55 protein-coding genes (1 of these 55 running past the window's edge) are annotated in these 55,799 nt (G+C 71.9%); 25 read left to right on the forward strand and 30 right to left on the reverse strand.

Annotated elements, in window-relative coordinates; all coding sequences use genetic code 11:
• Positions 1-736: 736 nt before the first annotated feature.
• Positions 737-1,900 carry a steroid 3-ketoacyl-CoA thiolase gene (locus IE290_RS29220; RefSeq protein WP_191247925.1) on the reverse strand — a complete coding sequence of 388 codons (1,164 nt, stop codon included), beginning with the start codon at positions 1,898-1,900 and terminating at the stop codon, positions 737-739.
• Between the two features lie 221 nt (positions 1,901-2,121).
• On the opposite strand from IE290_RS29220, the gene IE290_RS29225 reads away from it, so the two are divergent.
• Both IE290_RS29225 and IE290_RS29230 read left to right on the forward strand, forming a co-directional pair.
• Positions 2,122-3,348: a cytochrome P450 gene (locus IE290_RS29225; protein WP_191247926.1), complete on the forward strand. Its 1,227-nt coding sequence runs from the start codon at positions 2,122-2,124 to the stop codon at positions 3,346-3,348.
• A gap of 49 nt (positions 3,349-3,397) precedes the next feature.
• Entirely contained in the window at positions 3,398-4,918 is a 1,521-nt protein-coding gene (locus IE290_RS29230) for an amidase (RefSeq protein ID WP_191247927.1), read from the forward strand.
• Here IE290_RS29230 and IE290_RS29235 read toward each other — a convergent pair.
• Positions 4,876-5,448, reverse strand: coding sequence for a dihydrofolate reductase family protein (locus IE290_RS29235; RefSeq protein WP_191247928.1), 573 nt, complete (start codon positions 5,446-5,448; stop codon positions 4,876-4,878). The genes IE290_RS29230 and IE290_RS29235 overlap by 43 nt on opposite strands.
• Before the next feature lie 81 nt (positions 5,449-5,529).
• Between IE290_RS29235 and IE290_RS29240 the strand changes: the two genes are divergently transcribed.
• Positions 5,530-6,474 (forward strand): sigma-70 family RNA polymerase sigma factor, encoded by a 945-nt coding sequence (locus tag IE290_RS29240; protein WP_191247929.1) that lies wholly within the window; start codon positions 5,530-5,532, stop codon positions 6,472-6,474.
• Between the two features lie 180 nt (positions 6,475-6,654).
• On the opposite strand, the gene IE290_RS29245 is transcribed toward IE290_RS29240, so the two are convergent.
• Genes IE290_RS29245 through IE290_RS29255 form a run of 3 tightly spaced genes read right to left on the reverse strand, consistent with a single transcriptional unit; the run spans position 6,655 to position 9,833 of the window.
• Positions 6,655-7,812: a thiolase family protein gene (locus IE290_RS29245; protein ID WP_191247930.1), complete on the reverse strand. Its 1,158-nt coding sequence runs from the start codon at positions 7,810-7,812 to the stop codon at positions 6,655-6,657.
• A 2-nt stretch (positions 7,813-7,814) separates the two neighbouring features.
• Positions 7,815-8,864 carry a thiolase family protein gene (locus IE290_RS29250; protein WP_191247931.1) on the reverse strand — a complete coding sequence of 350 codons (1,050 nt, stop codon included), beginning with the start codon at positions 8,862-8,864 and terminating at the stop codon, positions 7,815-7,817.
• Between the two features lie 12 nt (positions 8,865-8,876).
• A complete protein-coding gene (locus tag IE290_RS29255; RefSeq protein ID WP_191247932.1) occupies positions 8,877-9,833 on the reverse strand; it encodes a Zn-ribbon domain-containing OB-fold protein in 957 nt (318 codons plus the stop codon).
• Positions 9,834-9,923: 90 nt separating this feature from the next.
• Between IE290_RS29255 and IE290_RS29260 the strand changes: the two genes are divergently transcribed.
• Entirely contained in the window at positions 9,924-11,477 is a 1,554-nt protein-coding gene (locus tag IE290_RS29260) for an acyl-CoA synthetase (RefSeq protein ID WP_191247933.1), read from the forward strand.
• A gap of 281 nt (positions 11,478-11,758) precedes the next feature.
• Here the strand turns inward: IE290_RS29260 and IE290_RS29265 are convergent, their stop codons facing one another.
• Positions 11,759-12,220, reverse strand: coding sequence for a hypothetical protein (locus IE290_RS29265; RefSeq protein ID WP_191247934.1), 462 nt, complete (start codon positions 12,218-12,220; stop codon positions 11,759-11,761).
• 30 nt (positions 12,221-12,250) lie between these two features.
• Positions 12,251-13,039 carry a crotonase/enoyl-CoA hydratase family protein gene (locus IE290_RS29270; protein ID WP_191247935.1) on the reverse strand — a complete coding sequence of 263 codons (789 nt, stop codon included), beginning with the start codon at positions 13,037-13,039 and terminating at the stop codon, positions 12,251-12,253.
• Between the two features lie 58 nt (positions 13,040-13,097).
• On the opposite strand from IE290_RS29270, the gene IE290_RS29275 reads away from it, so the two are divergent.
• The gene (locus IE290_RS29275) at positions 13,098-14,714 is read left to right on the forward strand and encodes an acyl-CoA synthetase (RefSeq protein ID WP_191247936.1); all 1,617 of its coding nucleotides are present in this window, start codon (positions 13,098-13,100) and stop codon (positions 14,712-14,714) included.
• Between the two features lie 11 nt (positions 14,715-14,725).
• A complete protein-coding gene (locus IE290_RS29280; RefSeq protein ID WP_191247937.1) occupies positions 14,726-15,832 on the forward strand; it encodes an NAD(P)H-dependent flavin oxidoreductase in 1,107 nt (368 codons plus the stop codon).
• Here the strand turns inward: IE290_RS29280 and IE290_RS29285 are convergent.
• From IE290_RS29285 to IE290_RS29295, 3 genes are all read right to left on the reverse strand, one after another.
• On the reverse strand, positions 15,793-17,019 hold the full coding sequence (locus IE290_RS29285; protein ID WP_268246418.1) for an APC family permease: 1,227 nt from the start codon (positions 17,017-17,019) through the stop codon (positions 15,793-15,795). The two genes, IE290_RS29280 and IE290_RS29285, sit on opposite strands and share 40 nt — an antisense overlap.
• Positions 17,020-17,137: 118 nt before the next feature.
• Positions 17,138-18,370 carry an RNA polymerase sigma factor gene (locus tag IE290_RS29290; protein ID WP_191247939.1) on the reverse strand — a complete coding sequence of 411 codons (1,233 nt, stop codon included), beginning with the start codon at positions 18,368-18,370 and terminating at the stop codon, positions 17,138-17,140.
• A 1-nt stretch (position 18,371) separates the two neighbouring features.
• The gene (locus IE290_RS29295) at positions 18,372-18,791 is read right to left on the reverse strand and encodes a YciI family protein (protein ID WP_191247940.1); all 420 of its coding nucleotides are present in this window, start codon (positions 18,789-18,791) and stop codon (positions 18,372-18,374) included.
• Positions 18,792-18,945: 154 nt separating this feature from the next.
• Here IE290_RS29295 and IE290_RS29300 point away from each other — a divergent pair, with 154 nt between their 5' ends.
• Both IE290_RS29300 and IE290_RS29305 read left to right on the forward strand, forming a co-directional pair.
• Complete coding sequence (locus IE290_RS29300; RefSeq protein ID WP_191248227.1) at positions 18,946-19,437, forward strand: hypothetical protein; 492 nt, start codon at positions 18,946-18,948, stop codon at positions 19,435-19,437.
• Positions 19,438-19,455: 18 nt separating this feature from the next.
• Positions 19,456-19,893 carry an SRPBCC family protein gene (locus IE290_RS29305; protein WP_191247941.1) on the forward strand — a complete coding sequence of 146 codons (438 nt, stop codon included), beginning with the start codon at positions 19,456-19,458 and terminating at the stop codon, positions 19,891-19,893.
• Positions 19,894-19,938: 45 nt separating this feature from the next.
• Here IE290_RS29305 and IE290_RS29310 read toward each other — a convergent pair whose 3' ends face one another.
• From IE290_RS29310 to IE290_RS29325, 4 genes are all read right to left on the reverse strand, one after another.
• A complete protein-coding gene (locus IE290_RS29310) occupies positions 19,939-21,600 on the reverse strand; it encodes a fumarate hydratase (protein ID WP_191247942.1) in 1,662 nt (553 codons plus the stop codon).
• A 746-nt stretch (positions 21,601-22,346) separates the two neighbouring features.
• Positions 22,347-23,372 carry a sigma-70 family RNA polymerase sigma factor gene (locus IE290_RS29315; RefSeq protein ID WP_094009034.1) on the reverse strand — a complete coding sequence of 342 codons (1,026 nt, stop codon included), beginning with the start codon at positions 23,370-23,372 and terminating at the stop codon, positions 22,347-22,349.
• Positions 23,373-23,614: 242 nt separating this feature from the next.
• A complete protein-coding gene (gene dtd / locus IE290_RS29320) occupies positions 23,615-24,040 on the reverse strand; it encodes a D-aminoacyl-tRNA deacylase (RefSeq protein WP_191247943.1) in 426 nt (141 codons plus the stop codon).
• Positions 24,037-25,518 carry a N5-glutamine methyltransferase family protein gene (locus tag IE290_RS29325; RefSeq protein ID WP_191247944.1) on the reverse strand — a complete coding sequence of 494 codons (1,482 nt, stop codon included), beginning with the start codon at positions 25,516-25,518 and terminating at the stop codon, positions 24,037-24,039. Before IE290_RS29325 ends, dtd begins: the two co-directional genes overlap by 4 nt.
• A gap of 50 nt (positions 25,519-25,568) precedes the next feature.
• On the opposite strand from IE290_RS29325, the gene IE290_RS29330 reads away from it, so the two are divergent.
• Genes IE290_RS29330 through IE290_RS29345 form a run of 4 tightly spaced genes read left to right on the forward strand, consistent with a single transcriptional unit; the run spans position 25,569 to position 28,895 of the window.
• Positions 25,569-26,852, forward strand: coding sequence for an amidohydrolase (locus tag IE290_RS29330; RefSeq protein WP_191247945.1), 1,284 nt, complete (start codon positions 25,569-25,571; stop codon positions 26,850-26,852).
• Positions 26,849-27,394: a DinB family protein gene (locus IE290_RS29335; RefSeq protein ID WP_191247946.1), complete on the forward strand. Its 546-nt coding sequence runs from the start codon at positions 26,849-26,851 to the stop codon at positions 27,392-27,394. Before IE290_RS29330 ends, IE290_RS29335 begins: the two co-directional genes overlap by 4 nt.
• Positions 27,395-27,404: 10 nt before the next feature.
• Positions 27,405-28,505, forward strand: coding sequence for a M20 family metallopeptidase (locus IE290_RS29340; RefSeq protein ID WP_191247947.1), 1,101 nt, complete (start codon positions 27,405-27,407; stop codon positions 28,503-28,505).
• Positions 28,506-28,559: 54 nt separating this feature from the next.
• Complete coding sequence (locus tag IE290_RS29345; protein ID WP_191248228.1) at positions 28,560-28,895, forward strand: DUF3099 domain-containing protein; 336 nt, start codon at positions 28,560-28,562, stop codon at positions 28,893-28,895.
• 404 nt (positions 28,896-29,299) lie between these two features.
• On the opposite strand, the gene IE290_RS29350 is transcribed toward IE290_RS29345, so the two are convergent.
• The 4 genes from IE290_RS29350 to IE290_RS29365 are packed head-to-tail and all read right to left on the reverse strand — an operon-like array spanning position 29,300 to position 31,986.
• Entirely contained in the window at positions 29,300-30,166 is an 867-nt protein-coding gene (locus tag IE290_RS29350) for a carbohydrate kinase family protein (protein ID WP_191247948.1), read from the reverse strand.
• A complete protein-coding gene (locus IE290_RS29355; protein ID WP_191247949.1) occupies positions 30,163-31,068 on the reverse strand; it encodes a pseudouridine-5'-phosphate glycosidase in 906 nt (301 codons plus the stop codon). The genes IE290_RS29350 and IE290_RS29355 overlap by 4 nt, the downstream gene beginning before the upstream one ends.
• Positions 31,069-31,080: 12 nt before the next feature.
• Positions 31,081-31,590, reverse strand: coding sequence for a pyridoxamine 5'-phosphate oxidase family protein (locus IE290_RS29360; protein ID WP_191247950.1), 510 nt, complete (start codon positions 31,588-31,590; stop codon positions 31,081-31,083).
• Between the two features lie 15 nt (positions 31,591-31,605).
• Positions 31,606-31,986 carry a tautomerase family protein gene (locus tag IE290_RS29365; protein WP_191247951.1) on the reverse strand — a complete coding sequence of 127 codons (381 nt, stop codon included), beginning with the start codon at positions 31,984-31,986 and terminating at the stop codon, positions 31,606-31,608.
• A gap of 76 nt (positions 31,987-32,062) precedes the next feature.
• Between IE290_RS29365 and IE290_RS29370 the strand changes: the two genes are divergently transcribed.
• The gene (locus IE290_RS29370) at positions 32,063-32,317 is read left to right on the forward strand and encodes a DUF3039 domain-containing protein (protein ID WP_094009025.1); all 255 of its coding nucleotides are present in this window, start codon (positions 32,063-32,065) and stop codon (positions 32,315-32,317) included.
• Here IE290_RS29370 and IE290_RS29375 read toward each other — a convergent pair.
• Complete coding sequence (locus IE290_RS29375) at positions 32,278-33,363, reverse strand: YihY/virulence factor BrkB family protein (RefSeq protein ID WP_191247952.1); 1,086 nt, start codon at positions 33,361-33,363, stop codon at positions 32,278-32,280. The genes IE290_RS29370 and IE290_RS29375 overlap by 40 nt on opposite strands.
• A 212-nt stretch (positions 33,364-33,575) precedes the next feature.
• Here IE290_RS29375 and IE290_RS29380 point away from each other — a divergent pair, with 212 nt between their 5' ends.
• Positions 33,576-35,339 carry a DEAD/DEAH box helicase gene (locus IE290_RS29380; RefSeq protein ID WP_191247953.1) on the forward strand — a complete coding sequence of 588 codons (1,764 nt, stop codon included), beginning with the start codon at positions 33,576-33,578 and terminating at the stop codon, positions 35,337-35,339.
• Positions 35,340-35,660: 321 nt separating this feature from the next.
• Here the strand turns inward: IE290_RS29380 and IE290_RS29385 are convergent, their stop codons facing one another.
• Positions 35,661-36,992, reverse strand: a complete 1,332-nt coding sequence (locus IE290_RS29385) for a PepSY-associated TM helix domain-containing protein (RefSeq protein WP_191247954.1) — start codon at positions 36,990-36,992, stop codon at positions 35,661-35,663.
• 153 nt (positions 36,993-37,145) lie between these two features.
• On the reverse strand, positions 37,146-37,328 hold the full coding sequence (locus IE290_RS29390; protein ID WP_017983718.1) for a DUF7455 domain-containing protein: 183 nt from the start codon (positions 37,326-37,328) through the stop codon (positions 37,146-37,148).
• A gap of 414 nt (positions 37,329-37,742) precedes the next feature.
• Between IE290_RS29390 and IE290_RS29395 the strand changes: the two genes are divergently transcribed.
• Positions 37,743-39,089, forward strand: a complete 1,347-nt coding sequence (locus IE290_RS29395) for a type I glutamate--ammonia ligase (RefSeq protein WP_191247955.1) — start codon at positions 37,743-37,745, stop codon at positions 39,087-39,089.
• Entirely contained in the window at positions 39,077-39,721 is a 645-nt protein-coding gene (locus tag IE290_RS29400; RefSeq protein ID WP_229874783.1) for a DUF6885 family protein, read from the forward strand. The genes IE290_RS29395 and IE290_RS29400 overlap by 13 nt, the downstream gene beginning before the upstream one ends.
• Here IE290_RS29400 and IE290_RS29405 read toward each other — a convergent pair.
• From IE290_RS29405 to ppgK, 3 genes are all read right to left on the reverse strand, one after another.
• Positions 39,711-41,150 (reverse strand): amino acid permease, encoded by a 1,440-nt coding sequence (locus IE290_RS29405; protein ID WP_191247956.1) that lies wholly within the window; start codon positions 41,148-41,150, stop codon positions 39,711-39,713. The genes IE290_RS29400 and IE290_RS29405 overlap by 11 nt on opposite strands.
• A gap of 627 nt (positions 41,151-41,777) precedes the next feature.
• A complete protein-coding gene (locus IE290_RS29410; RefSeq protein WP_191247957.1) occupies positions 41,778-43,175 on the reverse strand; it encodes an RNA polymerase sigma factor in 1,398 nt (465 codons plus the stop codon).
• Positions 43,176-43,363: 188 nt separating this feature from the next.
• Positions 43,364-44,125, reverse strand: coding sequence for a polyphosphate--glucose phosphotransferase (ppgK, locus tag IE290_RS29415; RefSeq protein ID WP_191247958.1), 762 nt, complete (start codon positions 44,123-44,125; stop codon positions 43,364-43,366).
• Positions 44,126-44,189: 64 nt separating this feature from the next.
• Between ppgK and IE290_RS29420 the strand changes: the two genes are divergently transcribed.
• A complete protein-coding gene (locus IE290_RS29420; RefSeq protein ID WP_191247959.1) occupies positions 44,190-45,008 on the forward strand; it encodes an inositol monophosphatase family protein in 819 nt (272 codons plus the stop codon).
• An 81-nt stretch (positions 45,009-45,089) separates the two neighbouring features.
• Here the strand turns inward: IE290_RS29420 and cei are convergent, their stop codons facing one another.
• Positions 45,090-45,767 carry an envelope integrity protein Cei gene (gene cei / locus IE290_RS29425; RefSeq protein WP_191247960.1) on the reverse strand — a complete coding sequence of 226 codons (678 nt, stop codon included), beginning with the start codon at positions 45,765-45,767 and terminating at the stop codon, positions 45,090-45,092.
• A gap of 392 nt (positions 45,768-46,159) precedes the next feature.
• Between cei and IE290_RS29430 the strand changes: the two genes are divergently transcribed.
• Positions 46,160-46,468: a DUF4193 domain-containing protein gene (locus IE290_RS29430; protein ID WP_017983710.1), complete on the forward strand. Its 309-nt coding sequence runs from the start codon at positions 46,160-46,162 to the stop codon at positions 46,466-46,468.
• Positions 46,469-46,485: 17 nt separating this feature from the next.
• Here IE290_RS29430 and IE290_RS29435 read toward each other — a convergent pair whose 3' ends face one another.
• Positions 46,486-46,986 carry a DUF3093 domain-containing protein gene (locus tag IE290_RS29435; protein ID WP_191247961.1) on the reverse strand — a complete coding sequence of 167 codons (501 nt, stop codon included), beginning with the start codon at positions 46,984-46,986 and terminating at the stop codon, positions 46,486-46,488.
• Positions 46,987-47,010: 24 nt separating this feature from the next.
• Here IE290_RS29435 and dut point away from each other — a divergent pair, with 24 nt between their 5' ends.
• The 3 genes from dut (at position 47,011) to IE290_RS29450 (ending at position 49,199) form a co-directional block, all read left to right on the forward strand.
• Positions 47,011-47,493 (forward strand): dUTP diphosphatase, encoded by a 483-nt coding sequence (dut, locus tag IE290_RS29440; RefSeq protein ID WP_191247962.1) that lies wholly within the window; start codon positions 47,011-47,013, stop codon positions 47,491-47,493.
• The gene (locus tag IE290_RS29445; RefSeq protein ID WP_191247963.1) at positions 47,493-48,149 is read left to right on the forward strand and encodes a DUF3710 domain-containing protein; all 657 of its coding nucleotides are present in this window, start codon (positions 47,493-47,495) and stop codon (positions 48,147-48,149) included. Before dut ends, IE290_RS29445 begins: the two co-directional genes overlap by 1 nt.
• Before the next feature lie 75 nt (positions 48,150-48,224).
• Entirely contained in the window at positions 48,225-49,199 is a 975-nt protein-coding gene (locus IE290_RS29450; RefSeq protein WP_191247964.1) for a hypothetical protein, read from the forward strand.
• On the opposite strand, the gene IE290_RS29455 is transcribed toward IE290_RS29450, so the two are convergent.
• Positions 49,152-49,847 (reverse strand): alpha/beta fold hydrolase, encoded by a 696-nt coding sequence (locus tag IE290_RS29455; protein ID WP_191248230.1) that lies wholly within the window; start codon positions 49,845-49,847, stop codon positions 49,152-49,154. The two genes, IE290_RS29450 and IE290_RS29455, sit on opposite strands and share 48 nt — an antisense overlap.
• 115 nt (positions 49,848-49,962) lie before the next feature.
• Between IE290_RS29455 and IE290_RS29460 the strand changes: the two genes are divergently transcribed.
• Positions 49,963-50,340, forward strand: coding sequence for an OB-fold nucleic acid binding domain-containing protein (locus IE290_RS29460; RefSeq protein WP_026153310.1), 378 nt, complete (start codon positions 49,963-49,965; stop codon positions 50,338-50,340).
• A gap of 12 nt (positions 50,341-50,352) precedes the next feature.
• Positions 50,353-51,111: a DUF3159 domain-containing protein gene (locus tag IE290_RS29465; RefSeq protein ID WP_229874784.1), complete on the forward strand. Its 759-nt coding sequence runs from the start codon at positions 50,353-50,355 to the stop codon at positions 51,109-51,111.
• Here IE290_RS29465 and IE290_RS29470 read toward each other — a convergent pair.
• Complete coding sequence (locus IE290_RS29470; protein ID WP_191247965.1) at positions 51,108-51,695, reverse strand: TetR/AcrR family transcriptional regulator; 588 nt, start codon at positions 51,693-51,695, stop codon at positions 51,108-51,110. The two genes, IE290_RS29465 and IE290_RS29470, sit on opposite strands and share 4 nt — an antisense overlap.
• Before the next feature lie 56 nt (positions 51,696-51,751).
• Here IE290_RS29470 and IE290_RS29475 point away from each other — a divergent pair, with 56 nt between their 5' ends.
• Positions 51,752-52,633, forward strand: a complete 882-nt coding sequence (locus IE290_RS29475; protein ID WP_191247966.1) for an alpha/beta fold hydrolase — start codon at positions 51,752-51,754, stop codon at positions 52,631-52,633.
• On the opposite strand, the gene IE290_RS29480 is transcribed toward IE290_RS29475, so the two are convergent.
• Both IE290_RS29480 and IE290_RS29485 read right to left on the reverse strand, forming a co-directional pair.
• A complete protein-coding gene (locus IE290_RS29480) occupies positions 52,630-53,286 on the reverse strand; it encodes a potassium channel family protein (RefSeq protein ID WP_191247967.1) in 657 nt (218 codons plus the stop codon). The two genes, IE290_RS29475 and IE290_RS29480, sit on opposite strands and share 4 nt — an antisense overlap.
• Positions 53,286-53,951, reverse strand: coding sequence for a potassium channel family protein (locus IE290_RS29485; RefSeq protein WP_191248232.1), 666 nt, complete (start codon positions 53,949-53,951; stop codon positions 53,286-53,288). The genes IE290_RS29480 and IE290_RS29485 overlap by 1 nt, the downstream gene beginning before the upstream one ends.
• Positions 53,952-54,054: 103 nt before the next feature.
• Between IE290_RS29485 and IE290_RS29490 the strand changes: the two genes are divergently transcribed.
• Positions 54,055-55,799, forward strand: the 5' portion of a protein-coding gene (locus tag IE290_RS29490; RefSeq protein WP_191247968.1) for an APC family permease. Its footprint extends 286 nt past the window's final position; the window shows 1,745 of its 2,031 coding nt (coding positions 1-1,745); it begins with the start codon at positions 54,055-54,057; the stop codon falls past the right edge of the window.

Raw genomic sequence — 55,799 nt, forward strand, 5'->3', positions numbered from 1 at the left:
TCTGCGCACCGCTGCGCATGGCGCCTCCACCTCGGGCGCCGCGGCTCGGCTGCGTCCCGTGTGCACGGCCGGCCCGCGTCCGCGCGCGCCCGCACGCCGCGCGCGCCCGCACGCCGCGCGCGGTCGGCGCGCATGGGTGGGCGGGGCTTGCCCACACGCCGTGCGCATGGCTGGCCCGCGCCCGACGCGCGCGACTGGCTCGCGCCAACGTGCCGTCGGCGCGCGCCTCATGCGCGACCCGCCCGCGTCCCGCCATGGCTGTCCCGCACCCCACACGCATGGCTGGCCCGCGCTCCACGCCCACGGCTCGCCCGCGCCCGCCGTGCGCGGCCCGCCCGCGTCGTGCGGGCCCACGCCCCGCGCATGGCTGTCCCGCACCCCACACGCATGGCTGGCCCGCGCTCCACGCCCACGGCTCGCCCGCGCCCGCCGTGCGCGGTCCGCCCGCGTCCTGCGGGCCCACGCCCCGCGCATGGCTGGCCCGCGCCCCACGCGCGCGGCCCAACGCGCGGCCCGCCCGCGCCCCGCGCACGGCCTCCCGCGTCCGACCCGCATGGTCCGCGCTCCGCGGGCCCGCGCCCCACGCACGGCTCGGCCGCGCCCCACGCACGGCTCGGCCGCGCCCCACGCGCGGCTCGCCCGCGGCCCGCGCGCCGTGCGCACGGTCGGCACCCCCACCTCGCGCGGTGGGTGTCCTCGCCTGCCGCGGCAGCCGAGCGACCGGCCGCGCGGCGCCCTACAGCCGTTCCAGGATGGTTGCCGTGGACAGGGCCCCTCCGGCGCACATCGTGACCAGCGCGGTCGCCCCATCGCGGCGTTCCAGCTCGTGCAGCGCCGTCGTCAGCAGGCGGGCTCCGGTGCTGCCCACGGGGTGCCCCAGCGCGATCGCGCCGCCGTTGACGTTCACCCGCTCCGGGTCCGGCTCGTGCACCTGCTGCCACGACAGCACCACCGAGGCGAACGCCTCGTTGACCTCGAACAAATCGACGTCCCCGACCGCCATCCCGGCGCGCGACAGCACCCGCGACGTCGCCTGCACCGGGCCATCGAGGTGGTAGTACGGCTCGGCACCGACCAGCGCCTGCGCGCGGATCCGCGCCCGCGCACGCAGGCCCAGCGCCGCCGCCCGCTCCGAATCCATGATCAGCACCGCCGCCGCGCCGTCCGAGATCTGCGACGACGTGCCCGCCGTGTGCACGCCGCCGTCGAGCACCGGCTTCAGCCGCGCCAGCCCCTCCAGCGTGGTCTCCCGCAGGCCCTGGTCCCGCGCCACCAACCGGGTCTCGCCGGTCGGCCGGCCCTCCTCGTCGAGCACCGGCGCCTTCACCGGCACCACCTCGCGCTCGAACCGGCCCTGCGCCCACGCCGTCGCCGCCTTGGCCTGCGACGCCATCCCGAACCGGTCGACGTCCTCCCGCGAGAGACCACGCCGCACCGCGATCCGCTCCCCCGCTCCGTACTGGTTGGGCATGTCGATCGCCCACGAATCGGGCTTCGGCGCGCCCGCGTCCACCCCCCGGTTCGCGCCGAGCGGGATGCGGCTCATCGCCTCGACCCCGCACGCGATCCCGGCGTCGATCGCCCCCGCCGCGATCAACCCGGCCACCAGGTGCGCCGCCTGCTGGGCGGATCCGCACTGGGCGTCGATCGTCGTCGCGCCGGTGGCCTCCGGCAGCCCGGCGTGCAGCCACGCCGTGCGCGTCACGTTGCCCGACTGCTCACCCGCCTGCGTGACGCAACCGCCGATAACCTGTTCCACGATCGCGGCGTCCACGCCGGCCCGCTCGACCAGCGCGCGCTGCGCCGCTCCCAGCAGCTCGGCCGCGTGCAACCCGGCCAGCCAGCCACGCCGCTTCCCGATCGGGGTCCGGACGGCCTCGACGATGACGGGTTCACCCACGGCAGCTCTCCTCCACTCGGCTGAACCCCAAAGTAGAACTTGTTGCAGTTCCGGGCAAGTGTGACCCAGGTCAACCGCCATTCGGGGACCAATCGGACGACCAGCCGTTTCAAGATCGAGTAAACGGGTTTCACTCAACCTCTCGACTTAGTTAACACCGTATGCTCTAATCGCCTTTAGAACGTGTTCCACGACGATGTGAGGCACCTCGGGAGGTAGCCGTGGCCACGCCCCTGATCCCCGCCGGCTTCGATTTCACCGACCCCGACCTGATCGCGACGCGGCTCCCGCTCGAGGAGTTCGCGGAGCTGCGCAAGACCGCGCCGGTCTGGTGGAACGCGCAGCCGCACAACCGCGCGGGCTTCCGCGACGACGGGTTCTGGGTCGTGACCCGGCACGAGGACGTGAAGACCGTGTCGAAGGACAGCCAGCTGTTCTCCTCGCAGGAGAAGCTGGCGATCATCCGCTTCGACGAGAACATGACCGACGAGGGCCTCGACGCGAACCGCCTCGTGCTGCTCAACATGGACGCGCCCCAGCACACCAAGCTGCGCCGCATCGTCTCGAAGGGCTTCACCCCCCGGTCGATCGCCCGGCTGGAGGACACCCTGCGCGACCGCGCCGCGCGCATCGTGCACGAGGCGAAGAAGAAGGGCTCCGGCGACTTCGTCGAGGACGTCGCGTGCGAGCTGCCCCTGCAGGCCATCGCCGAGCTGATCGGCATCCCGCAGGAGGACCGCCGCAAGATCTTCGACTGGTCCAACCAGATGATCGGCTACGACGACCCGGAGTACGACGTCGAACCCATCGCCGCCTCCGCCGAGCTGGTCGGCTACGCGTGGAACATGGCCGAGGAGCGCCGCAAGTGCCCGATGGACGACATCGTCACCAAGCTCATCCAGGCCGATGTGGACGGTGAGTCGCTCACCTCGGAGGAGTTCGGCTTCTTCGTCATCCTGCTGTCCGTGGCCGGCAACGAGACCACCCGCAACGCCATCACCCACGGCATGAAGGCCATGCTCGACCACCCCGACCAGTGGGAGCTCTACCGCGAGCAGCGGCCCAAGACCGCGCCGGACGAGATCGTCCGCTGGGCCACCCCGGTGATCGCCTTCCAGCGCACCGCCACCGCGGACACCGAGCTGGGCGGCCAGCACATCCGCAAGGGCGACCGGGTCGGCATGTTCTACAGCTCGGCCAACTTCGACCCCGAGGTGTTCGACGAGCCCGAGCGCTTCGACGTCCTGCGCGACCCGAACCCGCACGTCGGCTTCGGCGGCACCGGCTCGCACTACTGCATCGGGGCGAATCTGGCCCGGTTGGAGATCGACCTGATCTTCAACGCCATCGCCGACGAAATGCCTGGTATCCGCGAGGTCGCGCCGCCGGAACGGCTGCGCTCGGGCTGGCTGAACGGCATCAAGCACTACCGGGTGGCCTACGAATAAGGGTTACGCTCACACCTCGCAGGCGATCGTCCTCGCCAGGAGGTGCCCGGTGCCCGTCGTCCCGCCCACCCCGGAAGAACTCGCAGAACTGGCCGCGCGCTACGGCTTCCAGCTGAGCGACGCCGACCGGAAGTCCTTCGCCGGTCTCGTGGAGGCCAACCTCGCCGCCCACGAGGCCGTCGAGCGGCTCTACGCGCGCTCGGCGCCCAGCGCCCCGCACCGCGACTACGAGTGGCCCCAGGACAACCCGCTCGGCGCGTGGTACGTGCGCACCCGCATCCCGCCGTCCGGTGACGGTCCGCTGAGCGGCCGCGAGGTGGTGATCAAGGACAACATCGCGGTCGCCGGCGTGCCGATGATGAACGGATCCCGCGCGGTGGAGGGGTTCGTGCCGCGCCGGGACGCGACCGTGGTGAGCCGGGTGCTCGCGGCGGGCGGCACGGTCGTCGGCAAGGCGGTGTGCGAGGACCTGTGCTACTCCGGGTCCAGCTTCACGTCGGCCGGCGGCCCGGTGCGCAACCCGTGGGACCCCACCCGGCACGCGGGCGGCTCGTCGTCGGGCAACGCGGCCCTGCTCGCCGCCGGTGAGGCCGACCTCGCGATCGGCGGCGACCAGGGCGGCTCGGTGCGGATCCCGGCGGCGTTCTGCGGGGTGGTCGGGCACAAGCCCACGCACGGGCTCGTGCCCTACACCGGCGCGTTCCCCATCGAGACCACCATCGACCACCTCGGCCCGATGACCCGCACCGTGCGGGACGCGGCGCTGCTGCTGAGCGTCCTCGCCGGCGACGACGGGTTCGACCCGCGCCAGCACCGCACGCCCGAGCCGCCGGACTACCTGGCCGCGGTGGAGCAGGACATCCGCGGCGTGCGCGTCGGGGTGCTCACCGAGGGCTTCGGGCTGCCGGTGTCCGAGCCCGGCGTCGACGACGCCGTGCGCGCCGCGGCCGACCGGCTCGCGGCGGCGGGTGCCGTGGTGTCTGAGGTGAGCGTGCCGTGGCACCGCGAGGGGCTCGACGTGTGGACCGTGATCGGCACGGACGGCACCGCGCGGCAGATGATCGACGGCAACGGCTACGGCATGAACGTGCCCGGCCGGTACGACCCCGAGCTGATGGTGCACTTCGCTCAGGGCCGGCGCGTGCACGCCGACGACATGTCGGACACGCTCAAGACCATGATCCTCACCGGCGCCTACGCGGCACAGCGGTACGACATGCGGCACTACGCCATGGCGCGTGAACTGGCGTGGGAGCTGCGGGCCGGCTACGACGCCGCGCTGACCCAGGTGGACGTGCTGGTGCTGCCCACGGTCCCGTACGTGGCGAAGCCGCTGCCCGGGCCGGACGCCACCCGCGAGGAGCGGATGGTCAACGCACTGGGGATGGTGGGCAACACGGCGCCCTTCGACGCGAGCGGCCACCCGGCGATCTCGGTGCCCGCGGCCCCTGTGGACGGCCTGCCGACCGGGCTGATGATCGCCGGGCGCCGCTTCGACGACGCGACGGTCCTCCGCGTGGCCGCGGCCTACGAGCGCGAGGTGGGCGGCTTCCCGTCCGCCGCCCGGTAGGTCAGCAGCGCGGCGGCCCCCTTCCGCTGGACCGCGTGGAGCCGCAGATCCGCGGGCGCGGTGAAGAGGCGCCGTCCGGCGCCGAGCGTCGTCGGGAACACCAGGAGCCGGTACTCGTCGACGAGGTTCTCGGCGGCGAGGGTGTGCACGACGCCGATGCTGCCGGTGACGATGAGGTCCCGGTCCGTCCCGCGCACCGCCGAGATCAGGTCCCCGCCGAGCACGGACGAGTTCTGCCACGCGTCCGCGCTGGTCAGCGACCGTGACACGACGAGCTTCGGGATGGCGTTCATCTTCGCCGAAAACTCGTCGGTCCGGCCCGGCCAGAGTTTCGCGAACAGCTCCCACGTGACGCGGCCCAGCAGCAGTGCGCCGGTGTCGAGCAGCGTGCCGAGCCCGAACTTGTCGCCGGCCACCGCCTCCGGACCGTGCCGGAACGCCCAGCCGCCACCCGGTGTGCCGCCGGATCCGTCCGGGTCCTCGACGACGCCGTCCAGCGTGACGAACTCGATGACGATCAACGTGCCCATGTGGACTCCTCGGTTGTCCTCCGCCGGCCCGGTGCGGCCCGGCGGAGGTACATACCGGCGGGAGCCGCCATACTCATCGCGATGGCCAGGGTGGATTTCGCAGCGCTGACCGAACCGCACCGGGCGGAGCTGCTGGCGTACTGCTACCGGATGCTCGGGTCGGTCCACGAGGCCGAGGACCTGGTGCAGGAGACCATGTTGCGGGCGTGGCAGGCCCGCGAGCGCTACGACGAGCGGCGGGCGTCGATCCGCACCTGGCTGTACCGCATCGCGACCAACGCGTGCCTGACCGCGTTGGCGGGCAAGGCGCGCCGACCGTTGCCGTCCGGGCTGGGCGCGCCCAGCACCGACCCCGGGGCGGCGCTGCGGCCGGCCTTCGACGTGCCCTGGTTGCAGCCCTTCCCCGACGCCCGGCTCGGCGATCCGGCGGACCAGGCCGTGCGGCGGGACAGCATGCGGCTGGCGCTGGTCGCGGCCATGCAGGCGCTGCCGCCGCGGCAGCGGGCCGTCTGGGTGCTGCGCGAGGTCCTGGCCTTCAGCGCCGCGGAGGTGGCCGGACTGCTGAACACCTCGGTCGCTTCCGTGAACAGCGCCCTGCAGCGGGCGCGGGCGGGGCTGCCCGTCACCGCCGCCGAAGACGTCGCCCCGTCCGGCGACCCGGCCGCGCGCCGGACCGTGGAGGCCTACGTCCGGGCGTTCGAGGCGGCCGACGTGGACTCGCTCGTCGAGCTGCTCACCCACGACGCCGTGCTGGAAATGCCGCCGGTCCCGCTGTGGTACCGCGGTCGAGACGACTACGCCGCGTTCATCCGGCGCGTGTTCGCGATGCGCGGCGCGGGCTGGCGCATGGTCTCCACCGCGGCGAACGGCCAGCCGGCCGCGGCCGCCTACGCGCCGGACCCGGCGGACGGGCACCGGCTGCACACCCTGCAGGTGTTCACGGTGACCGGTGGCAAGATCGCCCGCACCGTCGTGTTCCAGGACCCGGCGGTGTTCGCCGCCTTCGAGCTGCCCACCGCCGTCTAGGTGTACTTGGCCAGGACATCGGTGGCCGTAGGGCGGGGTTGACGTGGGGAGAGCCTCCGGTTGGGTGTGGCGACGACCAGCCCTCGTCCACGACACACCGGGCCAGTCGCGGCGGCCCGGCGCGATCCACACCGATCCCGGAGGTCCTCAGCCCATCACCAACATCCCCGGACAGCGCACCTAGGGCTTCTCCGCGCCGACCACCCACATCGCGAAGTACTGGGACCCTCCGCCGTACGCGTGGCCCAGCGCGCGCCGCGCGCCGTCGACCTGGTAGTCGCCCGCCCGGCCCATCACCTGCTTCGCCGCCTCGGAGAACCGCAGCATCCCCGACGCCCCGATCGGGTTCGACGACAGCACCCCGCCGGACGGGTTGACCGGCAGCCGCCCGCCCAGCGCGGTCTCCCCGGCCTCGGTCAGCTTCCACCCCTCGCCCTCGGGCATGAACCCCAGGTTCTCCAGCCACATCGGCTCGAACCAGGAGAACGGCACGTAGATCTCCGCCGCGTCGATTTCGGACAGTGGATCGGTGATGCCCGCCTCGCGCCACAGGGCCGCCGCGGCCTCCCGGCCGGCCTGCGGGTTCACCTGGTCGCGGCCGGCGAACGTGGTCGGCTCGGTGCGCATCGCGGTCGCGTGCACCCACGCCGCGCCCGCCACCGCGTCGCCGGCGGCCTCGTCGCCGATCACCATCGCGCACGCGCCGTCCGAGGACGGGCAGGTCTCGTCGTAGCGGATCGGGTCCCACAACACTTGGGAGGACCGCACCTTCTCCACGGTGATGTCCGGCTGGCGCAGGTGCGCGTACGGGTTCAGCGCGCCGTTCTGCCGGTCCTTCGCCGCGACGATCGCGCCGACGTGCTCGGGCGCGCCCGACCGCCGGATGTAGGACCGCACGTGCGGCGCGAAGTACCCGCCCGCGCCCGCACCGACGGGCATCGTGAACGGCGGCGCGATCGACAGCGCCCACATCGCGTTCGACTCGGACTGCTTCTCGAACGCCACCGTCAGCACCCGCCGGTGGATGCCGGACTGCACCAGGCTCGTCGCGACCAGCGCCGTCGACCCGCCCACCGAGCCCGCGGTGTGCACCCGCAGCAACGGCTTCCCGGTCGCGCCGAGCGCGTCGGCCAGGAACAGCTCGGGCATCATCACGCCCTCGAACAGATCCGGCGCCTTGCCGATGACGACCGCGTCGATGTCCGGCCAGTCCACCCCCGCGTCGGCCATCGCCCGGTCGATCGCCTCCCGCAGCAGGCCGGGCATGGACACGTCGGTCCGCTTGGCCCGGTGGTGGGTCTGCCCGGTGCCGAGCACCGCGGCGAGCTGCTTCGCCATGTTCACGCCTCCAGGACCGCGACGAGGTTCTGCTGCAGGGCCGGGCCGCTGGTCGCGTGCGCGAGCACCTTCGAGGCCTGGCCGGTGAGGATGCGGGTGGCGGCCTCGCCGATGCGCGCCAGCCCGGCCGCGAACATCGGGTTGCCGGTGAGCACCCCGCCCGAGGGGTTGACGCGGACGTCGTCGCCGAGCCCGAGCGCGGTCCGCAGGATCAGCTCCTGGTGCGTGAACGGCGCGTGCAGCTCGGCGACCTCCACGTCCCCGGTGCCGACCGCGCGCCCGGCCGCCTCGGTCGACGGCGAGCGCGTCAGGTCGCGGGCGCCGAGCACGGGCGTGTCCACGCGGTGCTCGATGCCGGTGATGACCGCGGGCCGCTCGGCGAACTCGTGCGCCCGCTCGGCCGCGGCCAGCACGATCACCGCGGCGCCGTCGGTCACCGGCGCGATGTCGTGCGCCCGCAACGGATCCGCCACGTACGGCGCGTCCAGCAGGTCGGCGACCTCGCTGGTGCCGGAGAACTGGGCGCGCGGGTTGCGGGTGGCGTCGGCGCGGCTGCGGGCGGCGACCTCGGCCAGGTCCTTCTCGCTCCACAGCCCGGCGTCCAGCCCGAGCCGGGCCTGCAGGCCGGCGATGCTCACCGAGTCCGGCCACAGCGGTGCGACCGTGTACGGGTCGAGCTGCAGCGCCAGCACCCGGCGCAGCTGACCGGCCGAGGACTTGCCGAAGCCGTACACCAGGGCGGTGTCGACCTCGCCGGTGCGGATCTTCAGCCACGCCTCGTACAGCGCCCAGGCGGCGTCCATCTCGACGTGCGACTCGTGGATCGGCGGGAACGCGCCGATCGCGTCGATCGCGGAGATGAACGAAAACGCCCGGCCGGCCAGGTAGTCCGACGAGCCGGAGCACCAGAATCCGATGTCCTCCTTGGACAGTCCGGTCCGCTGGTAGACCTCGGCGAAGATGGGCACGAGCATTTCCACGCCGTTCGTGGTGCCCGGTGTGGAGCGCACGTTCGGGGCCTGGGCGAACCCGACCACCGCGACGTCTCGCATGGCAGTTCCCCTCTACAGGTGGTGGGCGAAGGACTCGTACGGCGCGTCCGGCTCGCCGGTCGGCTCGAAGTGGCTGATGTTCTCCAGGCTCGTCCACCACTCGTCCCGCGGTTTCCACGCCGCGCGCACCCGCATGCCCATCCGGACCTCGGACGCGTCGCAGCCGAGGACGAGGTGCAGGAACGCGATGTCGGCGCCGTCCAGCAGGATGTAGGCGGCGACGTAGGGCGGTTTGATGCGCTGGCCGAGGAACGGCACGTTGACGATGCAGAACGTGGTGACGATCCCGGTGTCCGGCAGCTCCACTTCGTCCACAGTGGGCACACCGTCGGTGGGGCAGGCGCCGCGCGGCGGGATGTAGACCTTCTCGCACGCGGGGCAGCGCTGCCCGATCAGCTTGCCCTCGGCCAGGCCGCGCAGGTAGCGGCTCTCCTCCGGGGAGGCCGAATGCTGGTAGTGCAGCTGGATCGGCGTGACCATCACGCCGTCCTGTTCGGACTTCGGCGGTGGCGCGGGGGAGGGGCCGTCGCCGGCGCCGAGGGGCAGGAAGTAGGCGATGTCGCGGATATGGCCGACGGGTTCGTCGGCCCAGCGCACGCGCACCCGCATCCCCGTGCGCATGTCGGCGGGGCTTGCCACGTGCACGGCGTGCAGCATCGCGGTGTCGGCGCCGTCCAGCCGGATCAGCGCCCACGCGAACGGCGTGGTCAACGGCTGGCCGTCCAGCGGTTCGGGGATCCACGACCAGGTCAGCACCGTGCCCTCGTCGGACACGGCCACGAACTCGGTGAGCGCCGCGGCGGTGAGCGGGTCGTACTCCACCGGCGGCACGTGCACGCGGCCGTCCGAGCCGCGCACGCCCTCGATGCGGCGCTCGCGCAGACCGGCGGCGAACCGGCCGAGCACGGGCCCGAGGGAGCGGGTGTAGTCGAAGGCGAGATCCAGCGGCGCGGACAGCGGTGTACTCACGAATCGAAGTGAAACACGTTCTCGATCTGTCGGCAAGACGCTCCACCGGGAGCTTGCGCGGTAAGTGGAACAAGTTCTAGATTCGGGTGCATGACCACCGCACTGGAGACGATCGGCCTGTGGAACATCGCGGCCGGGCAGCCGGACCGGACGGCGATCGTGAACCCCGACGGGAGCGAGGTCGGCTACGGCGCCCTCGCCGACAAGGCCAACGCCTACGCGCGCGGTCTGCGCGAGCTGGGCCTGGAGACCGGCGACGTCGTGGTGGTGCTGCAACCCAACAGCGACGAGCTGCTCGCCGCCTACTTCGCCGCGCTGCAGACCGGGCTGTACGTGGTGATGGTCAACTGGCACCTGGTCGGGCCCGAGGTGGCCTACATCCTGTCCGATTCCGGGGCGAAGGCGTTCCTCGCGCACGAGCGGTTCGCCGAGGTGGCGGTGGCGGCCGCGGACGAGGCCGGGTTGCCCGCTTCCGGCCGGTTCGCGGTGGGCCGGATCGACGGGTTCCGCGACGTGGCCGAGCTGGGCGCCGGAGGCAGCGGCCGCCCGGAGGTGCGCACGGCGGGGTCGCCGATGCTCTACACGTCCGGCACCACGGGGCGGCCGAAGGGCGTGCGGCGGCCGTTGAGCGGGGCCGACCCGGACACGGTGCCGGCCGCGTCCACGTGGTTCTTCGGCATCTTCGGGCTGAAGCCGTTCGACGACCACGTCCACCTGTGCGGGTCGCCGCTCTACCACACGGCGGTGCTGAACTTCGCGTCCATCTCGATCCAGCTGGGGCACACGGTCGTGTTGATGGACCGGTGGGATCCGGAGGAGATGCTGCGGCTGATCGAGCGCTACCGCGTCACGCACAGCCACATGGTGCCGACGCAGTTCCGGCGGCTGCTGGCGCTGCCCGAGGAGGTGCGGTCGCGCTACGACCTGTCGTCGCTGCGGAACATGATCCACGGCGCGGCGCCGTGCCCGCCGGAGGTGAAGCGGCGGATGCTGGAGTGGTGGGGCCCGGTGGTGACCGACTACTACGCCGCGACCGAGGGCGGCGGCACGATGATCACCGGTGAGGAGTGGCTGCGCAAGCCCGGTTCGGTCGGGTTGCCGTGGCCGGGTTCGGTGATCAAGATCCTGGACGACGACGGCAACGAGCTGCCGCCCGGGCAGCCGGGCGCGGTGTACATGCGGATGGGCTCGTCGACGTTCGAGTACCACAAGGACGCCGAGAAGACGCGCAAGGCGCGGGTGGGGGACCTGTTCACCCTCGGCGACGTGGGGTACCTGGACGAGGACGGCTACCTGTTCCTGCACGACCGCAAGAACGACATGATCATCTCGGGCGGGGTGAACATCTACCCGGCGGAGATCGAGAACGAACTGGTCATGCACCCGAAGGTCGCGGATGTCGCGGTGTTCGGCATCCCGCACGAGGATTGGGGCGAGGAGATCAAGGCGGTCGTGCAGCCGGCGCCGGATGTCTCCCCGGGGCCCGAGCTGGCGGCCGAGTTGCTGGAGTGGGTGCAGGGGCGCCTGGCGAAGTTCAAGTGGCCACGCAGCATCGACTTCGCCGAGGAGTTGCCGCGGGATCCCAACGGCAAGCTGTACAAGCGGAAGCTGCGGGATCCTTATTGGACGGACCGCAAGATCTGACCCTCCTGCGGCCGGCCGGCCGGGTTCGGCTCGGTGTTTTTGGAAATGTGCGCGCCCCGTGGGCAGCCCGCAGCCTGCGGGCAGCCGCGCGCTGCGTGCCGTCAGCGGCCTGGAGGCTCCCCGCGCCCTGCGGACTGCCAGTGGCCCGCGGGCTGGCCGCGGGGCGCGGTTCCGTGCGCGCGTGGCTCCCCGCCGACCTACCCCCAGCGTGGGGTTGATCGGGCACTCAGGCTGGGCGTGATTTGTGCCCGCTCGGGCTGGGCGTGATGCGGGCACCCCGCTCAGGCTGGGCGTGGCCGCAGGTCCCGCTGGCTGCGTTCTTCCGTCACCACCTCGCCGGAGCGTGCGAAGCGCACCGACGCCCACCACGAACCGTCGGCGCGGGGGTGCTTCTCCCAGGTCAGCGTTCCCGGCACCCACTGCCCGTAGTCCCGCACGAGACAGGGCTTCCCGGGCGGATTCGCCTTTCCGCGCACCCGCAGCCACCGTTCGCTGCAGCAGTGCCCGCAGGGCTGGAGCTTCTCCGGGCCCAGGTCCGCCCAGCGGACCGGCACCACGGCACCGGTCTCGCCGCCCCTGCGGCGCACGTGCTCCTGCCCCTTGCGCAACCACTCGCACCGGTCGTCGTTGTGGTAGGCCGACCCGCCCGTGGTGCGCCAGCCGCGCGGCAGCACACCCGCCGGCGGCGGCTTGCAGTACGCGCACTGGTCCGCCGGCAGGAGGTGCTTGCATTCGCCGTCCATCGCGCCAAGGTAGCGACGGCCACCGACAGTTCAGCGGCCTTCGAACCGGGGCTTGCGCTTCTCCGTGAACGCGCGCGGCCCCTCCTTCGCGTCGGCGGACTGGAAGACCTTCAGCCCGTACTGCGCCTCCAGCTTGAAGGCCTCCTCCTCGTGCATCCCCTCGGTGTCGCGGATCGTGCGGAGGATCGCCTGAACCGCGAGCGGTCCGTTGGCCGCGATCATGTCCGCCAGTTCCAGCGCCCGCTCCAGAGCCTGACCGTCCGGCACCACGCTGCCGATCAGCCCGATCTCCTTCGCCTCGGCCGCGGTCAGGTGCCGCCCGGTCAGCAGGATCTCCGCGGCCAGCGTGTACGGGATCTGCCGCGGCAGCCGCACCGCCGAACCGCCCATCGGGAACAGTCCCCACCGCGCCTCGGACACGCCGAACCGCGCGCTCTCCCCGGCCACGCGGATGTCGGTGGCCTGCAGGATCTCCGTGCCACCGGCGATCGCCGGGCCCTCCACGGCCGCGATCAGCGGTTTCGTCAGCCGCCGACCCTTGAGCAGGCCCTCGATGCGGCCCGGGTCGAACGTGCCGCGCTCGTAGGAGTCGGCGGGGGAGTTGCGGTTCATCGACTTCAGGTCCGCGCCCGCGCAGAACGCCCCGCCCGCGCCGGTGAGCACGCAGCACCGGATCTCCGGGTCGTTGTCCACCCGGTCCCAGGCTTCGACCAGGATCGCCATCATCTCGCCGCTGATCGCGTTGCGGACTTCCGGCCGGTTCATCGTCACCACGAGCGTGTGCGCGCGTTGTTCCACCAGGGCGTGCGGCTGTTCCATGAGTACCTCTCCATCCGGCGCCATTGCCCAAAACGATAACATGTTCTACTTTGGCTGGGTGGCTTACAACATCGCGGATCTGCTCGAGCACGCCGTCGACGCCGTGCCGGATCGCCCCGCGGTCATCTGCGGAGGACGGCACGTCACCTACGCCCAGCTGGAGGACAGGGCCAACCGGCTGGCGCACCACCTCGCCGCCCACGGGGTCGGTCCCGGCTCCCACATCGGCGTTTACTCCCGGAACTCCGTCGAGATGATCGAGGCGATGTTCGCCGCGTACAAGCTGCGGGCCATCGCGATCAACGTCAACTACCGCTACGTCAACGCCGAACTGGAGTACCTGTTCACCAACGCCGACCTGGTCGCGCTGGTGCACGAGCGGCAGTACGCCGACCGGGTCGCCGCGGTGCTCCCGTCGACCCCGAAACTGAAACACGTACTAGTGGTCGACGACGGCAGCGGAGCGGACTGCTCGGGCTACGGCGGGGTCGACTACGAGTCGGCGCTGGCCGCCCAGTCGCCCGACCGCGACTTCGGCGAGCGCAGCTCCGACGACCTCTACATCCTCTACACCGGCGGCACCACCGGCTACCCGAAGGGCGTCATGTGGCGCCACGAGGACGTCTGGCGCGCCCTGGGCGGCGGCATCGACTTCGTCACCGGCGAGTACGTGCCGGACGAGTGGACGATGTCCGAGCAGGGCAAGCAGGGCGCGATGGTCCGGCTGCCGGCCGCGCCGCTCATCCACGGCGCCGCCCAGTGGGCCGCGTTCGGCGCGATGTTCAGCGGCGGCACCGTCGTGTTCGTGCCGCAGTTCGATCCGCACGAAATCTGGACCGAGGTCGCCCGGCACAAGGTCCAGGTGCTCACGATCGTCGGCGACGCGATGGCGCGCCCGCTGATCGAGGCCTACCACCAGGGCGGCTACGACGCGTCCTCGCTGCTCGCGGTGTCCAGCCACGCCGCGCTGTTCTCGCAGTCGGTCAAGCAGGAGTACCTGCGCACGTTCCCGAACCTGGTGCTCACCGACGCGATCGGCTCGTCGGAGAGCGGGTTCACCGGCATCGGCATGGTGGCCAAGGACGCCGACCACTCGGCGGGCCCGCGGGTCAACTTCGGCAAGGACGCCATCCTCATCGACGACGACAACCTCTTGGTGGAACGCGCGCCCGGCGCGGTCGGGCGCATCGCGCGGCGCGGGCACGTGCCGCTGGGCTACTACAAGGACCCGGCCAAGACCGAGAAGATCTTCGTCGAGATCGACGGGAAGCGCTACGTCGTGCCCGGCGACTACGCCCGCTACGAAGAGGACGGCACCGTCACCCTCCTGGGCCGCGGTTCGCAATGCGTCAACACCGGCGGCGAAAAGGTGTTCCCGGAAGAGGTCGAGGGCGCCCTGAAATCCCATCCGGACGTGTTCGACGCCCTGGTCATCGGCGTGCCGGACGACCGGCTCGGCCAGCGGGTCGCCGCGATCGTGCAGGCCCGGCCCGGCGGCAGCCTCGACCTGGCCGACGTCGAGGCGCACGTGCGCACGCAAGTCGCCGGCTACAAGGTGCCGCGCAGCGTGTGGGTCGTCGACGAGATCGGCCGCCTGCCCAGCGGCAAACCCGACTACCCGTGGGCGCAGCGGTACACCGCCGAGAACCCGCCCGCCGAGATCCAGAAGGCCTGAGGAGACACTTGATGCGCACCGCGCTGTGCGAGACGTTCGGCATCCGCTACCCGATCATCGGGTTCACCCCGTCGGAGCACGTGGCCGCCGCGATCAGCAAGGCCGGCGGGCTCGGCGTGCTCGGCTGCGTGCGGTTCAACGACGCCGGGGAACTCGACCGGGTGCTGGACTGGATGGACGCCAACACCGACGGCAAGCCCTACGGGGTTGACATCGTCATGCCCGCGAAGGTGCCCGCCGAAGGTGCGGCGGTGGACCTTGAGAAGCTGATCCCCGAAGAGCACCGCGCGTTCGTCGAGCGGACCCTGCGCGAGCTGGGCGTGCCGGAGCTGCCGGAGGACACTGAGGAACGCGCCGGGGTGCTCGGCTGGCTGCACTCGGTGGCCCGTTCGCACGTCGAGGTCGCGCTCAAGCACCCGATCAAGCTGATCGCCAACGCGCTCGGCTCCCCGCCGGTGGACGTGATCAACCAGGCCCACGAGCACGGGGTGCCGGTCGCGGCGCTCGCGGGCAAGGCCGAGCACGCGGTGCGGCACGTCGACAACGGCGTGGACTTCGTGGTGGCGCAGGGCTACGAGGCCGGCGGGCACACCGGCGAGATCGCGTCGATGGTGCTGCTGCCGGAGATCGTCGACGCGGTGGGCGACCGGGCGCCGGTGCTGGCCGCGGGCGGGATCGGTTCGGGCAGGCAGGTCGCGGCCGCGCTGGCGCTGGGCGCTTCCGGCGCGTGGACCGGCTCGATCTGGCTCGCCACGGAGGAGTACCTGCAGACGATGCCGGATTCGACCGCGATGCAGAGCGCGCTGGTCGGGGCGACGTCGTCGGACACCGTGCGGACGCGCATCTACACCGGCAAGCCCGCGCGGCTGCTCAAGACGCGGTGGACGCAGGCCTGGTCGGCCCCGGACGCGCCCGACCCGCTGCCGATGCCGCTGCAGAACCTGCTGGTCAGCAAGGCGCACAACCGCATCCACGCGGCGAACGACCCGACGGTGGTGTCGATGCCGGCCGGGCAGATCATCGGCCGGATCGACCGGGTGCGACCGGTGGCCGAGGTCATCGCCGACCTGGTCAGCGGCTACGAGGAGGCGTTGTCCCGCCTGGACAAGACGAGGTAGGCGAACGCGCCGACGGCGAGGACCGCGACACCGGTGATGACGGAGGCGAGCGGCAGGCTGAACGCGAGCACCACACAGCCGATCAACCCGACGACGGGCACCACGCGCCGGGTGCCGAGCGTCCACGCGCTCGCGTTCGCGATGGCGTAGTAGGTCAGCACCGCGAACGAGGAGAACCCGATCGCGCCGCGCAGGTCGGTCACCAGCACCAGGGCGGCGACCACGACACCGACCGCCACCTCCGCCCGGTGCGGCACGCCGAACCGCGGGTGCACGGCGGCCAGGGGAGCGGGCAGGTGACCGTCCCGGGCCATGGCGAACGTCGTCCGGGACACGCCGAGCACCAGCGCGAGCAGTGAACCCAGCGCGGCCAGCGCGGCGCCCGCCCGCACGACCGGGGTGAGAGCCGACCACGACGTGCCGGCGATCGCGGTGGCGATCGGGTCCGAAGTGGACGCCAGTTCGTCCGGGCCCAGTTGCAGCAGCAGGAAAACGGCGACGACCGCGTACACGACGAGCGTGATCGCCAGCGCGATCGGGATGGCGCGCGGGATGGTGCGTTCCGGGTCGCGGACCTCCTCGCCGAGGGTGGCGACCCGCGCGTACCCGGCGAAGGCGAAGAACAGCAACCCGGCCGACTGCAGGATGCCGCCGGCGTCGATCGCCGGCGTGAGGTGGCCGGGGTCGGGCGCGCCGGCGGTGGCCAGCGCGACGACCGCGGTGGTGAGGACGACGAGCGTGATGCTGACGATGACCTTGGTGACGGTCACCGAGCGCTGGACGCCGCGGTAGTTGAGGGCGGTCAGCGCGAGCACCGCGGCCGCGGCGACGAGCGACTGCGCAAACCGGCCCGCGCCGGGCGCGGTGTAGGCGGCGACGGTCAGCGCCATCGCCGCGCAGCTCGCGGTCTTGCCGACGACGAACCCCCACCCGGCGAGGTAGCCCCAGAATTCGCCGAGCCGCTCGCGCCCGTAGACGTAGGTGCCGCCGGATTCGGGATACCGGGCGGCCAGCCGGGCGGAGGAGGTGGCGTTGCAGTAGGCGACGATGGCGGCCAGCGCCAGGCCGATCAGCAGCCCGGCCCCCGCGGCCCGGGCGGCGGGCGCGAAGGCGGCGAACACCCCGGCTCCGATCATCGACCCCAGGCCGATCACCACCGCGTCGCCGGTCCCGAGTCGGCGGGTCAGTCGTGTCACGGGGAGACGGTAACCGGTGGGCTCCCCGGGGCGGCGATCCGTCACCGGAAGTTCGGCGCCCGTTCGTGCCGACGGCCGGCCGTCACCCGTACCTCATCGAGAGTGGCGCTCACCCGAGGGCGTCCAGTTTGCGTCGCAGCACCGCGCGTTCCCGGTCGTTCCCGCACAGCTCGATCGCGCGCCGCAGCTCGGTGCGGGCCTCCTCGCCGCGGCCGAGCCGCACCAGCAGCTCGCCGCGCACCGTGGGCAGCAGATGCGACCCCGACAAGGCACCGGTCGCCAGCGCGTCCACGATCGGCAACGCCGCCGCCGGGCCCTGCGCCATCGACACCGCCACCGCCCGGTTCAGCTCCACCACCGGCGACGGCGCGAGCCTGCCGAGGGCCTCGTACAGCAGCACCACCCGGTCCCAGTTCGTCTCCGCCACCGACGGCGCCACGGCGTGGCACTCGGCGATCGCCGCCTGCAGGCCGTACGCGCCCAGCCCCCGCCCGGCCGCCTCCGCCCGCGCCAGCGCCGCCCGGCCCCGCCGGATCGCCGAGCGGTCCCAGCGCCGCCGGTCCTGGTCCTCCAGCAGCACCGGCTCCCCGTCCGGCCCGGTGCGCGCCGGGAACCGCGCCGCGGTCAGCTCCAGCAACGCCAGCAGCCCGTGCACCTCCGGCTCGTCCGGCATCAGGCGCGACAGCACGCGGGCGAGGCGCTGGGCCTCGCCGGCGAGGTCGAACCGGATCAGGTCACCGCCGGAGCTGGCCGACGACCCCTCGGTGAAGATCAGGTAGATCACGTTCAGCACCGAGCCGAGCCGCTTGGCCCGCTCGTCCGGCGGCGGCACCTCGAACGGCACCCGCGCCGCGGCCAGGGTCTTCTTCGCGCGCGTGATCCGCGCCTGCACGGTCGCCGTCGGCACGAGGAACGCCCGCGCGATCTCGTCGCTGGTCAGACCGCCCACGACCCGCAGCGTCAGCGCCAACCGGGCCTCCCGCGACAAGACCGGGTGGCACGAGATGAACATCAGCGCGAGCACGTCGTCGTCGATCTGGTCCGGGTCCCACTCGACCTCCCCGCCGTCCTCGCGCAGGTCCCCTGCGAGGACGGCGTACTTCTCGTCGAGCGCGGAGCGGCGGCGGAACGCGTCCACGGCCCGCCGCCTGCCCACCGTGAGCAGCCATCCCGCCGGGTTGCGGGGCACGCCCTCCCGCGGCCAGGTCACCAGCGCCTCGGCCAGCGCCTCCTGCGCGAGGTCCTCGGCCAGCGCGAAATCGCCGGTGTAGCGCGCGAGCGCGCCGACGATCCGCGCCGACTCGATCCGCCACACGGCGGCCACCGCGTCGCGTTCGGTCATCTCAGAGCTGACCGGTCGCCTCGCGCCACGCCCGCTCCTTCTGGACCCACTCGTTGTCCTGCGGGAACTCGTCGATCGTGGTCACCCGGCGGATCTCGGTCTTGAAGCCCTCGCCCTTGATCGGGGACCGCTTGGCCCACTCGATCGCCTCCTCCTTGGAGGCCACGTTGAGGATGTAGAACCCGCCGAACAGCTCCTTCGTCTCGCCGTACGGGCCGTCGGTGACCACCGGCGGCTCGGACGAGTAGTCCACGACCACGCCCTCGTTCGCGTCGTCCAGGCCCTCGGCGGCGACCAGCACACCGGCGCGGATCAGCTCGTCGTTGTACCTGCCGACGGTCTCCAGCATCTCGCTGAAGTCGGTGTTCGCCATGTTCGCGTAGGCCTCGTCGGTGGCCCGCCAGATCAGCATGAACTTCATGGCCGGTCTTCTCCCTCGGTGTCCGGGTCCCTCTCGGACCCTCTCACCCCATGGGTCGAACGGGGGACGTTTCGATCGACACGGCCCCGGAATTTTTTCGTGCAACCCGCCGACGGGCCCGTTCCGTCCAGGTGGCATGAGGTGGAAAGCAACGATGTGCGGGCTGGGCCTCGTCCTCCTGGCGGCCACGGCCTGCGGTGAGCGACCCGAATCCGTCCAGCCCGGCTCCGGTGGCGGGCCCACGAGCGAGCCCTCGATCGTCGCGCCCACCGTTCCGGCGACCGACCTGCCCCCGGTGATGCCCGGCGGGCCGCGGCAGATGCACCCGCCCGCGGGCACCACCCAGGTGCCGGCCACGCGCGTCGACTCCTCGGCGCTGCCCTCGGACTTCCCGCGCGAGGTGTACGTCAGCGCCGACGGCAGGCAGCTGTTCATCCGCGCCGAGGAAGGCGGGTGCGGGCGCGCCGCGGCCGAGGTGACCGCGCAGGACGCGCGGCAGGTCGTGGTCACCCTGGTGGAGAGCAAGAGCAACCTGGCCGGCCAGATGTGCACCATGGACCTCCGCTTCCCGGTGGTCTCGGCGACCCTGTCCGAACCCCTGAACGAGCGGACTGTGGTGCTGAAGAGCGCCAAACGAGGTTACTGACCGGTAGTATCCCGGGGCATGAAGAAACGCCAGGTCTCCGCCACGCGGATCGTCGCGGCTCCGCCGGAGAAGATCTTCGAGCTGCTCACCGACCCGTCGAAGCACCCGCTGATCGACGGGTCCGGCACGGTGCTGGCCGCGCAGGGCGGCGGGCCGGAGCGCCTGACGCTCGGCTCCCGCTTCGGCATGGACATGAAGATGGGCGCGCCGTACAAGATCCTCAACACGGTCGTCGAGTTCGACGAGAACCGGCTGATCGCCTGGCGGCACTTCAACGGGCACCGCTGGCGGTGGCAGCTCAAGCCGCTCGAGGACGGCTCGACCGAGGTCACCGAGACCTTCGACTGGTCCACCGCGCGGATCCCGCTCCTGATCGACCTGAGCTTCTTCCCGCGCAAGAACCAGCAGGCCATCGACAAGACGCTGGACCGGCTGGTGAACCTGTTCCAGGCGTGAAAACGGGGCGCCACCCGTGGCGGGTGGCGCCCCGTTTCGCGTGGGTCAGGAGCGGAAGCTGATCTGCAGCACCGGTTCCGACGTCTCGGCGAAGAAGTCGTTGCCCTTGTCGTCGATGACGATGAACGCCGGGAAGTCCTCGACCTCGATCTTCCACACGGCTTCCATGCCCAGTTCGGGGTACTCCAGGACCTCGACCTTCTTGATGCAGTCCTGCGCCAGCCGCGCGGCCGGGCCGCCGATCGAGCCCAGGTAGAAGCCGCCGTGCTGCTGGCAGGAGGCGGTCACCTGCTTGGACCGGTTGCCCTTGGCGAGCATGACCATCGACCCGCCGGCCGCCTGGAACTGGGCGACGTAGGAGTCCATCCGGCCCGCGGTGGTCGGCCCGAACGAGCCGGACGCGTAGCCGTCCGGGGTCTTGGCCGGGCCGGCGTAGTAGACCGGGTGGTCGCGCAGGTACTGCGGCATCTCCTCGCCGGCCTCCAGGCGCTCGGCGATCTTCGCGTGCGCGATGTCGCGGGCCACCACCAGCGGGCCGGTCAGCGACAGCCGGGTCTTCACCGGCAGCGACGACAGCTGCGCGCGGATCTCGTCCATCGGGCGGTTCAGGTCGACCTGGACCACCTCGTCGGACAGGTCGTCGGTGGTCACGTCCGGCAGGAAGCGGGCCGGGTCGCGCTCGAGCTGCTCGATGAACACGCCGTCGGCGGTGATCTTCGCCTTGGCCTGGCGGTCGGCCGAGCAGGACACCGCGATGCCGACCGGGCAGGACGCGCCGTGCCGCGGCAGGCGGATGACGCGCACGTCGTGGCAGAAGTACTTGCCGCCGAACTGGGCGCCGATGCCGAACTGGCGGGTCATCTCCAGGACCTGCTGCTCCAGGTCGGTGTCCCGGAAGCCGTGGCCGAGCGGGGAGCCCTCGCGCGGCAGGTTGTCCAGGTAGCGGGCGGAGGCGAGCTTGGCGACCTTGAGGTTGTACTCGGCCGACATGCCGCCGACCACGATCGCCAGGTGGTAGGGCGGGCAGGCCGCGGTGCCGAGGCTGCGCAGCTTCTCGTCCAGGAACTTCGCCAGTCGCTTCGGGTTCAGGACGGCCTTGGTCTCCTGATAGAGGAAGGTCTTGTTGGCCGAGCCGCCGCCCTTGGCCATGAACAGGAACTCGTAGCTGGGGTCCCCGGTCCCGTCTTTGTGGTACAGCTCGATCTGGGCCGGCAGGTTGGTGCCGGTGTTCTTCTCATCCCAGAAGGTGACCGGCGCCATCTGCGAGTAGCGCAGGTTGAGCTCCTGGTAGGCGTCGAAGATGCCACGCGCGAGGGCCTGCTCGTCGTTGCCGCCGGTGAGCACGCCCTGGCTGCGCTTGCCGATGACGATCGCGGTGCCGGTGTCCTGGCACATCGGCAGCACCCCGCCGGCCGAGATGGCCGCGTTGCGCAGCAGGTCCATCGCCACGAAGCGGTCGTTGCCGCTGGCCTCGGGGTCGTCGACGATCGCGCGGAGCTGCGCCAGGTGCGACGAGCGCAGCAGGTGCTGGATGTCGGTGATCGCGGTCCGGGCGAGCTTCGTCAGCGCGTCGGGGTCGACTTCCAGGAACTTCCGTCCGGCGGCCTCGACTACCCGGACGCCTTCGGCCGTCACGAGCCGGTACTCGGTCTCGTGGTCCGGACCCAGCGGCAGCACGTCGGTGTACTGGAAGGTGGTGGTGGTCACTCGGGCTCCCTCGCAGGCAATTCGGGCCCTTGACGTTACCGCCTGCGCGTGCTTGCCCACGGTGCGGTGTGGCGCGAACTACGCCGGAGATCACGTGGCGCGAACCACCCCGGGGACGAACGCCTTCGCTCGCTCTCGGAGGTGAAACCCACGAAGGCCGCGAAGGCGGTCCCGGCGAGCCACAGGAGCACGATCAGCACAGGGTGCCTTCGGAACGATCGCAGCGTCTCCCGCCGGGCGCGCCTGATCGAGATGACCGCCTTCCGGAGCCGTTCAGCGCCGATGAGGTCGAGTACGACGATCAGGCCGCCGGCGAACTGGAGCCCCTTGCCGAGACGACCCCACGCGAGGATCGGCCAGCTCCACAGCTCGAAGCTCGCGACGGACCGGCCGTGCCACCACACCGTCCACGCGTCCCAGTACCCGATGGTCTGCACGGGGGTGGTGTCGGGGACGGCCGCTGCTCGTTACGCGCAACGGCGAGCCGCGGCCGCCGTGACGGATCCCACAAAAAGTCGGAAGGCCGGGCCCACCCCGACGGACCCGACCTTCCGGGGAAAGCGGCCGGGCGCACAGGGGTGCCCGCCGCGAAGTTCCAACCGTCCGTAGGACGTGAAGAACTCACCAAACGTTGCTTCCACGGTGACGTGACCTGCGTCATACGTCAACACTGCCGATCGGGTAGTCCCAAGACGCGAACAGGGCCACCCCGCGTAGGCGGAGTGGCCCTGAGCACCAAAAAGGCGTCAGCTGGCGTAGGCGCGCAGCCGCTCGGCCCGCTCGCCCTGGCGCAGCTTCGACATGACCTCGCGCTCGATCTGGCGCACCCGCTCGCGGGAGAGCCCGAAGTGCTTGCCGATCTGGTCGAGGGTGCGCGGCTGGCCGTCGTCGAGGCCGTAGCGCATCCGGATGACCTGCTGCTCCCGCTCGTCGAGCGTGGCCAGGACCCGGCGCAGGTCGTCCTGCAGCAGGCCGGAGATGACCGCGCTCTCGGCGTCGGTGGCCTCGGAGTCCTCGATGAAGTCGCCCAGCGGGGCGTCCTCGTCGGTGCCGACCGGCATGTCCAGGCTCACCGGGTCGCGGGCGTGGTCGAGCAGGTCGGCGACCTTCTCCACCGCGATGCCGGACTCGGCGGCCAGCTCCTCGTTGGTGGCCTCACGGCCGAGCTGCTGGTGCAGGTCGCGCTTGATGCGCGCCAGCTTGTTCACCTGCTCGACGAGGTGCACGGGCAGCCGGATGGTGCGGCCCTGGTCGGCCATGCCGCGGGTGATGGCCTGGCGGATCCACCACGTCGCGTAGGTCGAGAACTTGAACCCCTTGGAGTAGTCGAACTTCTCCACCGCGCGGATCAGACCCAGGTTCCCCTCCTGGATCAGGTCGAGCAGCGGCATCCCCCGTCCCGTGTAGCGCTTGGCCAGCGACACGACCAGCCGGAGGTTGGCCTCCAGCAGGTGGTTCTTCGCCTTGTGGCCGTCGCGCACGAGCGCCTCCAGCTCCTTGCGGCGCTGCGGGCTCAGCTTCGGCGCGGTGTCGAGCATGTGCTGCGCGAACACCCCCGCCTCGATGCGCTTGGCGAGCTCGACCTCGTCGGCGGCGGACAGCAGCGCGGTCTTGCCGATCCCGTTGAGGTAGACCCGCACGAGGTCCGCGGCCGGGCCCTGGGCGTCGAGATCCGCGTCGAGGTTCGGCGAAGGGCGTACGCTGGACTCGACGGGCTCGAATTCGGGCTCGGGGACCTCACGAGTCGGACGCTCGAGAGTCTGTACTGACATGTTCTGCCTCCCCGGTCACGGGCGGACACGTTCGGTGCGTCACACCGGCTCCTGCGCCGCGTGGGTGAATCCTGTGGAGTGCTCCACCCCCGCGCGTCCAGCTCGTCGGCTGGACAATGGTTCCAACGCCGGCCGTTGCCAAAACGTTCCCGCCTCCTCGACATACAGACGAGGCGGTACCGGACCGGGTTGCTCCACAAAGCTGAGGTTTTGCTGAGAGACCGGCCCGGCGGGGCAGTGGTTCAGACCTCTACGAGCACCGTGAAGGGCCCGTCGTTCACGCTGCGCACCGCCATCATGGCGCCGAATTTCCCCGTGGCGACACGGGCTCCGCGCTCGCGCAGCTCCGCCACGACGCGGTCGAACAGCGCCAGCGCGGCGTCCGGCCGGGCCGCCTGCGTCCACGATGGACGGCGCCCCTTGCGGGTGTCGCCGTAGAGCGTGAATTGGCTCACCACCAGCAGCGGGGCCCCGGAAGTGGCGCAGGACTCCTCGTCGCGCAGGATCCGGAGCTCGTGCAGCTTGCGCGCCATGGTGACCGCTTTGTCATCGGTGTCCGAAACGTGGACCCCCAGCAGCACCAGCAGCCCCGGCTCCTCGATCGCGCCGACGACCTCGTCCTCGACTGTGACGCTCGCCTCGGTCACCCGCGCCGCGACGGCCCTCACACCGCCTCCAGGAACCCGTGCCGGACCAGCTCGCGCACCAGCGGCAGCGCGGCCTCGGTCAACGCCTCCTCATCCAGGCCGTGCCCGGCCGCCAGCAGCGACAGCAGGTCCGACAGCGGCAGCGCGCCCCGGCAGCCGGCCAGCAGCGCGGCGACCGTCTCGTCGACCTCGTGCTGCCAGCCGGGCCCGTCGGAGCGGTGCAGCCGCAGCACAGTGGTGTCCCAGCCTTCGTCGCCGGGCGCGGACACCCGCTCGAGCAGCACCGTCGGCGGCACCCGGAAGCGCGCGTCCAGCAGGTCGTGTCCGTGTTCGCGCAGCCAGCTCACCCGGTCCAGCCACGCGCCGGCCTCCGGCCCCAGCGGATCGTCGTAGGCCTGCCGCAGGTCCTCGCACACCACCGTGGGGTGCGCGGCGTCGGTCCGGCGCAGCGTGACGAACCCGAACCCGACGCCCTGAACCTTGTTCTCCGCGAACCAATCCAGCCAGTCCGCGGCCTTGGCCCGGCCACGCTCCGAGCGCGGATCGATTCCCGCGTCACGCAACCAGGTGCCCACGTACAGCCCGGGGTCGGCTACGTCGCGTTGCACGAACCACGCGTCCGTGCCGCCGGGCAGCCACCGGCTCACCCGGTCGGCCCAGTCCTCGCCGTCGACGTGCAACCAGGAGGCGAGCAGCTGCCCGGTGCCGCCCTCGGTCAGGAACCCGGGCAGCTGGCGGATCACCAGCGCGCTCGCGTCGTCGCCGCCCAGCCCGGAATCGCGGTAGGTGTAGTCGACGCGCGGCGGTCCCACCACGAACGGGGGATTGCACACGATCTGGTCGAACCGGCGGCGCGCGACCGGTGCGAACCACTCGCCGCGCACCAGTTCCACGTCCAGCTCGTTCAGCCGGAACGTCGCGTCCGCCAGTGCCAGCGCCCGCTCCGACACGTCGGTGGCGGTGACGCGCTGGGCGTGCCGGGTCGCGTGCAGCGCCTGCACCCCGTTGCCGGTGCCCAGGTCCAGCAGGCTGCCCACCGGGCGGCGGGTCGTGGCGCGGATCAGGCTCAGCGACGCGTGCCCGACGCCGAGCACGTGGTCCGGCGGCACCTCGGCGCCGAGCGCGTCGGAGTCCAGGTCCGACACCACCCACCAGGAACCCTGCTCGTCCCCGTGCGGCCGGATGTCCAGGCCCGCCCGCAGCAGCTCCCGGCCGCGCACGAGACCGGTCGCGAGCGCGTCGTCCAGGGCGACCGGCGCCAGGGCCGCCCGCACCGCCGCCTCCGGCTCGGCCGCGCCCAGCAGGAACAGGCGGATGAGCGTGCCGAGCTCGCCGGCGTCCGCGCTGGCGCGGAAGGCGAGCTCGGGCTCACCGCGGCCCAGCGCCGCGTGCGCCGCCCCGCCGAGCGCGTCGACCACGCCGTCGGCGTCGTAGCCGGTGCGCCGGAACGCCTCGCGCAGCCGGGCCAGGAAATCGTCGGAGAACCGCGGAATGCTCACGGTGGGTGATCCTCCCACGCGAGCCGCCGCGGCTGTGCTGTGATGGCCGCATGACCACCACGGACCGGGCAGAGCTGCTCGCGGGGCTCGGCGAGCTCCTGCCGGGCCTGGAGGAGCTCTACGTCGACCTGCACCGGCACCCCGAGCTGTCGTTCGCCGAGCACCGGACCGCGGGCAAGCTCGCGGCGCGGCTGCGTGACGCCGGGTTCGAGGTGCACACCGGCATCGGCGGCACCGGCGTGGCCGGCGTGCTCCGCAACGGTGACGGCCCGGTCGTGATGCTGCGCGCGGACATCGACGCGCTGCCGGTGGCCGAGAAGACCGGCTTGCCCTACGCCAGCGAGGTGCGCGCGCCGAACGCCGACGGCGACGAGGTCCCGGTCATGCACGCGTGCGGGCACGACATGCACGCCACCTGGCTGGACGGCGCCGCCCGGCTGCTCGCCTCCCGGCCGGACGCGTGGCGGGGCACCCTCGTCGTGGTCTACCAGCCGGGCGAGGAGGTCGGCGACGGCGCGGAGGCGATGGTCCGCGACGGCCTGTTCGACCTGGTCGGCTCGCCGGACGTGGTGCTCGGCCAGCACGTCGTGCCCGGTCCGGCCGGCTGGGTGCTGACCCGTCCGGGTGTGCTGATGGCGGCGACCGACTCGCTGCGGGTCGTGCTGCACGGCCGGGGCGGGCACGGTTCCCGCCCGGAGACCACCGTCGACCCGGCGGTGCTGGCCGCGTCGGTGGTGATGCGGCTGCAGACGATCGTCTCGCGTGAGATCGCGGCGACCGAACAGGCCGTGGTGACCGTCGGTTCGATGCACGTCGGCACCGCGGCCAACATCATCGCCGAGGAAGCGGTGCTCGAGGTCAACGTCCGGACCTTCGACGAGCAGGTCCGGTCCCGGGTGCTGGCCGCGGTCGAGCGCATCGTCCAGGGCGAGGCGGCCGCCGCGGGCGCGCCACGGCCCCCGGAGATCACCCCCATCGCGACCTTCCCGGTGACCAGCAACGACGAGGCCGCGAACCGGACGCTGAGCGACGCCTTCACCGCCCACTTCGGCGCCGACCGGACCATGGAGGCGCCGCTGGTCACCGGCAGCGAGGACTTCGGCGAGTTCGGCCGCGCGGCCGGCGTGCCCTCGGTGTTCTGGCTGGTCGGCGGGCTGGACCAGGACTTCGTGCTCACCGCGATGGCCGAGGGGCGGTTCGAGCGGGACGTGCCGTCCAACCACTCGCCGCGCTTCGCGCCGGTGCTGCACCCGACGTTGCGGACCGGGGTGGAGACGCTGGTCGTGGCCGCGCTCACGTTTTTGTCGGTGGGTGGTGGCAGGCTCGGAGCATGACCGAGATCCCGGCCGCCAACTTCGCCCAGCTGTGGGCCGACGACACGCGCGCGCCCCTGCCGAAGACCGGTGACGAGCGCGAGATCCTCACCGCCTACCTCGACTGGCACCGGCAGACTTTTGAGCTGAAATGCGCCGGCGTGCCGCCGGATCGGCTGTCCGAGCGGTTGATCCCGCCGTCCGGGCTGACCCTGCACGGTCTGCTGCGCCACCTCGCCGGCGTCGAACGCTGGTGGTTCCGCATCCAGTTCCGCGGCGAGGACGTGCCGGTCCTGTACTACTCCGACGACGATCCGGAACAGGACTTCGAGCGGCTGGACGGCGATCCGGCGGAGGCGCTGGCGGTGTGGCGCGCCCAGTGCGAGCAGTCGCGGCGCATCGTCGCCGACGCGCCGTCGCTGGACGTCACCGGCGTGCACGCGTCCTCCGGCGAGCCGATTTCGCTGCGCCGGATCATCGTGCACACGCTCGCCGAGTACGCCCGCCACAACGGGCACGCCGACCTGCTGCGCGAACGGATCGACGGCAAAACCGGGTACTGAGGAGGGAAACGTGACCGACGCACTCGCGCTGACCCGCGCGCTGACCGCGGTCGACACTGTGGGCCACGCGGAGACGGCGGCGCTGGAGGTCGTGGCGCCGCTGCTGCGGGAGGCGGGGTTCCGGCTGGAGGTGTTCGAGCACGAACCCGGCCGCGGCACGCTGGTGGCCGAGTGGGAGACCGGGCACGACGTGCCGCCGCTGTGCCTGTCCGGGCACGTCGACACGGTGCCGTTGGGCGGTGCGCCGTGGCAGCGCGACCCGTTCGCCGGGGAGACCGACGGCGACCGGATCTACGGGCGTGGTGTGAGCGACATGAAGGCCGGGGTGGCGGCGATCGTCACGGCGGCGCTCACGGTGGCGCGGTCCCGGCCGCGGCGGTCCGGGCTGCGGCTCGTGCTGACGGCGGCGGAGGAGACCGGCTCGCAGGGCGCGCGGTTCGTCGCCGGCCGGCTGGGGCCGAGCGGGCCGCTGGTGATCACCGAGCCGACCGCGAACGTGGCGTTCCACGGCCACAAGGGCGCGCTGTGGCTGGAGGCGCTCGCCACCGGGGTGACAGCGCACGGGTCGATGCCGCACCTGGGGGACAACGCGGTCGTCAAGCTGGCCGCGGCGGTGACCCGGCTGGCGGAGTACCGGTTCGAGGTGGAGCCGCACCCGGTGATGGGGCCGCCGACGCTCAACGTCGGCACCTTCACCGGCGGTCTGAACACCAACTCGGTGCCGGACCGCGCGGTGGCGACGGTCGACGTGCGGACGGTCGCGGGGCAGGACCACGCGGCGCTGCTGGCGGAACTGGCTTCGGTGGCGGGGGTCGAGGTCCGGCCGCTGATCGACCTGCCGCCGGTGTGGACCGATCCGGGCGACGAGTGGGCCGCCTCGGCGGCCGAGATCGTCCGGGACGTCACCGGCGCCGGCGAGGAGGTCGCGACGGCGACGTACTTCACCGACGCGTCCGTGCTGACGCCCGCGCTGGGCGGTGTGCCGACGCTCATCTGCGGCCCCGGGCAGCCGGAGCAGGCGCACGTCACCGACGAGTGGTGCTCGATCACCCGCCTGGCCGAGTCGGTGGAGATCCTCACGCGCATCTGCGGCGGGTGGTGCGGGATTTAACGCCACCCGAGTATCGGCGGTGCGGGGGAAGTGGCAGCATGGAGGGCACAGGAGGTGGTCGCGGTGAACAGGTCCCCCCGGGGTACCGGCGACGAGGACGCCCCCGTTCTCATCACCGAGGCCGCCCCGTCCTACGAAGAGGAACACGCGGCCCGCAAGCGCAAGTACATGCTCATGATGGGCATGCGGTTCCCGTGCCTGGTGCTGGCGGGGATCTTCTACCACACGTGGTGGCTGGCGCTGCTGTTCATCGTCATCTCGATCCCGCTGCCGTGGGTCGCGGTGCTGATCGCCAACGACCGCCCCCCGCGCAAGTCGGAGAAGGTCAACCGCTACCAGCGCTCCGCGAAGGCCATCGAACACCGCGAACACCGCATCATCGACGGCTGACCCGCACTCCGCGGCGCGAACACGCCACCACTACGGGCCAGCACGCCGCGGCGAGTGGCAAACACACCGCCGCAAGCGGCCAACACGCCACCGGCCAACACGCCGCCGCGAGCGGCCAACACGGCGCCGCCACCGGCCAACACACTGCCGCCACCGGCCAACATGCTGCCGCTACGGGCCAACACGCCGCGGCGAGCGGCCAACACGGCGCCGCCACGGCGAACACGCTGCCGCCACCGGCCAACCCGCCGCCGCAACGGGCCAGTACGCCGCGGCGAGTGGCAAACACGGCGCCACCGGCCAACGCGCCGCCGCGGCGGCGTGTGGGCTGTTCCGGGCGCCGTGTTTGCCGGCCCGGTCGGCGTGTTGGCCGGCGGGGCAGCGTGCCGGCCGCTCCGCGACCGTCAGGGTTGCGCGCCCACCTTCGTCACCGCTCGTGCGCCCAGCCGCACGCCCGCCCGCAGGACGTCCACTGTGGACTCCCCGCGCAGCCACGCCGCCAGCACGCCCGCGTCGAAGGCATCGCCCGCGCCGGTGGAGTCGACGCACTCCGCCTCCTCCGCCGGCACGCTCACCTCGCCGTCCGCGGACACCCACGTCGCGCCTTCGAGGCCCGCCGTGACCACCACCGCGCCGACGTCGTCCAGCAGCGCCTTCGCCGCCGACGGCTCGGCCGAACCGGTCAGCGCCAGCAGCTCCTCCCGGTTGGGCATCAGCAGATCCGTGCCGCGCACGTCCGCCAGGAACGCCCGCGGATCGGTGATCAACGCGGCCGCCTGCGGATCCACCGACGTCGTCAGCCCGGCCTCCTTCGCCGCCGCCAGCGCGGCCAGCCCCGCCGGCCGCGACGACGGGTCCAGCAGCACGTACCCGGACAGGTGCAGGTGATCGGCACCTTCGAGCGCCGCCGGGGACACGTCCTCCGGCGCGAACCGCCCCATCGCGCCCCGGTCCGGCAGCATGCTCCGCTGCCCCGACCCGTCCACCAGCACCACGACGCAACACGTGGGCACCGCGGCGTCGACGGCGAAGGCGCACGACACGCCCGCGGCCTCCAGCTCGGCCCGAACCATCCGCCCGCCCGCGTCGTCCCCGATGCGGGCGATCAGCGTGGTCTCGACCCCGCTCGCGGCCAGCCACACGGCCGTGTTCGCGCCCGCGCCGCCACCGGCCAGCCGCACCCGCGACCGCGAGTCGCCGCCGTGCACGATCGGTCCCTCGTGCCGGGCCACCACGTCCAGCCCGGCGTCCCCGACCACGACGACCTTCACGCGAGCTCCACCGCGACCTCGGCGGCGACCCGCGCGTTGGACACCACGAGCTCCTCGTTCGCGTCCAGGCTCACCCCACCGCTCGCGGTGTGGAAGTGCTCCAGCAGCACCGGCGTGACCTCCTTGCCGTGCACCCCCCGCGCGGACAGCAGCTCCAGCCCCTCGGCCAGCAGCCGGTCGTGCAGTTCCGCGTCCATCTCCGCCTCGGCCGGGATCGGGTTCGCCAGCAGCACGCCCGAGGACGCATACCGCCGGTGCGCGGCGACCACGGCGGCGGCCGCGACCGGGTCGTCGACCCGCCACGGCACCGCGAAGCCCGACGTGCGCCGGTAGAACGCGGGGAACTCGCCCGTCCGGTAACCCAGCACCGGCACCGAGTTCGTCTCGAGCACCTCCAGGGTCGCGGCGATGTCCAGCACCGACTTCACCCCCGAGCACACCACCAGCACCGGCACCCGGGCCAGCACGCCGAGGTCGGCCGAGATGTCCCAGGACTCGTTCGCCCCGAGGTGCACGCCGCCGAGCCCGCCGGTGGCGAACACGCCGATCCCGGCCGCGTGCGCCAGCGCCGAGGTGCTCGCCACGGTCGTCGCGCCCGAGCGGCCGAGCCCGATCGCGGGCCCGAGGTCACGCAGGGACAGCTTGTCCAGCCCCGCGTCGGGCGCACACACGCGCTCCAGCTGGGCATGGGACAGCCCGGCGTAGGCGACGCCGTCGAGCACCGCGATCGTGGCCGGCACCGCGCCGGCCTTGCGGACGGTCTCCTCCAGCCGGTTCGCGACCGCGAGGTTGCGGCCCGGGGGCAGGCCGTGGGACAGGATCGTGCTTTCCAGCGCGACGACCGCGCGGCCGCTGTGCACGGCGTCGGCGACCTCGTCGGCCAGCGATATCGGGGGTGTCACGAGGAACCATCATCACCGACGGTCCGCCGTGAAGTCCCAGCGGGTGGGCGAGCCGCCGAAGTCGCGTCCGTCGAGCCCGAACACCCACCGCGGACGCACCCGCACCGTCGCGTTGACAGCGGGGTCGAGGAAGTCCGTGCCGTAGTCCGTCCGGTACTTCCCGTTCAGCGCCTGCAGGAACGCCCGCACGGACACCGTGTCCCGCACGACCTTGGCGACGCCCTCGAGCACGACGGGGTTGAGCGCGTCGTCGGTGGAGACGGTCACCGCCGGGTTGACCTCCAGGTTGCGCACCTTGCGGGCCGAGCGCGACGAGGAGAACCACAGCGCCTCGTCGTGCCACACGCCCCACACCGGCATCAAGTGCGGGCGGCCGTCCGGCCACACCGTGGCGAGCCAGTAGTCGTGGGAGTCCCGCAGCCGCTTCTCCGCCCACGACCAGGGCAGCAGTCCCGTCCCCTGGTCGGCGGGCAGGGTGCCGTACCCGGGCATGTGCGGGCGGGTCGCGCGGGGAACGGTCATCGGCGGGCACTCCCTTCACCCCAGATACTGCGCCACGCCGTCTCCGAAGGACCAGTCCACCGGGTGGTTCTCGGTCACGCTGATCAGCACGTTGCGCGGCTCGATCCCGGCCCGTTCAGAGGCCAGTTCCGCGATCCGCGCGTAGAGCGCCTTCTTCTGGGCGTAGGTGCGGCCCACGCGCATGGTGATGCTGACGAACACGACCCCGTCGTCCCGGCGGATACCCAGGTAGCCGGGGTCGTAGCGGAGGTGGCCGTCGGAGCGGGTGACGACCTGGAAGAAGTCGTCCGCCGGCACGTCGATCGTCTCGGTCATGGCCTGGTGGACGGCGTCGCCCAGCGCGGCCAGCGTCGCGTCGTCGTGGGTCGGGAGGGCGTCGATCCGTACGAGAGGCATGCCCTCACTGTACATACCAATAGGTACAGAAGCCCGCGGGTGTCGCCGTCGCGGGGCGCTGCGGCAAAATGGGGACATGAGCACATCGACGCTGCCCGAGGTAGACACCCGCCCGGAGTCCACCGAGGAGACCGACAGCGATCAGCCGAAGGTCTTCCACTACGTGCGCAAGGACAAGATCGCCGAAAGCGCGGTCATGGGCACGTACGTGGTGGCGCTGTGCGGCGAGGTCTTCCCCGTCACCCGCTCGCCCAAACCCGGCTCGCCCGTGTGCCCGGCCTGCAAGGAGATCTACGAGGGCTTGCGCCCCGGTCCCGACGGCGAGGACTGATCCGCGAGGTCCCCGTCCGCCGGGGCCTCCTCCTGCTTGCGCGGCTTCCGCAGCGGCTGCGTCGTGCGCTCCCACAGTGAGGGCGAGTCCTCGCGCAGGCGTTCCTTGGCGCGTTCCATCTCCAGCCGCCGCCACTTGCGGCGCTGGCGGCGGGTCATCTTCGCCGGCCACAGCTCCTGGATCGCGGCGTTGAAGTAGGCGCCGCCGACGATGGCCATGCCGATGAAGAACGTGAACAGCAGGAACGCGATCGGGGTGGCCAGCGCGCCGTAGGTGTAGCCGGTGCTGGTGATCCAGGACAGGTAGACGCGCAGCCCGACGCTGGCCAGCAGGAAGATCACCATCGCCAGCACCGCGCCGGGCAGCCCGCGGTGCCAGGGCAGCCGGCGCGGCAGGGCCAGCTTGTACAGCGTCGCCACGGCCAGGACCAGCAGCACCCCGATCACCGGGTAGTACAGCCAGCTGATCCAGGTGGTGATCGTCGGCGCCCAGCTGTCCGGCAGGATGTCGATCAGGACGTCCGGCCCGATCGCGATGACCGGCAGGCCGACCACCAGCAGCACCAGGCTCGCCAGGTACAGCAGCAGCGCGTAGATCCGCTGCCAGACCTCGTTGCGCACGCCGTACTGGTCGTGTGCGACCGTGATCGCGTCGACGAACGACGACATGGCCGACGAGCCGGCCCACAGCGAGATCAGGAAGCCGACCGAGACGATCTCGCCCTTGCCGATGGTCAGGATGTCGTCCACGGTGGGCTCGATGATCTGGCTCACCACGTTGCCGCTGAAGATCTTGTCGGCGAAGGTGATGATCCGGTCGTGCACCGCGGTCACGAAGCCCTGGCCGAACCAGTCGCCCATGAAGCCGAGGCTGCCCAGCAGCCCGAGCAGCAGGGGTGGCAGCGACAGCGTCTGCCAGAACGCCGCCTCGGCGGACTCGGAGAAGATGTTGCCGTCCCAGGCCTTGTTCAGCGTGCGCCGGAGCAGGCGCGCTGGACCCTTGCGGCGGGCGGCGCCCTCGGGCGACTCGTCGGACGGTGAACTCATCTCAGCCCCAAGCATGGCGGACGCGGCGCGGTTTGGCTTGTCAAGACCTGTGGCGTGTTCAACTCCGCCGTGCCGTTCGCGGCCCTTGTCGGTGGGGGCGGGTAATCTCCGATGAGCCGCCCTCACCCCCGTCCGGCGTCGCGGCCGGGCAGTTCCGTGGGGGCATTCGCATGTCGCGTTCCATCGTCGGCGAGAGGAGGGGGAGGAATCCCTTGTCGGACACGGCCCAGGGTAATCGGACCGGTCAGGGCTTCGCCGCACCCGAGCCCCAGCACGACTCCACCGCCCGCCCGCTGCGGGCCTGGCAGCGCCGGGCGCTGACGAAGTACCTGAGCACGCAGCCGCAGGACTTCCTCGCCGTCGCGACGCCCGGCGCAGGCAAGACGGTGTTCGGCCTGCGCATCGCCGCCGAGCTGCTGTCCGACCGCACGGTCGAGGCGATCACCATCGTGACCCCGACCGAGCACCTCAAGCACCAGTGGGCCGCCTCCGCGGCGATGGCGGGCATCCCGATCGACTCGAACTACCGCAACGGCCAGGGCGCCGTCGCGGCCGACTACCGCGGCGTGGCCCTGACCTACGCCCAGGTCGCCGCCCACCCGACGCTGCACCGGGTGCGCACCGAGGGCCGCAAGACGCTGGTCATCCTCGACGAGATCCACCACGGCGGTGACGCGAAGAGCTGGGGTGACGCGATCCGCGAGGCGTTCACCCCGGCCGTGCGGCGCCTGGCGCTGACCGGTACCCCCTTCCGCAGCGACGACTCGCCGATCCCGTTCGTCACCTACGAGCCCGACGGCGACGGTTCGCTGCGCAGCAAGGCCGACCACGCCTACGGCTACGCCGACGCGCTCGCCGACGGCGTCGTCCGGCCGGTCGTGTTCCTCGCCTACAGCGGTGAGGCGTCCTGGCGCACCAGCGCGGGAGAGGAGTTCACCGCGCGGCTGGGGGAGCCGCTGACGGCCGAGCAGACCGCCCGTGCGTGGCGCACCGCGCTCGACCCGGGCGGCGAGTGGATCCCGTCGGTGCTGCAGGCCGCCGACACCCGGCTGCAGCAGCTGCGTAGCGGCGGCATCCCGGACGCCGGTGGTCTGGTCATCGCCACCGACCAGGAGTCCGCGCGGGCCTACGCGAAGATCCTGGCGCGGATCACCGGCGAGGCGCCCACCGTGGTCCTGTCCGACGATCCGAAGGCGACCGCGCGGATCGGTGAGTTCTCCGAGTCGACCGACCGGTGGCTGGTCGCGGTGCGGATGGTGTCCGAAGGTGTCGACGTGCCGCGCCTGGCGGTCGGCGTATACGCCACGAGCGCGTCGACGCCGCTGTTCTTCGCCCAGGCGATCGGGCGGTTCGTGCGGGCCCGGCGCAAGGGCGAGACGGCGAGCGTGTTCCTGCCGAGCGTGCCGGTGCTGCTGGAGCTGGCCAGCGAGCTGGAGGCCCAGCGCGACCACGTGCTCGGCAAGCCGCACCGGGAGAAGGACGGCTGGGACGACGAGCTGCTGGCGCAGGCCAACCGCACCGAGGACGAGCCCGGCGAGGAGGAGAAGGCGTTCACCTCGCTGGGCGCCTCGGCCGAGCTGGACCAGGTGATCTACGACGGCAACTCCTTCGGCACGGCGGTGTTCTCCGGCAGCGAGGAGGAGCAGGAGTACCTGGGGCTGCCCGGCCTGCTGGAGCCGGACCAGGTGCGGGCGCTGCTGCGGAAGCGGCAGGAGGAGCAGCTGGCCGACGCGAGCCGCCGGAAGCCGGAGAAGGAGCAGGTCCCGGCGCCGGCGCCGCGGCCGCAGTCGGTGAACGAGCGGATCGCCGCGCTGCGCAAGGAGCTGAACACCCTGGTGGGCATGTACCACCACCGCACGCGCAAACCCCACGGCGCGATCCACAACGAGCTGCGCCGCGCCTGCGGCGGCCCACCCACGGCGATGGCGACGATGGAGCAGCTGGAGGAACGCATCGCGACGCTGCGCTCCTGGTGAGCCGACGAGCCGGGTGGTGGCGAGCCGGGTGGCCGGCGAGCCGGGTGGTGGTCCGGCTGGGTGGCGGGGGCCGGTGGCCTCGGCCAAAGCCGGATGGCGGCGGGTGGTCCCGAGGCTGGTGCCCGAGGACCTGCGCGCGGCGGTGGGTGCTACGTCCCGGTGCGTGTCACGGTGGGCCGGGGTGCCCGCGCTGGGGGTGGGCCAGCGCCGTCGGCGGGTGGTTCCCGTACGCCCGGGTCGCGGTGCGGCCGCTGAGGGCCGTCGCCGGGTGGGTTCGCGACTCCCGGGGCCGGAGCGCGCGGGCGTGCCTGCGCGCGGCTGCTACGCCCCAGTGCTCGTCACCGCAGTCCCGGCGCGGTGGGCCCGCCACCCCAGGAACCCGTCGAGCAGCAGGAACCCCAGCAGCGACAGCCCGAAGACCGGCGCGAACCACCCCGCCACAATCCCGGCGGCGGCCAGCGGCACCAGCACCCTCCTGGGCAGCCGCCGCAGTGTGCCGCGCGGGTAGGGGCGGCCCAGGGCGCGTCCGGCCGGGCGGCGCTGCCACCACATCCGGTAGCCCCACCCGATCAGGGCGATCAGGCCGGCCATGACCACCGCCAGCACGATCTGATTGCCCAGCCCGAACAGCAGGCCCATGTGTGCGTCGATGCCCCAGCGGGCCAGCTTCGCGGCCAGCGGCCAGTCCTCGAACCGCAGGACGCTGAGCACCTCGCTGGTGCGCGGGTCGATCGCGGCCGCGTCCTGCTTCTCCGGCCAGCTGCGCTGGATCTGCTTCACGACGTACGCCCGGCCCGCCGCGGGCGGGGTGATTTCGACCGGGTTGTCCAGGCCCACCGTGCGCGCCGCGGCCAACGCCTCGTCGAAGCCCACCGCCGGGTCCACGTCCGCGGCGGGCAGCTTCGACGGCACCGACGGCGTCTGCCAGCTCAGCGCGGCCCGCACCTCGGCGATGTTCTGCCCGGCGAACTGCGACCAGGTCAGCCCGGTCGCGGCCAGGAAGAACAGCACCAGAGCCACCCAGGTGCCGGTGGTCGCGTGCCAGGACAGCGTCCGCGCCCGCCCGGTCGCAGCCCTGCGGCGACGGCGGCGGCCCCACCACAGCACGAGTCCACCGGCCACCACGACCGCCAGCCAGCTCGCCGCCAGCTCGCTGTAGAGCCGGCCGAAGTCGCCCAGGTGGAGGTTGCGGTGCAGGGTGTCCAGCCAGCCCCGGATCGGCATCGCGCCGCTCGAGCCGTAGGTGTCCAGCACGCCGCGCAGCTCGCCGTCGTAGGGGTTGACGAAGGCGGTCCGGTAGTAGCTCTCCCGCAGGCCGTCGACCGTGAAGACGACCTGCGTGGTGTCAGTCGCGGTCGGCCCGGGTCGCACGCTGTACAACGTGCCTTCCGGGACGGCCGCCTCCGCGGTGGCGACCTGGGCGGCCAGCGTGCGCGCCGTGGTCCCGGCGGGCACGTGCAGCTCGTGGTCGTAGACGACCTGCTCGAGCTGGGGCGCGAACACGTACAGCACGCCGGTGATCGCGGCCACCAGCAGGAACGGGCCGACGAGGATCCCGGCGTAGAAGTGCAGGCGCAGTAGGACCGGGCGCAGCGTCCCGCGGGCCGGAGCGGCGGGCGGCGCGGTCGGATGCACGAGGTCGTCCGTCGTCATGCTGCTCCTCGGCGGGGAGGGACCGGCTTTCCCTCCAGGTCGCCGGGAGCGGCGCGGTGGTTCCTGATGTGACTCCGGACACAATCATCGTGGGCATGAACGAAAACGGGCGCCCGGTCAACCGGGCGCCCGCTCGCTGTCTGTGGGTCTGGCTCAGCCGCGCTGGATCTCCGCAGCGATCTCCTTGAGCTTCGACTCGTACTCGCGGGCGTGGTGGCCGCAGAAGAGCAGCTCGCCACCGCTGGAGAGGATGGCTCGTACCTGTGCTGCGGCGCCGCACCGGTCACAACGGTCGGCTGCGGTCAACTCGGGGCGGGTGAGCGTCGGTGATGTCATTGGAGTCTCCCTCCGTCCCGGCATCGGCTGCCCGATGCCATCGATCCAGCGGCGACCACTTCGGCCCTGCGGTTGCCCGTCGGCTCCGCGGTGTTCGCTGGCCTCCACTCTTGCAGACGCTGAGCGCCTGGCAAGTGTTCCCGGCTGCTTGGGATGTGTGTCACGCAGAATTACCCCGGATGCCGTAGATCAATCCCGCCATCCAGGACGGAGAAACCTCGCGGAAACCCGTTTCCCGTGGTCAGGACCAGTGCGACGAGGCGAAACCCGGCTCGGGAGAACAGGTGTCAAGCGGCCGCGCGGACGGGCTTGTTCGTTCTCAGCGGAATTTCCCGGACCGTCCCGAGGCGAGATCGTGATCAGTCCGTGCGCGAAACCATCCCCCGCGCGGGGCAGCGTGAGACACTCGCTGTCATGACGAAGCAGGCGTCGGCGGCCGCGAAGGACCTGGCGGCGACCGGGGTCGTCGGCGCGCAGATCGCCTGGGCCGACAACAACGGCATCCCGCGGTCGCGGATCGTGCCGATCGCCGGCCTGGCCGCCGCGGCCACGCGTGGGATCGGGACCACGTCGTTGTTCGCCGTCTTCGACACCCACGACGTCATCACCTTCGGCCACCCCGGACTCGCCACCCCCTCCGGTGACGTGCGTCTCGTGCCGGTGATCGACCGCCTGCGACGGCTCGCGGGGCAGCGCGCGCTCGCCTGGGCGCCCGGACGGCAGGTCGCCGCCGACGGATCACCGTGGCCCTACTGCCAGCGCACGGCGCTGGAGAACGTGGTGTCCGCCGCGTCCAGGCGGGGCTACGAGATCCGCGCCGGGTTCGAAATGGAGTTCGCCGTGGCGCCCGCCGGCGCGCCGGACATCGCGTCCGCGCCCGGTCATCACGGCCCCGCCTACAGCCCGCACGCCCTGATCCCGCTCGACGACTTCGTCGCGACCGTGCTGCACGACTTCGAGGCCAACGGCCTGCGGCTGAACCAGTTCCACGCCGAGTACGGCCTGGCTCAGCTGGAACTCTCGCTCACGGCGACCGATCCGGTGTCCGCGGCCGACGACCAGCTGCTGGCCCGCCAGACCTTGCACGCCGCCGCGCATAGGCACGGCCTGCGGCTGAGCTTCGCGCCGATCGTCAGCCCGGAGGCCGCGGGCAACGGCTGGCACCTGCACACCTCGGTGTGGCGCAAGGGACGCAACCTGCTGGCCGGCCTGCCGGACGGTGAGGGCGCCGGCTACCTCGCCGGACTGCTGCGGGACCTGCCCGCCCTCACCGCCGTCACGGCGCCCAGCGTGCCGTCCACCCTGCGGTTGCGGCCGGGCTACTTCGCCAGCGCGTACGCGTTCTGGGGCGTGGAGAACCGGGAGGCGCCGCTGCGGTACGTGCCGGGCTCGCAGCTGCTCGGCGACGACCACGCCAACGTCGAGCTGAAGCCGTGTGACGCCTCGGCCAACCCGTACCTGGCGCTCGCCGCGGTGATCACGGCCGGGGTCGCGGGACTGGCGGAAGGGCTTTCCCTGCCCGATCCGGTCGCCGAGGACCCGGGCACCTGGACCGAGGACCGCCGTGCGGCGGCCGGAATCGCCCGGCTTCCGGACACACCGGACGAACAGGATCGCGCGCTGGCGTCGAGCGACCGGATGCGCGAGGCGCTGGGGGAGGAGCTGCTCGGCGCGTTCCGCGCGGTGCGGGCCTCCGACCGGCGCTGGGCCGCCGATCGGACGGTCGAGGACATCGTCGCCGCCCACCTGTGGCGGTACTAGTGGCACTGCTCGACGAGGTGCGCTGGTTCCCCGGCGCCGCGCGCCTCGTCGACCTCGCGCGGCCCGAGATGCCGCAGCAGAAGAGCGAATCGGCCGCGTTCGTGACGCTGGTTTCCCTGCGGGCGCACGGGATTCCGGTGACGAGTCAGGACGACACCGCCTCGGCCGGGTCGTCACCGGCGTCCACCGCGGCGGCGATCGCCGAGTTGTCCGGGGGCGAGCTGACGGCGGTCGTCGCGGAGGGCGCGTGGACCGCCGCGGCGCTCAGGGCGATCCTGGCCGGGGTGCCCGAGCTGGACGTCACCCTGGTGGCCTTTGTGGACACCGCCGACCTCGGCGCGCCGGACACACCGGACCGGGCGCTGCGCGACTACCTGGACGGCGGGCTGCCGCCGTTCTGGAGTTCCCGTTGGCGCACCAGGAATCCGGTGTTCCTCGCGGGCACGGTCAGCGGTCCCGGCGGCACGCTGGTGGCCATTGTGGACGGTTACCGGTCGGCCGGCCGGGACGGGGTGCACCTGCAGATGCTCGACCGGGTCGTCGCCGCACTGCGGGGGCTGCTGCTGGTGGTGCCCGCCGCGGACGCGCCCGCGGCGCTGGCGCTCGTCGCGCGGGCGCGCCTCACTCCTTAGGCGCGAGCCGGGAGTGCCTGCGGCCGTAGGCGAAGTAGATGACCAGGCCGATCGCGAGCCAGACGGCGAACCGGATCCAGGTCAGCACGTCCAGGTTCAGCATCAGGTACAGGCACGCCAGCGCGGCGATGATCGGCAGCACCGGGGACAGCGGCACGGTGAAGGGTCGCTTGAGGTCGGGGCGCTTGTGGCGCAGCACGGGCACCGCGATCGCGACGATCACCATCGCCGACAGCGCGCCGATGCTGACCATGTCGGACAGCTCGGTGATCGGCACGAACGCCGCGAGCAGGGCGATCAGCACCGCGCCGCCGATCGTCATGCGGTGCGGTGTGCCCCAGCGCGGGTGGGTGGTGCCGATCGGCTTGGGCAGCAGGCCGTCGCGGCCCATGGCGAACCCGATACGGCCGATGGTGACCAGTTCGACCATCATCACCGAGGTCAGGCCGGTGACCGCGCCGAGCGAGATGAGGGCGCTGACCCAGTGCTGGCCGACCGAGTCGAACGCGGCGGCGAGCGGGGCCCCGGCGTCGATGTCGGTGAACGGCACCATGCCGGTCAGCACCAGCGACACGGCGATGTAGAGCACGGCGCACACGCCGAGGGCGCCGAGGATGCCGACGCGCAGGTCCTTGCGCGGGTTGCGGGTCTCCTCGCCGAGGTTGGCCAGCGCCTCGAACCCGGTGTAGGCGAAGAACACGATCGCCGCGGCGGACAGCACCCCGCCGATGCCGTAGACGGACTGCTCGAGCCCGAGCCCGGCCTGCACGACCGGCTGGTGCAGCACGCTCGCGCCGCTCTCGCCCGGGCGGGCCGGCGGGATGAACGGGGTCAGGTTGGCGCCCTTGATGAAGAACACGCCCACGGCGATGATCAGGACGCACACCGCGACCTTGACGAGCACCAGCACGTTCGTCACCCGGGCCGATTCCCGGATCCCGAGCACTGCGATGACGGTCAGGATGGCGATGATGGCGACGGCGCCGACGTTGACGGTGGCGTCCTCGCCGAACCACTCCTGGGGCAGGCCGAGCAGGTTGGCGAGGTAGCCGGACCACCCCCGCGACACGACGGCGGCCCCGAGGGCGAACTCGAGGAGCAGGTCCCAGCCGATGATCCAGGCGAACACCTCGCCGAGGGTGGCGAAGGCGTAGGTGTAGGCGCTGCCCGCGGTGGGCACGCTGGAGGCCAGTTCGGCGTAGCAGAGGGCCGCGAGGCCCGCGACAACGGCCCCGATCACGAACGACAACGTCACGGCCGGCCCGGCGTGCGTCTTGGCCTCCACGCCCGCGAGCGTGAAGATGCCGGTGCCGATGATGATCCCGACGCCGAAGCCCACCAGATCCCTGGCCCGCAGGCGGCGCTTCAGATCGCCGGCGTCTTGCCGGGCGAGGACTTCGTTGACGTCAAGCGTTCGGGTGATGCCCATGGTGGAACGTTAGAAGATCACCTGAAGATGCGCAGCCCGGTGGCCCCTTGCTGTGACGAAGGGCCCGAAGGACGCTTTTGATCGGTGAACAAAAGCGGAGCTGGGTGGTCATCCCGTCGCCTGACACGTGACGATCACCTTGAGCCAGGGCCGCAACCCAGGCCGCCAACCGCAGGCCGACCATGCCAACCTTGCGGCCCTGGCTCAAGGTGATATGCACAAACCGCAGGCGACGGGATGACCACCCAGCTCCCACCCACCCGAGGTGAGACGACAACGGTCTCCCGTCATCCCGGAGCCTGCCCGTCCGGCGAGGACATCTCTTGATCTTTAGAGGTGACTTGGGGCAGGCGAAGAGCCCGCCCTGCGGGCGGAATGCGCCTTACGGCGCCAAAGGTCACCTTCCGACCACCCCCGCCCCCGATGCCTGATTGTGTTTCAGTCGCCGAGCAGGCGTGTCAAGGCGGGAAAGAGTACCTTGACACGCCTGGTCGGCGACCAAAGATCGGCTGTGGATCGGGGGCGGGGGAGGTCTGGGGCGTAGTCGGTCTTCTTGCGCCGCCGGCTTGCGGTTGGAAAAGAAAAAAGCCCGGGCTGCCGTTGGCAGCCCGGGCTTGTTCGGTTCTCCTAGTCCAGGTAGTCCCGGAGGACCTGCGACCGGCTGGGGTGGCGCAGCTTGGACATGGTCTTCGATTCGATCTGGCGGATCCGCTCGCGCGTGACGCCGTAGACCTGGCCGATCTCGTCTAAAGTCCGCGGCTGACCGTCGGTCAGGCCGAAGCGCAGCCGGACCACGCCGGCCTCGCGCTCGGACAGCGTCTGCAGCACCGACTGGAGCTGGTCCTGCAGCAGCGTGAACGACACCGCGTCGACCGCGACGACCGCTTCCGAGTCCTCGATGAAGTCGCCCAGCTGCGAGTCGCCCTCATCGCCGATCGTCTGGTCCAGCGAGATCGGCTCGCGGGCGTACTGCTGGATCTCCAGGACCTTCTCCGGGGAGATGTCCATCTCCTTCGCGAGCTCCTCGGGGGTGGGCTCGCGGCCGAGGTCCTGCAGCAGCTCACGCTGTATCCGGCCGAGCTTGTTGATCACCTCGACCATGTGCACCGGGATGCGGATGGTGCGGGCCTGGTCGGCCATGGCGCGGGTGATCGCCTGCCGGATCCACCACGTCGCATACGTGGAGAACTTGTAGCCCTTGGTGTAGTCGAACTTCTCGACCGCGCGGATCAGGCCCAGGTTGCCCTCCTGGATCAGGTCCAGGAACGCCATGCCGCGACCGGTGTAGCGCTTGGCCAGCGACACGACCAGCCGGAGGTTCGCCTCCAGCAGGTGGTTCTTGGCGCGCTCCCCGTCCCGGATGATCCAGCGCAGGTCACGGCGCATCTGGGTGGCGAGCTTCTCGCCCTCCTCCTCCGCGATGCGCAGCCGCTCCGCCGCGTACAGGCCGGCCTCGATCCGCTTGGCGAGCTCGACCTCCTCCTCGGCGTTGAGCAGCGCGACCTTGCCGATCTGCTTCAGGTACGCGCGCACCGAGTCCGCGGATGCGGTGAGCTCGGCGTCCTTGCGGGCCTGCCGCAGGGCCTCCGACTCCTCCTCGTCCCAGACGAAGTCGCGGTCGGTCGACTTGGCGCCCGACTTGGCCGGCGTCTTCTCGTCCGGCTCGTCCTCGTCGAGGTCCTCGGCCTCGTCGGTGACGGTCGCGTCGACGACGTCGACCTCCACCTCGCTCTCCAGCTCGGCGAGATCGGCCTCGAGGTCGACGTCCTCGATGTCCTCGCCGCCGGGGCCGTCCGGCTCCCCGTCGTCGGTCTTGCCGGCCTTGCGGGTGGTGCGGCCCTTGGCCGGAGCCTTCTTCGGGCCCTTGGCCGCGGCCGACTTCCGGGTGGTCGCCTTCTTCGTGGCGCCGGAGCCCTGAGCCTCGGCCTCGGTCACGTTCTCACGGCCCGCGTCGGGTTCCGCGCTCACGTCGGCGGCGCTCGTTGTCTTCGTGCCGCTTCGGGTAGCGGTTTTTGCGGCTGCCACGTACGCCCTTTCGCAGCGGTCGATCACGGCGACCCGGGATGGTGCGTCCCGGCCGCCTCAGATTCGGGGAACGTCCCGCGGCCTGCGGTTTTGTCCTCCGCGACCGTGGGCCGTGTTCCATTGTAACGACGATACGCCGGTGCGTTGCGGCCGATCATCGGTCGAACGCGGCGCGGCCGCTCCCGGGCTCAGTGCTCCAGGCCCTCGGCGGCCGCCAGCGCCGCGCCCACGATCCCCGCGTTGTTCTGCAGGGACGCGGCCAGGACCGGTGTCCTGATCTCCAGCAGCGGGACCCATTTCTCGGCCTTCTTGCTGACCCCGCCGCCCACGATGAACAAATCCGGCCAGATGAGGTTCTCCAGCACGGAAAGGTAACGGTTCACGCGCTTGGCCCACTGCGGGTAGGACAGGCCCTCGTTGTCCTTGACCGAGGCGGCCGCCTTCTTCTCGGCGTCGTGCCCGTCGACCTCGACGTGGCCGAACTCGGTGTTCGGCATCAGGGTGCCGTGCTGGAACAGCGCGCTGCCGATGCCGGTGCCGAACGTCAGCAGGGTCGTGACGCCCTTGCGGGCCGCCGGGTCGCCGTAGCGGATCTCGGCCATGCCGGCCGCGTCGGCGTCGTTGAGCATCGCGATGTCGTCCTCGTGGCGGTCCAGCCGCTTGGCGAACAGCGCGTCCGCGTCGGTGCCGATCCAGCTGGGGTCGATGTTCGCCGCCGTGTGCGCGACGCCCTTCTTCACGACCGCGGGCAGCGTGATGCCGACCGGGCCGTCCCAGCCGAAGTGGGCCACGATCTGGGCCACCACGTCGGCCACCGCGTCCGGGGTCGCCGGGCGCGGGGTGTCGATCCGGAAGCGGTCGCCGATCAGTGCGCCCTTTTCCAGGTCGACAAGGGCGCCCTTGATACCGCTGCCGCCGATGTCGATTCCGAAACCTCGGGTCGCCGTCATTGGCGCCGTCCCTTCTCGCTCGATTCAGAAACCTGTGCCGGAGACTTTAACCGGGTGTGGTCCCATGGTGGACGTGGGAGCTGCCGAAACAGAGTTGAAGGACGTCGCCGTCCAGGTCGCGACCGAGGCCGGCGACCTGGTCCGACGTGCCCGTGAGGCCATGGTCGCAGGTGAGGCGGTGCCGGTCGAGACCAAGACGACCGACACCGACGTGGTCACCGCGGCCGACCGCGCGGCCGAGCAGCTGGTGCGCGACCGGCTGGCTCAGCTGCGGCCGGGGGACCACGTGCTGGGGGAGGAGGCCGGCGGCTCGGCCGGCGACGGGGTGACGTGGGTGGTGGACCCGATCGACGGCACCGTGAACTTCCTCTACGGCGCGCCCCTGTTCGCCGTCTCGCTGGCCGCGCAGGTGGACGGGGTGTCGGTGGCCGGGGCGGTCGTGGAACCGGTCAGCGGGCGCTGCTGGACGGCCGTGCGGGGCCAGGGCGCGTGGCTCGACGGGCGGCGGCTGGCGGTGTCCTCGCCGTCGCGGCTGGAGCTGAGCCTGGTCGGCACCGGGTTCGCCTACCAGGCCGAGCGGCGCGCCCGGCAGGCACGGTTCGTGTCCGGGCTGCTGACCCGGGTGCGCGACGTGCGCCGCGCCGGGGTGGCGTCGCTGGACCTGTGCGCGGTGGCGGCCGGGTGGCTGGACGCGTACGTGGAGCACGGGCTGAACCGGTGGGACTGGGCGGCCGGGGCGCTGGTCGCGTCCGAGGCGGGCGCGGTGGTGCACCTGCCGGGTTCGGACCCGGCACTGGGCGAGGACGCGACGTTCGCGGCCGCACCGTCGATCGCCGAGGCGCTCTACGACGCGGCCGTGGAGTGCGGCGTCAAGGACGTGTAGCGCGGGCTTTCGCCGGCCGCCGGGCGATCCCTCGGCCGCCCCAATGTGGGACTCGCGCGGCGGAGCGTGGGACTCGCGCGGTCAGCAGGTGCCGGGGCGTGCGGCGGCCAGCAGGGCCTCGTCGATGAGCGGGGGGCTCACGGCGGACTGCTCGCCGCCGTCGCCGTCGTGCTGGGCCGACCACGCCTGCAGCTGCGCGAGGATGTCCCGCGCGGCCTTGGTGGGCACCACGTCGCCGAAGGCGCTGCCGATCGCCAGGTCCACGCTGGCGTCCTCGCGGTTGTCCCGCACCAGCTCGACGCACGGCACGACCAGGCTGAGCGTGCGCGCCGCGGAGCTGCCGTTGTCGCCGAAGCGCAACTGGCCGCGGCAGGCCGCCTCGGTGGTCGCGTAGGCGGGGTCGTTCTCCGGCGGCGCGATCTGCGTGAAACCCAGCTGCCGCAGGCTTTCCGTGGTGATCGCGGCCTGCCCGCGCTTCTCGCTGGCGTTGAGCACCTTCACCGCGATCCGGTCGGCCGGCACCGGCGTCGTCTCGTCGAGCGCGGTGTAACCCAGGTTGGTGTACGTCACACCGGGCGGCGGAGTGGGCGGCGGATCGCACCGCAGCGCGGCGTCGATGTCCTGCTTGCTGGTGATCGCGCGCACCCAGATGAACATCGCGACGAGGCCGAGCACCCCGATCACGATCAGGGCGGGCAGCGGACGGCGCTTGCGGTAGGGCCGCGATCTCCGGTTGCCGTAACCGATCCCCGACGACACCTGCCCCACCCCTTCGATCGAAGACCCGAACACCCGCTTGCCCGAACCGTCGTTCCTGATCAGCGTAGGCGTTACAGTGCACCAGCGTCGTCACCCGGTCGAAGCCGGGGTCCGTGTCGCACGGTCCCATGAACGTCCCCGCGATGCGTTCCCCCTGTTGGGTGACGTACGTCCTGCTTCGAATGACACTCTGCGCGTTCGGGTAAAGCGTGAGCTACCCTCTGCGGGCTCCGCCCGTAGATCAGGTACCGAAACACGTTGCTGAAGAGAGACCTGGCTCACTACGGCGGCGGGCACAAACCGGGGCGCTGGGACGTTGTCCAGCGGCACGATGGCATGCGAACAGCGTGCTTGAACAGTGATTACAGAGCTGATCGCAGGGGTGAGGGACAATGGCGACCGACTACGACGCTCCGCGCCGCAGCGAAGCCGACGAGCTCGCCGAGGACTCGTTGGAGGAGCTGAAGGCTCGCCGGAACGAGACGCAGTCCGGCGTGGTGGACGTGGACGAGGACGCGAGCGCGGAGAACTTCGAGTTGCCGGGTGCGGACCTGTCCGGGCTGTCGGGTGAGGACCTGACGGTGAAGGTGGTGCCGAAGCAGGCGGACGAGTTCACCTGCTCCGTGTGCTTCCTCGTTCACCACCGCAGCCGGCTGGCGGAGGAGCACAACGGGCAGATGATCTGCCGCGACTGCGCGTGACACCGCGGACGGCCGGGCTACTTCCCTGAGCGGAGCAGCTCGGCCAGGGCCTCCGGCCTGCGGGTACTGAACACCCAGTAGGGGGTCGGGTCCGCGGGATCGGTCAGGTGCACGCGCAGCAGCGAACCGACCCAGCCGCGATGCGTCACGTAAGCGGCGGGGTCGAGTTCCGGTCCCATCGCCTTCCGCTTCCGGTCCTTCCCGATGACCTCCACCTCACCGACGAACCGCAACGGCAGATGAGCGTCCCCGACCTCCAGCTCGTCGCCGGTCACCCGGATCCGGGCCCGGCCCATGGCCACCAGCCACGCCACCATCAACGGCATCAGCACCACGAACGGCAGCCACAGCGGCACCGCGGGGTAGCCGAGGTGGATCTCGTAGGCCAGCAGCGCCGCGCCCGCCAGTGGCAGCGGCCAGCCCCACCACGACAGGTACAGCCGTTCGGAATACCGCGTCGTGCCGTCCCCGGCGGCCGTGTCGCCCACCGCACCGGCCGTGCTCGCGTGCTCACCCATGCCCTAAGGGTAGTCTCGCCGCCCGTGTCCCCCGTTCAGGTCCTGCTCACCCGGCTCGATCCGGGTGTCCCGATCCCGTCCTACGCCCGGCCCGGCGACGCCGGCGCCGACCTCGTGACGACCACCGACGTCGTCCTGGAGCCCGGCGAGCGGGCCCTGGTGGGCACCGGGGTGGCGATCGCGCTGCCGCCGGGCTACGCCGGTTTCGTGCACCCGCGCTCGGGCCTGGCCGCGCGCACCGGGCTGTCCGTGGTGAACACGCCGGGCACCATCGACTCGGGCTACCGCGGGGAGATCAAGGTGTGCCTGGTCAACCACGACCGCACCGAGCCGATCCGGCTGGCGCGGGGCGACCGGATCGCGCAGCTGGTGGTCCAGCGCGTGGAGACGGCCGAGTTCGTGGAGGTCGCGGAACTCACGGCCACCGAACGCGGGGCCGGCGGGTACGGATCGACCGGCGGGCATGCGACGCTGACCGGAAACCCCGGGGAAGGAACGAGGAAGTAGTGGGCATCTTCGGACGCAAGAAGCGGGGCCGCCACGCGATGGCCGAGCCCGACGAGTCCTGGGAAGAGGACGTCGCCGAGGAGCCGGAAGAGGAGCCGGAGCCGGAGCCGGACGCCTCCGAGGGGCCGTTCGACATCACCGAGGCGCCCGAGGACGGCCGGCCGCGGATCGACCTCGGCTCGGTGCGGGTCCCGGTGCCCGACGGCACCCAGGTGCAGGTCGAGATGGACCCGCAGGCCGGTGGCGTGCGGGCGGTGCACGTGGTGACGGCGCACGGGCAGGTCACCGTCAGCGCCTACGCCGCGCCGCGGTCCGGTGGGCTGTGGCGCGAGGTGATCGCCGAGCTGACCGAGCAGCTGCGCAACGACGGCGCCAAGGTCGCGCCCGGCCAGGGCGAGTGGGGGCCGGAGCTGTCCGCGCTGATCGGTGACGTGGCGCTGCGGTTCGTCGGGGTGGACGGACCGAGGTGGATGCTGCGCGGCGTGATCGCCGGCCCGCAGTCGATGGCCGCCGAGGCGCCCGCGGTGCTGCGCGACATCGTCCGCGGCACGATCGTCGACCGCGGCGACGCGCCCATGCCGGTGCGCACGCCGCTGCCGATCACGCTGCCGGACGCGGTGGCCGAGCACATCGCGCAGCAGCAGGCGCAGCAGTAGGTGGGGCCCGCCCCACCGTGATCGCGGGAGCGCGCACCAGGGTGCGCGCTCCCGCCATGCCGAAAGCTCTTGATCATGTTGCTGATCGAGAGCCGGGCGGGTCTGCACCGCCCGCTGATGGTCGTCACCGCCGTGATGGCCGTGCTCGCCGCGGTTGCCGTGGTGGGCCTGTTCGCTGATCCCCGACAGCTCGTCGGCGCTCCCGTCTGGAGCAAGACGGCCAAGTTCGCCGTCTCGATCGCGCTGTACACGGCCACCCTGGCGTGGATGCTGTCCCTGCTGCCCAGGGCGCGGCGCTGGGGCTGGTGGATGGGCACGGTCGTGGCCGCCGGCCTGACCGTCGAGATGGTGCTGATCGTCTGGCAGACGATCGTCCGCGGGCGGCGCCTGCACTTCAACTTCGCGACCGAGGCCGACCGGTTCATCCACAACCAGATGGCCACCGCGGTGTACCTGCTGTGGGCCGCGACCCTGGTCGTCGCGCTGCTGCTGTGGTGGCAGCGCCTGGCCGACCCCGCGCGGGCGTCGGCCATCCGCGCCGGGCTCTTCCTGGCGCTGACCGGGATGGCGCTGGGCATGCTGATGTTCACCCCGACCCCGGAACAGCAGGCCGTGATCGACGCGGGCGGTGAGCCCGCCGTCGTCGGGTCGCACAGCGTCGGTGCGCCCGAGGACGGGCCCGGCCTGCCGCTGACCGGCTGGAGCGTGGACGGCGGCGACCTGCGGATCGCGCACTTCGCCGGCCTGCACGCGCTGCAGTTGATCCCGTTGCTGGCGTTCGGCCTGGAGGCGCTGTCCCGCCGGGTGCCCGTGCTGCGGCCCGCGGTCGTGCGGCGGCGGCTGATCCGGATCGCGGCGGTGGAGTACCTCGGCCTGATCGCCTTGCTGACCTGGCAGGCACTGCGTGGCCAGGCGCTGCTGCGGCCGGACGGCGCGACCCTGCTCGCCGTGGCCGCGCTGGTGATCACCGCCGTGGCGGCCGCGGCGGTGGCGGTGCGGACCTCACCCGCCCGCCTGGAGCCAGGCCAGCAGAGCGGCCCGGCCCAGTGACTCGCGGTCGGCGCCCAGTGCCGTCAGGGTCGTCTCCCGGACCACGGCCCGCGGAAGCGCTTTCGCCCAGGCGCGGGCCACCGCGACCGGGTGGACGGGGTCGTCGGTGCACGCGGCGATTCCGACCGGGATGTCCAGTTCCGCCAGCGCCTCCAGCGTCGGCGCGGGGTGGGCCGCCGCGACGCGCAGGCTCGCCGCCAGGCCGTCCCCGTGTCGCCGCCACGCCCGGGTCAGCTCCGCGCCAAGCCACGGCGCCACCCCGGCCGTCGCCAACCGCAGCGCCTCGTCCAGCCCGTGGGCGTCCACCAGGTCGGCGGACGCGCGCGCGGCGAGCGAGGCGGGCGCGTCGCCCGGACGGCCGCACCAGGCGGGCATCGCCAGCAGCAGTCCGGCGCAGTTGCCGGGATTGCGCACCGCCCATTCGGCGGCCAGATGCGCCCCCAACGAGATGCCTCCGGCGAGCACCGGGCCGTCCGCGGCCGCCTGGTCGAGTGACGTGAGCAGACCCACCGTCACAGCCGCCCCGCGGGGCGGCGGCGGGGCGAGTGTTCGTATCCCGAACGCGGCCAGCGGACCTGCGAAAACGGACCGGACGAACACCTCGTCCGAGCCCGTCCCGGGTAGCAGGACGGCGGCCGGTTCCGGCATTGCGGACGTCACGTTGCGATCTTGCCGCAAAGCCGTTGTGCTGGCCCCCACGAGGTTAGGCTGGATGACGTACGGGCCGTTCGAGTCGGGGGCCCCGGAACAGGAGCAGACGCCTATGTCCGCCAAAGACGGCGGCTATTTCAGCCGGCTGGTACGCAAGCTGACCAGCGACGTCGAGGAACTCGACGCTGATGATCTGTCCGAAAAATCCGAGGCCGGCGGTGCGCGACGAGCCTGCGACTGCCGGTCGGGCGAAGAGGTGACCGTCCTGGGGCGGTTACGCAGCGTGGAGCTGTGTCCCACGAAAGAGGCGGCGACACTGCGTGCCGAGTTGTTCGACGGCACGGAGGGCGTGACGCTAGTCTGGCTGGGACGGCGCCGCATCCCGGGCATCGAACCGGGCCGGACCATCAAGGTCCGTGGCCGCATGGCCGAGCGAGACGGCCAGAAGGTGCTGTACAACCCGTTCTACGAGCTGCAGACGACCTCCTGAATTGGTAACCGCGTGACTGAACCTGCCCGTCCAGGCGAGAAGACCGACGACCGCCCCGCCGAGTCCGGGGCCGAGCCTGGGCGGGCGGGTGAGCGGCCCGAGCCCACGATGCTGGAGCAGATGGGCGGGGTGTCCGGGCTCGTCTACTCCTCGGTGCCGATCGTCGTGTTCGTGCTCGCGAACTCGTTCTTCGGCCTGACCGTGGGCATCTGGAGCGCGGTCGGCAGCGCGGCGCTGATCACCGTCGTGCGCCTGGTGCGCCGCGAGTCGCTGCAGCCGGCCATCTCCGGCCTGTTCGGCGTGGGCATCGGCGCGTTCATCGCCTACCGCACCGGGTCCGCGAAGGGGTTCTTCCTGTTCGGGATCTGGGCGAGCCTGGTCTACTGCGGCGTGTTCGTGGCGTCCGTGCTGGTCCGCTGGCCGCTGGCGGGCGTGATCTGGAACTTCCTCAACGGCACCGGCACCGCGTGGCGCCGGGACAAGCCGTCCCGCCTCGGCTACGACATCGCCACCCTCGCGCTCGCCGCCGTCTTCGGCGCGCGGTTCGTCGTGCAGCGGTGGCTCTACGACGCCGACTACACCGGCTGGCTGGCGTTCGCCAAGATCGCCATGGGCTGGCCGCTGTACGGGCTGGCGCTGCTGGTCGTCGTGTGGGCGGTACGCCGCTCCGACAAGCGCCTCAAGGCCATCGAAGAGGCCCGCGTGGCCGAGGAGGCCGACGCCGAGGCCCGGCTGCGGCTGAAGTACGGCCAGCCGCCGCAGGAGGCCTAGCGGCGGTCCGCCGCCGCGCGGATGCCGGTGAGCAGCCAGTCCAGGCCCCGGTCGAAGTTGCCGCGCATCTCCGCCGCGCTCGGCTGTTGCTCGGTGCCGGCCCCCGGGGGCAGGTGGCTGGTGAACGCCGCGAAGCCGATCGTGTAGACGATCAGTACCCGCAACGCCTCCGTCGGCTCGGTGACGTCCGCCCGGCGCAGGAGCGCGGCGGTGATCTCCCCGAGACGCTGTGCGTTGGGGCCGTGGGCGCCCTGCCTGCTCAGGTAGAGCGGCACGAGGTCCGAGTGGTCCAGGAGGACGGTGTAGGTCGAAGCCATCAGCCGGTGCAGGGCGGCGGCGGGGTCCTCGATGTCGGCCGCCGGCGTCTCGACTCCGGCGAGTACGTCGTCGAGCAGGGCGTCGAGCAGAGCCGTCTTGTTCGCGACGTGGCTGTAGAGGGCGTTCGGCGCGACGTCGAGCCGTGCCGCCAGCGCCCGCATCGACAAGCCGGCCAGTCCGTGCTCGGAGAGCAGTTCGCGAGCGGCTCGGAGCACCGCGGTCCGGGTGAGGCCGGCTCGATGGCCGGGAGCACGTCCACCTTCCACGACAACTACTGTACAGTGTCCAGTATGAATTGGACGGCGTACAGTTGGAGGGTCGGATGATCCCTGGACTGGTCGAGCGGATGGTGCCGGTGGACGGCGCGAGCGTGCATGTCGTGCACGGCGGCGCCGGGCATCCCGTGCTGCTCCTCCACGGCTTCCCCCAAACCCACATCGCGTGGCGGCACGTGGCGACCTCGTTGGCCGACGACTTCCACGTGGTGTGCGCGGATTTGCCCGGCTACGGCGCCAGCTCTCCGTCCCCGGGCAACGACGACCCCGCCGCCTACGCGAAGCGGGCCACCGCGGCGACGATGGTCGCGGTGATGCGCGAACTCGGCCACGAGCGGTTCAGCGTCGTCGGACACGACCGGGGAGCGCTGGTGGCCTTCCGGGCCGCACTCGACCACCCTGACGTCATCGAGCACCTCGCGGTGCTCGACGTGATCCCGACCGCCGACAACTGGGCCGCGCTGCACGGCGCCGGCGGGGTGTTCGCGTTCCACCTCTACCTGCTCGCCCAGCCGTCCGACCTGCCGGAACGGATGATCACAGCCGATCCGGACGCGTTCTTCGGGCATTTCCTGGACACCTGGACCGGCGTGCCCGGCGCGATCCCGGCCGACATCCGGGCCGCCTATCTGGCCGCGGCGGGCACTCCACGGTCGATCCACGCGATCTGCCAGGACTACCGCGCCAGCGCGTTCGTCGACGCCGGGCACGACCAGGCCGACCGCGACGCCGGCCGCACCCTGACGATGCCGGTCCTGGCGATGTGGCAGGACCCCGGCGACCTCGTCCTGCCGTTCGACCCGCGGCAGGTGTGGGCGAGCTGGGCACCCGATCTGCGCACCCGGGTCCTGCCCTGCGGCCACTTCCTGCCGGAAGAACGCCCCGCCGAGGTCACCGCCGCGATCCGGGACCTCCTCGCCGGGCGCTAGTAGCCCAGCGCCTTGCGGATGTCGTTCTCCACCTCGGCGTTGGCCACGAACAGCAGCTCGTCGCCGGGCTCCAGCGGGTCCTCCGGCTGCGGCACGATCACCCGGTCGCCGCGCAGGATCGTCACCAGCGCGGCGTCCCGCGGCAGCGCCAGGTCGCTCACCGGGCGCCCGGCCAGCGGGGTCTGGTCGGGCAGGGTGAGCTCGACCAGGTTGGCCTGCCCCTGCCGGAACGTGAGCAGCCGCACCAGGTCGCCGACGCTGACCGCCTCCTCGACCATCGCGGCCAGGATCCGCGGCGTCGACACGGCGACGTCCACGCCCCACGCGTCGGTGTAGAGCCACTCGTTGGCCGGGTTGTTCACCCGCGCCACCACCCGGCGCACCGCGAACTCGGTCTTCGCCAGCAGCGACACGACCAGGTTCACCTTGTCGTCACCGGTCGCGGCGATCACCACGTCGCAGCGCTCGATGCCGGACTCCTCCAGCGTCGAGACCTCGCACGCGTCGCCGAGCACCCAGTCGGCCTGCTCGACGGCGTCCGGCTCGAACTGCCCGTCCTGGCGTTCGATCAGCATGACCTGGTGGCCGCCGTCGATCAGCTCTTTGGCGATCGACCGGCCCACCGCGCCGGCCCCCGCGATCGCGACCCGCATCAGGCTTCCTCCTCCGGCGCACGCGCCGCAATGCTCGTCACGTCGCCGACGGTCCCGGACTTCGCGGCCACGTAGACCAGATCGTCCGCCTGCAACACCGTCTTGGAATCGGGCAGAACGGGCGTACCGAACCGCATGATGAACGCGACCCGGGCGCCGGTGGTCTCCTGCAGCTCGTTGACGCTGCGGCCGACCCAGCCCTCGTGCAGGGGCAGCTGCAGCACCGCGACGTTGCCGCTGGGGTCCCGCCACGCCGAGGCGACCCCGTCGGGCAGCAGCGTGCGCAGGAACCGGTCGGTCGTCCACGGCACGGTCGCCACGGTCGGGATGCCCAGCCGCTCGTAGACCGCCGCCCGCTTGGGGTCGTAGATGCGGGCCACGACGTGCTCGACGCCGAAGTTCTCGCGGGCCACCCGCGCGGAGATGATGTTCGAGTTGTCGCCGCTGGACACCGCCGCGAAGGCGCCCGCCTTCTCGATGCCGGCGTCGATCAGCACCTGCCGGTCGAAGCCCATGCCCAGCACCTGCTGGCCGTGGAAGTCGCTGCCGAGCCGCCGGAACGCCTCCCGCGTCTTGTCGATCACCGCGACCTCGTGACCGAGGCGCTCGAGGGCCGCGGCCAGGGACGCGCCCACCCGGCCGCACCCCATGATCACCACGTGCACGTCCTGCCTCCTGTGTGTCACCCGAACGGCGGTTACCCGGTAGATGCCGACGCAGAACCTACCTTGTCCGGCCCTCTCGCGGACCCGCCCGTACCCTTCTGACGTGTCGAAGATTGCGACCGCCACCAAACGGCTGCTCGTCGGCCGTCCGTTCCGGAGCGACCGGCTGTCCCACACCCTGCTCCCGAAGCGGATCGCGCTGCCGATCTTCGCCTCGGACGCCCTCTCGAGCGTGGCCTACGCGCCCGAGGAGATCTTCCTGACGCTGAGCGTCGCGGGGTTGTCGGCGTACGCCTACTCGCCGTGGATCGGCATCGCCGTCGCGGTGGTCATGCTGGTCGTGGTGGCCTCCTACCGCCAGAACGTGCACGCCTACCCCAGCGGCGGCGGCGACTACGAGGTCGCCAGCACCAACCTCGGCGGCAGATTCGGCCTGACCGTGGCCAGCGCCCTGCTGGTCGACTACGTCCTCACCGTGGCCGTGTCGACCTCCTCCGGGGTCGCCAACATCGGGTCGGCGATCCCGTTCGTGGCCGAGCACAAGGTGCTCAGCGCGGTGATCATCGTGGTGGTCCTCACCTCGATCAACCTGCGCGGGGTGCGTGAGTCCGGCAAGGCGTTCGCCATCCCGACCTACGGGTTCATCATCGGCATCCTGGGCATGGTCGTGTGGGGGCTGTTCGAGGCGGTCCGCGGCACGCCGATGCGGGCCGAGAGCGCGGACTTCGACCTGCACGCCGAGGCCACGTTCACCGGCTTCGCGTTCGTGTTCCTCATCGCCCGCGCGTTCTCCTCCGGCGCGGCGGCGCTGACCGGGGTCGAGGCGATCAGCAACGGGGTGCCCGCCTTCCGCAAGCCGAAGTCGAAGAACGCGGCCACCACGCTGCTGATGATGGGGCTGCTCGCGGTGTCGATGCTGCTGGGCATCATCACGCTGGCGATCCTCACCGACGTCAAGTTCGCCGAGGACCCGGCGACCCAGCTGAGCGGCACCCCGGAGGGCTACCAGCAGAAGACGATCGTCGCGCAGATCGCGCAGGCGGTGTTCCCGCACTTCTCGCCGGCCTTCTACTACATCTCCTTCAGCACCGGCATCATCCTGCTGCTGGCCGCGAACACCGCGTTCAACGGCTTCCCGGTGCTCGCCTCGATCCTCGCGCAGGACCGGTTCCTGCCGCGCCAGCTGCACACCCGCGGCGACCGGCTGACCTTCTCCAACGGCATCCTGTTCCTGGCCGCGTTCGCGCTGGTCCTGATCATCGCGTTCGACGCCGAGGTCACCAAGCTGATCCAGCTCTACATCGTGGGCGTGTTCGTGTCGTTCACGGTGAGCCAGGCCGGCATGCTGCGGCACTGGAACCGCCTGCTGTCCCAGGAGACCGATCCGCAGGCCCGGCGGCGGATGCGCCGGTCGCAGACGGTCAACGCGATCGGCCTGACCATGACCGGCACCGTGCTGGTCATCGTGCTGATCACCAAGTTCCTGCTCGGCGCGTGGATCGCGATCGCCGCGATGGTGGCGATCTACCTGCTGATGACCGCGATCCGGAAGCACTACGACCGGGTCGCCGAGGAGCTGGCCGGGCTGGACGGCAACCCGACCGTGCTGCCCTCGCGCAACCACGCGATCGTGCTGGTGTCCAAGCTGCACCTGCCGACCATGCGCGCCCTGGCCTACGCCAAGGCGATGCGGCCGGACGTGCTGGAGGCGGTGACGGTCAACGTGGACGACGCCGAGACGCGCCAGCTGACCGCCGACTGGGAGGCCAAGAACTTCAAGGTCCCGCTGAAGGTCGTCGAGTCGCCCTACCGCGAGATCACGCGGCCGGTGCTGGACTACGTCAAGCG

The sequence above is a fragment of the Amycolatopsis deserti genome, from assembly GCF_014653945.1.
Lineage (GTDB): Bacteria > Actinomycetota > Actinomycetes > Mycobacteriales > Pseudonocardiaceae > Amycolatopsis_E > Amycolatopsis_E deserti.

Bases quoted from the DNA above. Each gene is read 5' to 3' on its own strand.
- IE290_RS29430 (WP_017983710.1), top strand. From the start codon at position 46,160: ATGGCGACCGACTACGACGCTCCGCGCCGCAGCGAAGCCGACGAGCTC.
- IE290_RS29290 (WP_191247939.1), bottom strand. From the start codon at position 18,370: ATGACCGAACGCGACGCGGTGGCCGCCGTGTGGCGGATCGAGTCGGCG.
- IE290_RS29365 (WP_191247951.1), bottom strand. From the start codon at position 31,986: ATGCCTCTCGTACGGATCGACGCCCTCCCGACCCACGACGACGCGACG.
- IE290_RS29435 (WP_191247961.1), bottom strand. From the start codon at position 46,986: ATGGGTGAGCACGCGAGCACGGCCGGTGCGGTGGGCGACACGGCCGCC.
- IE290_RS29315 (WP_094009034.1), bottom strand. From the start codon at position 23,372: ATGTCAGTACAGACTCTCGAGCGTCCGACTCGTGAGGTCCCCGAGCCC.
- IE290_RS29280 (WP_191247937.1), top strand. From the start codon at position 14,726: ATGCGCACCGCGCTGTGCGAGACGTTCGGCATCCGCTACCCGATCATC.
- IE290_RS29235 (WP_191247928.1), bottom strand. From the start codon at position 5,448: ATGGGCACGTTGATCGTCATCGAGTTCGTCACGCTGGACGGCGTCGTC.
- IE290_RS29420 (WP_191247959.1), top strand. From the start codon at position 44,190: ATGGTGGACGTGGGAGCTGCCGAAACAGAGTTGAAGGACGTCGCCGTC.
- IE290_RS29390 (WP_017983718.1), bottom strand. From the start codon at position 37,328: ATGACATCACCGACGCTCACCCGCCCCGAGTTGACCGCAGCCGACCGT.
- IE290_RS29250 (WP_191247931.1), bottom strand. From the start codon at position 8,864: ATGCGAGACGTCGCGGTGGTCGGGTTCGCCCAGGCCCCGAACGTGCGC.
- IE290_RS29330 (WP_191247945.1), top strand. From the start codon at position 25,569: ATGACCACCACGGACCGGGCAGAGCTGCTCGCGGGGCTCGGCGAGCTC.
- IE290_RS29240 (WP_191247929.1), top strand. From the start codon at position 5,530: ATGGCCAGGGTGGATTTCGCAGCGCTGACCGAACCGCACCGGGCGGAG.
- IE290_RS29300 (WP_191248227.1), top strand. From the start codon at position 18,946: ATGTGCGGGCTGGGCCTCGTCCTCCTGGCGGCCACGGCCTGCGGTGAG.
- IE290_RS29475 (WP_191247966.1), top strand. From the start codon at position 51,752: ATGATCCCTGGACTGGTCGAGCGGATGGTGCCGGTGGACGGCGCGAGC.
- IE290_RS29270 (WP_191247935.1), bottom strand. From the start codon at position 13,039: ATGGAACAGCCGCACGCCCTGGTGGAACAACGCGCGCACACGCTCGTG.
- IE290_RS29460 (WP_026153310.1), top strand. From the start codon at position 49,963: ATGTCCGCCAAAGACGGCGGCTATTTCAGCCGGCTGGTACGCAAGCTG.
- IE290_RS29265 (WP_191247934.1), bottom strand. From the start codon at position 12,220: ATGGACGGCGAATGCAAGCACCTCCTGCCGGCGGACCAGTGCGCGTAC.
- IE290_RS29385 (WP_191247954.1), bottom strand. From the start codon at position 36,992: ATGACGACGGACGACCTCGTGCATCCGACCGCGCCGCCCGCCGCTCCG.
- IE290_RS29450 (WP_191247964.1), top strand. From the start codon at position 48,225: ATGTTGCTGATCGAGAGCCGGGCGGGTCTGCACCGCCCGCTGATGGTC.
- IE290_RS29480 (WP_191247967.1), bottom strand. From the start codon at position 53,286: ATGCGGGTCGCGATCGCGGGGGCCGGCGCGGTGGGCCGGTCGATCGCC.
- IE290_RS29360 (WP_191247950.1), bottom strand. From the start codon at position 31,590: ATGACCGTTCCCCGCGCGACCCGCCCGCACATGCCCGGGTACGGCACC.
- ppgK (WP_191247958.1), bottom strand. From the start codon at position 44,125: ATGACGGCGACCCGAGGTTTCGGAATCGACATCGGCGGCAGCGGTATC.
- IE290_RS29455 (WP_191248230.1), bottom strand. From the start codon at position 49,847: ATGCCGGAACCGGCCGCCGTCCTGCTACCCGGGACGGGCTCGGACGAG.
- IE290_RS29395 (WP_191247955.1), top strand. From the start codon at position 37,743: ATGACGAAGCAGGCGTCGGCGGCCGCGAAGGACCTGGCGGCGACCGGG.
- IE290_RS29370 (WP_094009025.1), top strand. From the start codon at position 32,063: ATGAGCACATCGACGCTGCCCGAGGTAGACACCCGCCCGGAGTCCACC.
- IE290_RS29245 (WP_191247930.1), bottom strand. From the start codon at position 7,812: ATGGCGAAGCAGCTCGCCGCGGTGCTCGGCACCGGGCAGACCCACCAC.
- IE290_RS29260 (WP_191247933.1), top strand. From the start codon at position 9,924: ATGACCACCGCACTGGAGACGATCGGCCTGTGGAACATCGCGGCCGGG.
- IE290_RS29375 (WP_191247952.1), bottom strand. From the start codon at position 33,363: ATGAGTTCACCGTCCGACGAGTCGCCCGAGGGCGCCGCCCGCCGCAAG.
- IE290_RS29335 (WP_191247946.1), top strand. From the start codon at position 26,849: ATGACCGAGATCCCGGCCGCCAACTTCGCCCAGCTGTGGGCCGACGAC.
- IE290_RS29295 (WP_191247940.1), bottom strand. From the start codon at position 18,791: ATGAAGTTCATGCTGATCTGGCGGGCCACCGACGAGGCCTACGCGAAC.
- IE290_RS29405 (WP_191247956.1), bottom strand. From the start codon at position 41,150: ATGGGCATCACCCGAACGCTTGACGTCAACGAAGTCCTCGCCCGGCAA.
- IE290_RS29305 (WP_191247941.1), top strand. From the start codon at position 19,456: ATGAAGAAACGCCAGGTCTCCGCCACGCGGATCGTCGCGGCTCCGCCG.